Here is a 57,528-nt window from a genome sequence, read left to right on the forward strand (position 1 = left end):
CCCAAACAAACAACCCCCCCGCAAACCCCCCCCCCCCCCCCCCCCCCCCCCCCCCCCCCCCCCCCCCCCCCCCCCCCCCCCCCCCCCCCCCCCCCCCCCCCCCGACCCCGTCGCAGCAACCGGATCGGGGCAGGCGGGGTCAGGGCAGCAGGTCACGTACCACGGCGTCGGCGAGCAGCCGGCCGCGCAGGGTCAGCACCGCCCGACCGGCCGCGTACTCGGGGGCGCTCAGCAGGCCGTCGGCGAGGGCCCGATCCGCACCGAGTCGGCCGGCGTCGTCGAGCCCGGCCAACGGCAGCCCGGAGTCCAGGCGCAGCCGCAGCATCACGTCCTCCACGTGCCGATCGTCCCCGGTGAGCAGTTCCCGGGCGTGGCCCGGAGACTCACCGGCGGCCAGCCGGGACGCGTACGCGGTGGGGTGTTTGACGTTCCACCAGCGCACGCCGCCGACGTGGCTGTGCGCCCCCGGCCCGAGGCCCCACCAGTCCCCGCCGGTCCAGTAGAGCAGGTTGTGCCGGCACCGGGCGTCGGCGGTGCGGGCCCAGTTGGAAACCTCGTACCAGGAGAAACCGGCCGCGCCGAGGGCGGCCTCGGCGGCCAGGTAGCGGTCCGCCGCCACGTCGTCACTCGGGTACGGCAGCTCGCCGCGCCGCATCCGCCCGGCCAGCCGGGTGCCGTCCTCCACGATCAGGGCGTACGCGCTGACGTGGTCGACGCCGGCCTCGGTGACCGCCGCCAGCGAGGCGGCGAAGTCCTCGGCGGTCTCCCCCGGCGTGCCGTAGATCAGGTCGAGGTTCACGTGGTCGAAGCCGGCGTCACGCGCCTCCAGGGCGGCCTGGACCGCCCGGCCGGGGGTGTGCTTGCGGTCCAGCAGGGCGAGCACCCCGGCGGCGGCGGACTGCATGCCGAGCGAGATCCGGGTGTAGCCGGCGGCCCGCAGGGTCTTGAGCGACTCCGGCGTGACCGACTCCGGGTTCGCCTCGGTGGTGACCTCGGCGTCGGCGGCCAGCCCCCAGGTCCGGTCGATCCCGTCCAGGATCCGGGCCAGTTCGTCGGCCGGGAGCAGGGTCGGGGTGCCACCGCCGACGAAGACGGTGTCGACCCGGCGCGGCGGGTGCTCGCCCAGCACCCGACCGGCCAGCGCCAGCTCGGTCAGGACCGAGTCGGCGTAGCCGTCCCGGCCACCGCCGCCGCCGAGTTCGGTGGCGGTGTACGTGTTGAAGTCGCAGTATCCGCACCGGCTGGCGCAGAAGGGCACGTGCACGTAGACCCCGAACCCCCGGTCGCCGACGGCGGCCAGGGCGGTACGGGGCAGCGAACCGTCAGCGGGGACGGGTTCACCTTCGGGAAGGACGCCGGGCATGCGACTAGTGTGCCGGCATGACCGCAGCCGCTGACACGCTCGTCCGGGTGTCGACCGCCTCCGGGGTGACCACGCTCACGCTGGACAGCCCGCACAACCGCAACGCGCTCTCCACCCCGCTGATGACCCAGCTGCTCGCCGCGCTGGCCGACGCTGTGACCGACGACACCGTACGGGTGGTGGTGCTGTCGCACACCGGGCCGGTGTTCTGCTCCGGTGCCGACCTGAAGGAGACGGCGGCGGCGTTCGACAGCGGCTCGGTGCCGGCCGGGATGCTCGGCGACGTACTCGCCGCGGTCCGGGAGTGCCCGAAGCCGGTGCTGGCCCGGGTCGCCGGCCCGGCCCGAGCGGGCGGTCTGGGGCTGATCGCCGCCGCCGACATCGCGGTCTGCGTACGGGAGGCGACGTTCGCCTTCACCGAGGTACGGATCGGGGTGATCCCGGCGGTGATCTCGGCGACCGTACTGCCCCGGTTGCAGGCGCGGGCCGCCGCCGAGCTGTACCTGACCGGGGAGACCTTCGACGGCGACCGGGCCGAGCGGATCGGGCTGGTCAGTCGGGCGGTGCCGGCCGACGAACTGGACGCGGCGGTGGCCGCCTACTGCGCCGCCCTGGTACGGGGCGCGCCCGGTGCCCTGGCCGGGACGAAGCAGCTGTTGTCCCGGCCGGCGGGGACGGATCTGCGGGCCGAGCTGGCCCAGCTCAGCGCCGTGTCGACCGGCTACTTCCGCTCCGCGGAGGCACGGGAGGGAATCCTCGCGTTCCGCGAGAAACGGCCGGCTCGTTGGGTACCCGGCGCCTGAGCAGGGGCGCACGGAACCAGGTACCGGTGTGGAACCGGTGAAGATCGAATGAGCACAGGTTTACCGGGAAATCAAGGCTGGCCGAGAGTACGGCGTCGGGACGTACGCTAGGCGCGGTTCACCGATCATCGTCGGCCCGGGACGGTCCGGGGCGATCGAGACGGACAGGTCAGGCCGACCGGACGAGCAGGGGGTGCGGGTGCGGACTCGAGCGATGGTTGCCGCCGGTGTGGCACTCGCGGCGGTTGCCGCCTTCGGGGTCTACCTCGGTTCCCGCGAGATCGTGGGCAAGCTGCCGCTGCCGACGGCCGTACGGGGCTGCACCGTGGAGGCCGACGGTCGGGTCAACCTGAACCCGGAGCAGATGGCGAACGCCGCGACCATCGCCGCGATCGGCACCCAGCGCAAGATGCCCGAGCAGGCGGTGGTGGTCGCCCTCGCGACGGCGTTCCAGGAGTCCAGGTTGGAGAACCTGGCCGGCGGCGACCGCGACTCGATCGGGCTGTTCCAGCAGCGCCCGAGCCAGGGTTGGGGCACCCCGGAGCAGATCCGGAACCCGCGCTACGCCGCGGACAAGTTCTACGCCGCGCTGAAGAAGGTCAAGGGCTGGGAGAAGATGCGGGTCACCGACGCCGCGCAGAAGGTGCAGCGGTCGGCGTTCCCGGAGGCGTACGAGAAGTGGTCCGACGAGTCGGCGGTGCTGACCCGCGCACTGCTCGGCAACGCGACCGGCGCGGTCGCCTGCACCGTCGGCCCCGATCCGTTGCTGCGGGGCGCCGCCGCAGCCGCCGCCCTGACAGTCGGTCTGAACAAGGACTGGGGCGAGCTCCAGACGACCGCCCCGGCCGAACTGACCGGACTGGCGATTCCGGCCTCCACCATCCAGAACGGCTGGCGGTACGCCCACTGGCTCGTATCCCACGCCAACGACAACGGGGTGAAGCGGGTCAGCTTCGAAAATCTTCAGTGGACCGCGGACGGCGGATCCTGGACCTCGGTCAAGAAGAGCGAGGTCAACTCCACCCTGGTCGTCGCCGAGGTCTACGCCGAGGGCTAGCACCACCCGCGGGCGCTACGACGGGGTCGAGGGCCAGCACCCGCCGACCTTCGACCCCGCGACGTACGAGCTATGCGCCCCGAGCAGAAGCTTGGACGACCTACAGCAGGTTTCTCAGCAGACGTAGATGCTGTCGATCATGTCGTTCGCACCCCAGGCGACGCCAGCGTTCGCGACGTAGTCGTATGAGATGCTGTTGGCCACGAGTTGCCAACTGCCGATCCAGTTGTAGAACATGGACATTTCCCCGTCCGACTGATTGTTGACCCAGGACGAGATCCGGTCATTCCACTTCGGCGCGGAGTTGGACTTACCGACCCATACGAATTCGGGGTACTTGTACTCGCTGAGGTCGTAGCGGAGTTGGCAGTTCGTGAGCCTGAATCCGAGCCCGAAGCCGCCCGATTCGCCGTGCTCCCAGAGGCACAGGTAGTAGTAGGGGCAGGATGGTGCAGCCAGGGTGGCGTTACGCTCGGCGGCCCCGGGCAGCAGCAGGTCGACGCCGTCGGCCACCTGAATCCTGTCCGGGCTGACCTGCTTGGCCTGCGGGTTCGCCTGCAGAACGGCTGCCGCGATGCCCGTCCGGTCGACGTCGACAGCGATCCCGGCCAACCCCGAGAGGTTCGCTGGGGTCGCCGCACCGGCGGCTGGCGACGGAGATTGCGGTTCTGCCGCACCGGCGGGGGCGGCGATCAGTAGCAGTGCGGCGGCCAACAGCGCTGCCAGGCCCGTGCGTCGGACGGAACGGTCCGTGTTGCCCCCGCGAGAACACGACACCTTCGAGACGACGGTCGACTTGTTTCTGAGCATGAAATCCCCCGGTATCCATCGATGAACATCATGCCGATGCTTGCATCGCCCCGGTCCACAAGTCAAGATCTGTCGGACCCGGCTACCCCTGCCGTTGCGACGGTTCCCGGCGAGGATCGCCGGCGGTCCGCCGCTCGATCCGTTCCCGCAGGTGGGCCGGGAGTTCCGGTACGTCGAGCAGGCGCGGCAGCAGTTCCGGGGTGATGTTCAGGGCGCGGAACGTCTCACCGATGGTGACCCCGTGCGCCGGCCGGTGCACCACCGTCACCGTGTCCCCCACTGTCACCTCACCTTCGCGGATCACCCGCAGGTACGCCCCCGGCAGCGCCCGCGCGATGAACCGCTTGATCAGGTCGCGTACGTCCCAGAAGCCGGCGAACGTCCGGCACGGCGTACGCGGCTGGCTCACCTCCAGCAGCGCCGAGCCGACCTGCCAGTGTTCGCCGATGACCGCCCCGGTCAGGTCGAGACCCTCGGTGGAGAGGTTCTCACCGAAGCCGCCGGGCGGGATCTCCCGCCCCAGTTCCCGCGACCACCAGGCGGCGTCCTCGCGGGCGTACGAGTAGACCGCCTTGTCCGGTCCGCCGTGTACGGCGAGTTCGCCGACGAAGTCACCGGCCACCCCGCCGACCCGCAGCGCCACCGGTTGGGTGGTCGGCCGCTTGTCGATGCCGCTGCGTCCGCTCGGATCCCCGGCCCAGGGAGCGGTCGTCACGAGGCCCAGGTTGACCGAAACAAGTCTGCCCGTCATGGTCCACACCCTACGACGCCCCCGACACGTACGGCAGGGGCGCCGGACCGGATTCGGTCGGACGCCCCTGCCATGTCGTACGGGGGGAGGTTGTTACCGGGGGTCAGTAGCGGCTGACGCTGCGGCGTCCACCGACACCGGCCACGATGGCCACCGCGATCGCCGCGACGACAACCTGCACCAGCAGCTCGCGCCAGTCGATACCGGCGGTCTCGGTCGCGATACCCGCGGCCCGTGCGATCACCGTACCGAGCAGCGCGGCGCCGACCCCGATCAGCATGTGCAGCCACATCGGCATGTTCTGCTTGCCGGGCACGATCAGGCGGCCGAGGGCGCCGACGATCAGGCCAACAATGAGCGCGGTGATGATGCCAACAACAGTCATCGGTCGTCTCCTACTCGGATCATTCACACCGTGTCGTGTGCTGACCGACTAGTGCCCGACTCGCTGATTTCTCAAACCGCCCCGGTGTTCCAGTTGTCGGGCGGCTGCCCGAATGGCCTCGTTCATGGGCTCGAAGGCCAGCTTGGGAGGGTCGGCCAACTCGAACCACGTCATCTCGGACGACTCCGCCGGGTCGAGTCTGACCTCACCGGCGTCGATCGTGGCCAGGTAGAAGGAATCCAGTACGGGCAGCGTCTCGCCCTGGTACTCGTAGCTGCCGACGTACATGCCGACGAAGTCGCCGAGGGTGACCTCGACGCCGAGTTCCTCGCGTCCCTCCCGGACCGCGGCGGCGGCCGGGTGTTCCCACCCGTCGCAGAACCCACCCGGCGTCTCCCAGAGCCCCGCGCGGGGCTCGGCGGAGCGGCGCAGGGCCAGGAACCGGGGCGTGACCGGGTCGCCGTCGAGCACGATCAGGCTGCCGGTCGGGCGGGCGTTGACGAACATCGCGTACGCGCACGAGCCGCACACCGTGGGTGGGGCGCCGGACAGCGGCGACCCGCAGCGCGGGCAGTACGCCGCGTCCGGCCCGTACGCCCTCGGGTTCACTTCTTACCGCCGGCCTTGCCGCCCTTGCCGTCGCCGGACTCGTCGGAGGAGAGCGCGGCGATGAATGCCTCCTGCGGCACCTCGACCCGGCCCACCATCTTCATCCGCTTCTTGCCTTCCTTCTGCTTCTCCAGCAGCTTGCGCTTACGGGTGATGTCACCGCCGTAGCACTTGGCGAGCACGTCCTTGCGGATCGCCCGGATGGTCTCGCGGGCGATGACCCGGTTGCCGATCGCGGCCTGGATCGGCACCTCGAACTGCTGCCGGGGAATCAGCTTCTGGAGTTTCGCCGCGATGGTGACGCCGTAGTTGTACGCCTTGTCCTTGTGCACGATCGCGCTGAACGCGTCGACCGGCTCGCCGTGCAGCAGGATGTCCACCTTGACCAGGTCGGACTTCTGCTCGCCGGAGGGCTCGTAGTCGAGCGAGGCGTACCCCTTGGTCCGGCTCTTGAGCTGGTCGAAGAAGTCGAAGATGATCTCGGCGAGGGGCAGGGTGTAGCGCAGTTCCACCCGGTCGGCGGAGAGGTAGTCCATGCCGAGCAGGTTGCCCCGGCGCCCCTGGCATAGCTCCATCACCGCGCCGACGTAGTCGTTCGGCGTGAGTACGGTCGCCCGCACCACCGGCTCGTACACCTCGGCGACCCGGCCGGTGGGGTACTCGCTGGGGTTGGTCACGGTGATCTCGCTGCCGTCCTCCAGCAGCGCCCGGTTGACCACGTTCGGCGCGGTGGAGATCAGGTCGAGGTTGTACTCGCGCTCCAGCCGCTCCCGGATGATCTCCAGGTGCAGCAGGCCGAGGAAGCCGCAGCGGAAGCCGAAGCCGAGCGCGCCGGAGGTCTCCGGCTCGTAGTCGAGCGCGGCGTCGTTGAGCTTGAGCTTGTCCAGCGCGTCCCGGAGGTTGGGGTAGTCGGACCCGTCGATCGGGTAGAGGCCGGAGTAGACCATCGGCTTCGGGTCCTTGTAACCGCCGAGCGCCTCGGTCGCCGGCCGGGAGTTGATGGTGACGGTGTCACCGACCCGGGACTGCCGTACGTCCTTCACGCCGGTGATCAGGTAACCGACCTCGCCGACACCGAGCGCGGTGTGCTTCTCCATCTCGGGCGAGATGACCCCGATCTCCAGCAGCTCGTGCACCGCGCCGGTGGACATCATCTTGATCCGCTCGCGGGCCTCGATCCGTCCGTCGATGACCCGGACGTAGGTGACCACGCCCCGGTAGACGTCGTAGACCGAGTCGAAGATCATCGCGCGGGCCGGGGCGTCGGCGTTGCCGACCGGCGGGTTGAACTGCCGGACGATCTCGTCGAGCAGGTACGGCACCCCCTCGCCGGTCTTGCCGGAGACCCGGATGCAGTCGCTCGGCTCGCACCCGATCAGGTGGGCCAGCTCCTCGGCGTACTTCTCCGGCTGGGCGGCCGGCAGGTCGATCTTGTTCAGCACCGGGATGATGGTGAGGTTGTTCTCCATCGCCAGGTAGAGGTTCGCCAGCGTCTGCGCCTCGATCCCCTGCGCCGCGTCGACCAGCAGCACGGCACCCTCGCAGGCAGCCAGGGAACGGGACACCTCGTACGTGAAGTCCACGTGTCCCGGGGTGTCGATCATGTTCAGCACGGCGTGCTCGCCCTGCTGCTCGCCCTCCCGTACGGTCCACGGCATCCGGACCGCCTGGCTCTTGATGGTGATCCCGCGCTCACGCTCGATGTCCATCCGGTCCAGGTACTGCGCCCGCATCTGCCGTGGGTCGACCACGCCGGTGAGCTGCAACATCCGGTCGGCCAGGGTCGACTTCCCGTGGTCGATGTGGGCGATGATGCCGAAGTTCCTGATCCGACCGGGATCGGTGGCACCAGGGGTGTTCGCGCCTGCGTCGGGCGTCGGTGGCACGGCGGTCCGTTCTAATCGGGCTGGCAAGCGGGTCGGGCCGGCAAGCTGGCATGGTCGGGCTGGTCAGCGGTACGCGACGGCCCGGTGGGCGGTACGCGTCGGTCGGCGCGGCGCCGACCACTCTCTATGATCCCATGCCCGCCGGGAACCCCGGCGCAGCCCGTCCGTTCACCCCGAGCCCGTGCACGCCGGCCCGGTTCCCCGCCGAGCCCGCGCACGCCGGCCGGTCGTCATTCGGCGGGCGGCTCCACGAAGAGCGCCGCGAGCCGGGGCAACTGCTGCCGGGCGCTCGCCTCGTCGTCGAAGTCCCAGAACTCGTCCAGCTCCGGGTAGGTGGCGTGCGGCTGGGCCGGCAACTCGGACGCGGTGGCCTTCCGGTACGCGTCGTGGGCGATCTGGAGTACGTCCTCGGCCTCGAACTCCTCGCCGGTGACCGCCGCCTGCCGGACCGCCGGCAGCCCGGCCAGCGAGTCGGGGTCCTTGACCGCCTGGGCGAAGGTCGCCCGCCCCTGAAGGATCAGCCAACCACGGAAGTACTCGAAGCCGTCGTCGGAGCAGCCACCGTTGATCAGGTAGGCCGCGCCCCAGAGATCCGCCCGGTAGGAGGCGGCCAGGACCCGCCACAGGTGCTGGTCGAAGCCGGCGATCTCGGTCACGTCCCGGGCCGCCAGCAGGGCGACCGCCCGCGCCGTGATCGCCTCGGTGGCGCCGTCGGCGCCGGTGCGGGCGTCCTCGATCAGGCCCCAGAAGTCGTCGGTCCTCATGTCCCGGCAGTCTGGCAGACCGCTGTGACATCTCCCGCCCCCCGCCGCTGCTCGCGGGCCGGTCCCGGCACGGGTGGGGTCGACTGAGGCAGGATGGGGGGCATGTCCGCGAGTTCGTTGCCGCTGGTGCCCTATGGCGCGACCGCCGTCCGGCCGGACTGGGCCGATCTGCCGGCGGAGCTGCGCGCCGCGATCAGCGCCCGGCTCGGGGCCCGGGTCAGCTGGGCGAGCACCGCCGGTGGCGGCTTCACCAACGGCTACGCCGGGGTGCTCGACACCACCGCCGGGGACCGGGTCTTCGTCAAGGCCGCCTCACTGGCCGACCAGCGCCACCTGAGCGACTGGTACGCCCGGGAGACCGCGATCATCGCCGCACTTCCGCCCGACCTGCCGGTCGCCCGCCCCCGCTGGACCCTCACCACCGCCGGTCACTTCGTCATCTGCCTGGACGCCATCGACGGCCGCACCCCCGCCCTGCCGTGGCATCCGGCGGACCTGTCGGCCACCCTCCAGGCGTACGCGCGGGTGGCGCAGGCGCTGCGCGAACCCCCGGCCGAACTGGTCGCACTGGGCCTGCCCCAGCTCGCCGACCTGCTCCGCGCCGACCTGTCCTGGTGGCGGGAGATCGTCGGGGGGCGGGAGCCGGTGCCGGCCGGGGTGCCGGCGAGCCTGCGCGAGCGGCTGCCGGAGCTTGCCGCCCTGGAGGGCCGGCTGCCCGGCTACGCGTACGGCACCGGAGTGATCCACTGCGATCTGCGGCTGGACAACGTCCTCATCGACCGGGCCGGCGCCGCCTGGATCTGCGACTGGAACTGGCTCTGCTTCGGGCCCGCCTGGTTCGACCTGGCCGGGCTGCTGGTCACCGTGCACGCCAGCGGACTCGACGCCGACCGGGCGTTCGCGACCCACCCGGCCGCCCGGGAGGCACCGGTCGACGGGCTGGACGCCGCACTCGCCGCACTCGCCGGATACTGGTTGGTCCGGGCGACGGCGGAACCCTCCGGCGACTCCCCCCACCTGCGGGCGCACCAGCGGTGGAGCGGGGAGACGGCGCTGGGCTGGCTGGCCGCGCGGCGCGGCTGGCGCCCGTGACGGCCCACCGGCCACTGCCCGTGGCGGTGACCGGTTTTGGCCCCACCGGGGCGACCTGGTAACCTGACTTTTCGCGTGTGGCGATGTAACTGTGCGTTGGTGCCCCGGAGGGTCTACGCCGATCGTCGCCCGTGCATCAAGCTGACCAACCCGAGCTATCAAGACGAGGCTGTCGCGTGGCGAACATTAAGTCCCAGATCAAGCGCAACCGGCAGAACGAGAAGCGCCGGCTGCGTAACAAGTCGGTCAAGTCGTCGCTGAAGACCGCCATCCGCAAGTTCAACGAGGCGACCGTCGCCGGTGACGCCGAGCAGGCCACCGCGCTGATGCGCGACGCCTCGCGCAAGCTTGACAAGGCTGTCAGCAAGGGCGTCATCCACCAGAACCAGGCGGCGAACCGCAAGTCGGCCATTGCCAAGCGCCTGGAGTCGCTCTCCGTCGCTGCCTGACGGACTCGGCACAGACTTCACCGCTACGCCCCGAGCCGAGAGGTTCGGGGCGTAGCTCTGTCATCTCCGGCCGATTGTCCACACACCGGCAGCCGGTTACTCGTAGTGATGAATGCCTGACTGACGGGCGTGTTCTTGGGGCGGGTCGGCCGATTCGGGCCATCGACCGCTCTGCTGGCCGGGCCACTGCTCGGTCCGCTCTCCCGCCGCCGGGTGCTCGTTGGTCGGGCGTCCGATCGGCGTACGGCGGGAACCGGCATGGCCGGAGTTGGCGCGGATCCGGCTCGCGGCGACCCGCCCCAGCACCAGCCGTGCCGCTGCCGGCAGCGCCTCTCCCGAGCCCGGCTCGGCGGCCTCGGTCGCACCGGGTGCGCCCGGCGCTGGCCATTCCCGATCCGCCGGCGCGGCACCGGAGTGTGGTGCACCTGCGACCGGTCCGGCGAAACCGTCTCCGGCCGCGTCGACCAGGTCCGTTCGGGCCGGACCGATGCCGTCACCGGCCGGGTTACCGGCGCCGAACGCGGCCGGGTGGACGGTGCCGTACGCGTCCGACGCACCGGTCGGGCCGTACGGGCTGATCTTCCAGGCGGCGGGCACCCGGGCCCGGCCGACCGCCGGCAGCATCTCGCGCCGGAACCGCTCCTGCTCCAGGTCTGGTACGCGGGCCGCCGAACGGACCACCGCGGCGGCGACCAGGTCGTTGAGTTTGACCATGATGGCGACCGTCACCGGCAGGACCAGTACGCCCCACCAGCTGACCAGTTCGGCGAGCGCGAGCAGCAGGCCCAGGGCCACCGTGCCCTCGAAGAAGAGGAAGCAGAGCAGGCCACCGGGGTCGACGTGGCGCAGCCGCAGGACGCGGGAGTACAGCGGCCGGATCCGCTCGTCGTCGACGGCCGGGGGCTGGTGGACCGGTTCGAGCAACCGGGGGTAGACCCGCACGGTGGGCTGATCGGCGCGCGACGCCCCGTCGAGGTCGGCGCAGACCTCGGCGACCAGGCCGGGGTAGCTGACGAGAACACCCCCGACCCCCACCGGGCCGGCGTCCTCCAGCGCTTCCGACAGGTCCGGGTAGCTCGTCTCGTCGAGCGGGCGGCGACGCCAGGCGCTGCGTAACTGACCGGGCAGCCGCAGATGGGGTGGCCCGCTCATCGCGTACCACCTCCGGTCCGGGCGGCGGCGACCGCGAAGACCGCCCGTTCCAGGGCGTACCCCCGGTCGTCGGCACCGCCCTTGACCGCCGCGTTGCAGTCGGCGGCGGCCTGCATCGCGTCGACCAGCCCTTCCGGGGTCCAGCCGCGCCCCTGCCGCTGGGCCCGCTCGATCTTCCAGGCGGGCATGCCGAGGGTGCTGGCCAACTGGTACGCGCTGCCACGCCCGGCGGAACTGACCCGGGCGATCGTCCGTACGCCGTCGGCGAGGGCGTCGGCGATCGGCACCGGGTCGACGCCGACGTGCAACGCCCAGCGCAGTGCCTCCAGCGCGCCCGGCAGGTCGCCGACCATGGCCGCGTCGGCGACGGTGAAGCCGCTCACCTCGGCCCGGCCCTTGTAGTAGCGGGCAACGGTGTCGGCACCGATCCGCCCGTCGGTGTCGGCGATCAGCTGCGCGCAGGCGGAGGCGAGTTCACGCAGGTCGTTGCCGACCGCGGCGACCAGGGCGGCGGCCGCGTCGTCGCTGGCCTTGCCGCCGCCGCGGCGCAGTTCGTCGCGGACGAAGGCGATCCGCTCCCGTTCACCCTTGAGCTTGGCCGCCGGGATCACGGTCGCGCCGGCGGTCCGCAGCCCGTCGGCGAAGGCCTTGCCCTTGGCGCCACCGGCGTGGGCCACCACCAGGTGGACGTCGGGGTCGGGGTTCTTCGCGTACGCCAGCAGCACGGTCACCAGGTCCTTGCGGGCGTCCTGGCCGTTGCGCAGCAGCAGCACCCGGCGACCGCCGAACAGGGAGGGGCTGAGCATCTCGGCGACCTCGCCAGGGTTGACCGATCCGGCCTCGTAGTCACGAACATCGGCGCCGGCGTCGATCTCCTTCGCCGATTCGGCGGCCCCGGCGAGCGCCCTGGTGACGAGCAGCTCCTCGTCTCCGAGGACGAGCAGGACCGGGGCGAGGCTAACAGGGGTCACCCGTGCATCGTCGCACGCCAGGTGCGCGCGTCGGGCCTGGTCACCCCAGTACCCGTAGCCGAGCCCGCACTTAGCGCAAATCCAGACATTTATCTTAATCCTGACGTACTGCTCTTGACACTTCTTGGTTCCGGGGTGCATCTCACTCCGGCCGTTCCTCGCCCGGTCCGAGGCCCCGCACGACCACCGCGAGCCGGCCGTCGCGCCGGATCGCGGCCACGTCACCGTCGGTGTCCGTACGCAACACCCGCGCGCCGTTGCGGGCCAACCTCGCCAGCACGGCCGGGTTCGGGTGGCCGTAGTCGTTGCCCACCCCGACCGGGACCAGTGCCACCGCCGGGTCGACCGCGTCGAGGAAGCCGACCTCCTGATAGGCCGATCCGTGGTGGGCCACCTTCAACAGCTCCGAGCGCAGGTCGGCGGCGGGCAGGTGGTCGAGCAGGGCCCGCTGTTCCTCCTCTTCGGCGTCCCCGGCGAGCAGCACCCGGACCCCGCCGACCGTGGCGCGGAGCACCAGGGAGTTGTTGTTCGGGTCGGATCTGGTGCCGCGCATCGGGTACGGCGGGCCGAGCAGGGTCAGGTCGACCTGGCCGGCGACGTACCGCCAGCCGGGGCCGATTCCGCTGACCGGAACGCCGGCCGCGGTCGCGGCCCGCTCGACCGAGGAACGGCCGGCTGCCGGCTCCGGCCACTGCGGAGTCACCACCGCCCCGACCCGCCTGCCCCGCAGCACCCCGGCCAGCCCGCCGATGTGGTCGGCGTGGAAGTGGCTGACCACGAGCAGCGGCACCGCCTGTACGCCGAGCCGGCGCAGGCACCGGTCGGCTGCCGCCGGATCGGGTCCGGCGTCGACCACGACGGCCCGCCCGGCCCCGACCGGCAGCACAGCCATGTCGCCCTGCCCGACCGCGCAGAGCGCGAAGACCCAGCCGTCCGGTGGCCAGCCGGCGGCGACCAGGCGTACCGGTAGCGCGCCGATCACCGCCGCGACCGCGACCACCGCGACCAGCCGGCGGACCAGCGGATGCCGGGCGGCGACCAGCGGCGCCACGGTGAGCGCACCGAGCAGCAGCCCACCGGCGACACCGTCCAACCAGGGCAGTGTGCCGGCCGGCACCCGCGCGCCGTACCGTGCCACCAGCACCAGCCACCACGCCGGCCAACTGCCGAGCCAGGCCGCGAACTCGGCCCCCGCCGGCCAGACCGGCGACACCGTGGCGGCGGCCACCCCGAGCACGGTGGCCGGCGCGATCGCCGGCACGGCCAGCAGGTTCGCCGGTACGGCCACCAGGCTGATCGTCCCGGACAGCCCCGCCACCACCGGGGCGCAGGTCAGTTGCGCCGCCGCCGGAATCGCCAACGCCTCGGCCAGCCCCGCCGGCACTCCCCGACGCCGCAACCGGTCCCGCCATCTCGGCGCCACCAGCAGCAACCCACCGGTCGCCAGGACGGACAGCGCGAACCCGGCGTCGCCGGCCAGCTCCGGATCGACCACCACCAGAACCGTGATCGCGGCCCCGAGCGCCGGCAGCGCCGCCCGAGGTCGGCCGAGAGCCAGGGCCAGCAGCCCGATCGCTCCCATCGTGCCGGCCCGCACCACACTCGGCGACGGCCGGGCCAGGATCACGAAGCCGACCAGGGCGATCCCGCAGATCACGGCGGTGAGCCACGGCCCGGCGCGGGCCCAGCGGGCGCAGAGCAGCACCAGCCCGACGACAATCGCGACGTTGGCTCCGGAGACTGCGTTGAGGTGGGTCATGCCGGTGGTCAGGAAGTCGTCCTCGACCGCCGGCAACAGTCGGCTGGTGTCGCCGACGACCAGCCCCGGCAGCAGCCCACCGGGTTCGTCGGCCAGCGGCAGGCAGGCGCGCTGCAACCCGGCCCGCAGCGTCCCGGCCGTCCGCTGCGCCCACGAGGGCGCCCCGACCGGCACCGGCGCACTGTTGACCGACAGTACGGCCGCCGTCAGGTCACCGCCGCGCGCCCGCGCCAACCGGCCTTCGGCGGTCAGCCGCTGCCCCGGCAGCAGGTCCCGCCACCGATGATCGGTGGCCAGCACCAGGATCCGGGCCGGAATCTCGATCCGCCGCTGGTCCGGCCCACGCAGCCAGGACAGCTCGGCCGAGAGCAGCAACATCGAGGGTCGTCCCGCCGCCCCGGCCACCGCGCGCGGATCGTCGCGTACGACCAGTTCGACGGTGACCGGTGCTCGCGTACGCGCCAACTCGGCCAACGGTGCCGCGTCCCGTACGCCCAGCCGGGCGGCGGTCGCCGCGCTCCCGCACACCACCCCGAGCAGTAGGGCGACGGCAATCCAGCCGTACCGATCGCCGAGCGGGCCGCGTCGACGGGTCAGCCAGGCAGAGAGAATCAGCGCACCGACACCGGCCAGTACGGCGATCAGCACCCCGGACCGCACCGACAGATAGAGCACGGCGAGGGCGGAGAGCCACGTCGCCATCGCCACGGCGGCGAGCCGCAGATCCGGTGGCTCGGGCTCGTCCGCTTCAGTCCGAACCGCCACCGTGGTCATACGGTGACCAGTTCCTTGAGCTGCTCGTACCGGGCGTCGCCGATCCCGCTGACCTGCCGCAGGTCGCCCACGGCACGGAAGCCGCCGCGCTGGTCACGATGGTCGAGGATGCGCTGGGCGAGCACCGGCCCGACACCGGGCAGCGTGTCGAGCTGCGCCAGGGTGGCCGTGTTCAGATTGACCTTGCCGCCACCGGCCGCCGGGTCGCCGAGCTGCCCCGGACCGGCGGGCGCTCCGGGTGGGGCGGTCACCCCGACCAGGATCAGTTCGCCGTCGGTGACCTTGCGGGCGAGGTTGAGCAGGGCCATGTCCACGCCGGGCAGAGCCTCTCCGGCGGCGGTCAGCGCGTCGGCGACGCGGGCGCCGGTGGGGAGCCGGACGAGACCGGGTCGGCGTACCTTGCCCGCGACCGCGACGACCACCTCGGAGCCCGCGCTGGTGCTCGGCCCCGGACCGGGCGCGGCGCTGGCCGACATCGACTCGTCGGCGCCCGCCGTGGCGGCGACGTCGACCGGCTCGGCCTGCGGGCGGGCACGCCAGGCCCAGCCGGCGGCGCCGAGCACCACCAGCGCGGCCACCACCGCAAGCGCCTTGACTCCACGGCGACCGGGGTCGAAGGCACCCGGCCCGCCCAGCCTGCTCGGTGGCGAATCCGGCGCCGGGTTCTCCTCCGGCGCGGCAACACCAACCTCCACCGGTACGGCGGGACGAGCCCCCGCACCACGGAGCAACCGGGCCAGCCGCTCTCGGACTCTCGTCTCGTCGTCGTCATCGGACACCAGCGGAACGGTAGGAGGAATCGACGATTCGCCCTGCCGATCGGGGCTCTCCTGTGGACAACTCGTCCACCTGTGGAAAAGCCCCTGATCATCGCCCCAATCTGCTAAGCCCCTCTTTCAACCGCTCAGGGCAGGTCGCCGTTGCCGCCGAGGTTGGCGACCATGCGACGGAGTACGTTGAGCGTGGCGACGTACTCGGCTGTTGTTATGCCCTCGTGCGTCTGCTCGTGAACGCCGAGGTTACGGGCCCGTGCCCGAAGCCGGCCCGCCTCCCCCGACTCGGTCAGCGTCAGGGTCCCGGCGTCTTCGGTCATCCAGCCTCGGGCGATCAGGTCGTCGAAGACACCACCGAAATCGATCCCGAGGTCGTCGAACGGGATCAGGCGTTCGGCGAGCTTCGCGCGGCTCCACGTGCCGGGGGCGCCGGCAACGTGGTTCAGGGTCCACCAGTGCGGCTGGGTGAGGTCCTCCACGGCCAACTCCGCCCGGATCCGGCCGACCACCCTGCGATACGCCTCGCCACTCCAGTAACCGATGGGCTGGGCGGCAAGCTCCTCCTGGGAATACTCCTTGACGACCACCGCTGGTGCTCCTTCCGGACGGCCAAACAAAGCGGACACCGGCCAAACTGGACGGACCCCGGTACGGTAAAACCTCAATAAGACTTGAGGTCAAGCCGTGCGGCTGCGGCGCCCGGGGGAGGGACCTGCGGGCGGGCGGACCGCACCGTCGCTTCTGCGATCATGTTGACCATGCGGGACGAGAACCTGGTGGGGCTGACCCCACGGGTTCCGGCCACGACTGAGCCCTGTTGCCGTCGTCCGCTCAGGCGGCGCGCAGGGCGCGTTGAACGAGGGTCGCGACGAGGGCCACCAGCGCGGCGGCGAGAACGTCGACGGCGATCTTGACAAGGATTGCACTCATGTTGTTCGGCTTTCGATTCGCATTGATCGGTCCAGCGAAAGCTAGCCGGGGTCGACTAACGACAGGTGTACGGGCGACCATTGTTCCCCGCCACCCAGGCACCCATTCGGTTCGGACAACGAGTACGGATTCCGGCAATCAATCCGTTGGGTACCATGATCGACATGACGCGGAATCCGGTGTTGGACGCCTTCCGGGGCGAGGCCGGGCAGCTCAGCCGAGCACTGACCGGGCTGCCCGAGCCGGCCTGGGACCGCCCCACCGCCTGCACCCCGTGGTCCGTACGCGACCTGCTCGCCCACGTCCGGGTGGTGATCGCCTGGCTGCCGGAGATGCTGGCGGCCGAGCCACCGGCTCGTGCGGAGGTGGACGCGGCGGCGTACTACCGGCCGGATGAACGGTTCAGTCCGGACACCAACGCGACCCGGATCCGGCTGGCCCAGGAGCACGCGGGGGCCCAACCGGACGGAAAGGCACTGGTCGAGGACTTCACCGCGACCTGGCAACGGGTCGACCGCCGTTGCCGGGCCGAGCCGCCGGACCGGGTCGTACGCACCCGGCACGGCGATCCGATGCTGTTGACGGAGTTCCTGCGTACCCGGGTGGTGGAGGTCGCGGTGCACGGCCTGGACCTGGCCGAGGCGCTGGACCGCCCACCGTGGCTGACCGCACCCGCCGCCGAACTGGTCGCGGAGCTGCTCGGCGGTGCCTCGGCGGCACGGGACCTCGACTGGGACCGGCTGACCTTCCTGCGCAAGGCCACCGGACGCGAGCCGATCACTCCCACCGAGACCGAACGGATCAACCGCACCGGCGTCGGATGGCTGACGCTCGGCTGAGGACGGGCATCACGCCCGGCGGTGTACGACCACGCAGGCCAGCCCCGGTCCGGCGTGTGCCCCGACGACCGCCCCCGCCTCGGTGACGTGCCGGTCGTGCAGCCGGTCGCCGAGGCGAAGGGCCAGCGCCTCAGCCAGGGCTTCCGCGCGCTGCGGCGCGGCCAGGTGGTGTACGGCGACGTCGACCGCGCAGTCACCGGCGGCGGCGACCGCCAGGTCGACCAGTCGGGCCAGTCCCCGGCTCGCGGTGCGCACCTTGTCCCGTACGGCGATTCGACCGTCGCGGACGTGCAGGATCGGCTTGACCGACAGGGCGGTGCCGAGCAGTGCCTCGGCGGCGTTGATCCGGCCGCCCCGGCGGAGGAATTCGAGGGTGTCGACGTAGAAGAAGGTGAACGTACGCCCGATCGCGTCACGGGTGGCCCGCGCGACCTCGGTCAGGTCGGCACCGGCTGCGGCGGTGCTCAGAGCGGCCAGGGCGGGAAAGCCGAGGCCCATCCCGGTGGAGCGGGAGTCGATCACGATGACCCGGTCGCCGAACTCGGCGGCGGCCAGCGTGGCGGCCTCGACCGTGCCGGAGAGTTCGGCGGACAGGTGCACCGACACGATGCCGGTGCACCCCTGGTCGAACAGCCGGCGGTAGGCCGCCGCGAACTGCTCGGGCGCCGGTCGGGAGGTGCCGACCGCCACCCGGCGCCCGGTCATCGCCCGGGACACGTCGGCCGGTGACACCTCGATGCCCTCCAGCCCCTGCACCCCGCCCAGGACCACGGTCAGCGGGACGACGGTGAGCCGCCGGCCGGCGGCGGCCTCGGCCGTGGTCGGGTCGGTGGGCGGATCCGGCAGGTAGGCGGTGGAATCGGTGGCGACCGCGACGGGCATCCCGGCACGGTAGCCGATCCACCTGATGACCGCCGTCGTCGATACCCGGCCTTACCAGGGCGAATACCAGCAAATACCCGGGGTACGGCGTGGAAATGACCACCCAAACGGGCCGGTCGGCCGGCGCAGCCGCTCAGATGGCGGCGGGTACGGGCTCTCGGGCTGCCGGGCCGACGTTGTGCGCGCGCAGTTGCCAGCCGCGGACCTCGTCGAGGCGCAGCTCGGTCCAGTGGCAGTTCTGCAACGAGCCGAGCGCACGCAGGATCGGCGGTCCCCAGCCGAGCAGGTGCCCGCATCCCTGCTTGGCGCCGCCGCCGTGGGTGGCGACCACGGTGGTGCCGCCGGGGTTGGCGTCGGCCACCGCCTGGAACGCGGTGCCGATCCGCTTGGCCAGGTCGTCCAGGGCTTCGACCTGGCAGCCGGGATCGGGGTCACCGTTGCGCCAGCGGGCGTGCTCGGTCGGGAACCGGGCGGCCACCTCGGCGATGGTGAGCCCCTGCCACTGCCCGTAGTAACGCTCGCGCAGCCGGGCGTCGGTGCGTACCGGCAACCCGGTCAGCGTGGCGAGGGCTTCCGCCGTACGGCTGGCCCGTTGCAGGTCGCTCGCGACGATGGCGGTCGGCTTCAGCTCGGCCAGCAGGGCCGCCGCGCGGGCGGCCTGTTCGACACCCAGCTCGTTGAGCGGGGTGTCGGTCTGCCCCTGCACGCGGTTGCCCGCGTTCCAGTCCGTGTTGCCGTGCCGCCAGATGATCAGTCGGGTCATTCGCCGTGGCCGGCGCCGGCTTCGGCGTCGACGAGGTCACGGTCCACGAACGGGATGATCGGGCAGTCCTTCCACAGCCGGTCGAGTGCGTAGAACTCGCGCTCCTCGGTGTGCTGGACATGCACCACGATGTCGACGTAGTCGAGCAGCACCCAGCGTCCGGCCCGCTCGCCCTCGCGCCGGACCGGCTTCGCCTTGTCCGAGAGGGTGAGCAGTTGCTCCTCGATCGCGTCGACGATCGCCTGCACCTGGCGCTCGCTGGGAGCGGAGGCGATCAGGAACACGTCGGTGATGGCCAGCTGGTCGCCTACGTCGATCAGGACGATGTCCTGCGCCTTCTTGTCAGCGGCAGCCTGGGCGGCGGCCAATGCCAGCTCGAGGGCGCGATCGGAAGCTGTCACCGTACTCCTTTGGGTCGACCATGAGACCTATCTAGCCTCTCACACGTGGCCGAGTTACAGCTTGGCAGTTAGCGAACAACGGGTCGCAAACCATCCCAAACCGTTACTGATAGAGCCGGCGTTTGGCAATGTACTGGACCACACCGTCGGGGACGAGGTACCAGACCGGCTCCCCGGCAGCCACCCGCGCCCGGCAGTCGGTGGACGAGATCGCCATCGCCGGCACCTGCACCAGGCTCACCGAGTCGGCCGGCAGGTGCCCGGCGGAGAGTTCGAAACCGGGCCGGGTCACCCCGATGAAATGGGCCAGCTCGAACATCCGGTCGGCGTCTTTCCAGGACAGGATCTTCTCCAGCGCGTCCGCGCCGGTGATGAAGAAGAGCTGCGCCTTCGGGCCGTACTCCTCGTGCAGGTCGCGCAGGGTGTCGACGGTGTAGGTCGGGCCGTCCCGGTCGATGTCGGCCCGACTGACCTGGAAACGTGGGTTCGAGGCGGTGGCGATCACCGTCATCAGGTAGCGGTCCTCGGGCGAGGAGACCGGCTCGTCGGCCTTCTGCCACGGCTGCCCGGTGGGCACGAAGACGACCTCGTCCAGCCCGAACCGGTCGGCGACCTCACTGGCCGCGACCAGGTGCCCGTGATGGATCGGATCAAAAGTTCCGCCCATGATCCCGATTCGCCGGGTATCTTCCTCCACCGCTTGATCGTAGGCCGGGGCGGTGGTCGAACCGCCCCGGCATGACGCAGATCGCACCCGGTCGATCCCGCAGGGGCGGGCCGGGCGAAACCTCAGACCAGCACGGCGGTCCGGGCCACCAGTGCCCGGCGCAGGTCGTCCGCGGCGTCGGTCACCGCGCGGCGCAATCCCGGCGTCAGGTCGTCGCGCTCCAGCAGCGCCGAGGTCAGCTCCCGGGTCCGCGGTTGCACCGCGTAGTGGGGGAAGGCCAGCTTCGCCACCTGGTCGGCGGTCCACGCCGTACGCAGTCGCGCCGCCGCCGGCATCTCGGTGAAGTACCGCTCCACGTAGGACTCGGTCAGCTCCTCCTGCTCCGGCTGCCAGAACCCGCCCGCGTTCGCCTCGACCAGCCGGTTGGACAGCGTCGTGTCGCTGACGATGATCTGCCAGGCGCGTTCCTTCGCCGCCGGGTCCGGCAGCGCGGCCCGGCACCGGGCGGCCCGCTCCTCGCCGGCGGCAGTGCGGTCGGCGGCCAACTCGGCGGCGATCTCCGTCTCGCCCGCCGCACCGAGCACCACCAGCCGGCCGACCAGCGCCCAGCGCAGGTCGGTGTCGATCGCCAGCCCGTCCGGCACCTCCTCACCGGCCAACCAGCCGGCCAGCCGGTCGACATCGGCACTCGCCCCGATCAGCCCACGGGCGGCGGCGAGCTGCACCGAACCACCCGCCGGGGCGGTGCCGAGCAGCCGGTCGCAGGCCTGGCCGACGTACCCGAGGGCGGCCAGCCGGCGCTCCGGGTCGAGGTAGCGGTCGATCAGCGCGCGGGCGAGTTTCAGCACGTCCTCGACCACGATCACCTCGGTCTCGCCGGGCAGCGCGGCGAGGATCAACGCCACCAGGTCGGACACCGGGCGTTCCCCGTCGGTGACCGCGTCGATGGTCGCGGTCCAGAGCACCGCGCGGGCCAGCGAGTCGGTCAGGCCGGGCAGAATCGACGGTACGGCCGCAGCCGACGCGTCGTCCAGGCGCACCTTGGCGAAGGTCAGGTCACCGTCGTTGAGCAGCAGCACGGCGGCGGCCGGTTGACCGGCCAGCCCGGTCAGCACGGTCCGTCCCTTGTCGACCGCCGGATCGAGATCGACCTCGACCCGCTCCCGCAGTACCGCCACCGGACGGTCGGCGGCACCCGAGTCGTCCATGTCGTACCGGCCCACCCCGATCCGGTGCGGGCGCAGCACCGGATGCTCCGGCACGGCCGTCTGCACCACCGCCACCTCGGCGTACGTGCCGTCGGCGGCGACGCTCACCTCGGCCCGCAGGGTGTTCACCTGCGGGCGGCGCAACCAGAGTTCGGCCCACTCGGAGAGGTCCCGCCCGCTGGCCGTACTCATCGCGTCGAGCAGGTCGGCCAGGGTGGCGTTGCCGTACGCGTGGGCGGCGAAGTGCGCGTTCAGACCGGCGAGGAACGCGTCGTCACCGAGCCAGGCGACGAGCTGACGCAGCACCGAGGCGCCCTTGGCGTAGGAGATGCCGTCGAAGTTGAGCAGCCCGGCGGCGGCGTCGGGGACGTCGGACGGGGCGACCGGGTGGGTGGACGGGCGCTGGTCGGCCGCGTACCCCCAGCCCTTACGGCGCAGGCCGAAGGTGGTCCAGGCGCCGGTGAACCGGGTCGCCTCGGCGGTCACCCGGGCGCCCAGGTACTCGGCGAACGACTCGTTCAGCCACAGGTCGTCCCACCAGCGCATGGTGACCAGGTCACCGAACCACATGTGCGCCATCTCGTGGGCGATGGTGGTGGCCCGCAGTTCGCGCTCGCTGTCGGTGACCGCCGACCGGAAGACGTAGTCGTCCCGGATCGTCACCAGGCCGGGGTTCTCCATCGCGCCGGCGTTGAACTCCGGCACGAACGCCTGGTCGTACTTGCCGAACGGGTAGCGGACGTCGAACAGCTCGTGGAACCGGTCCAGGCACTGCTTGGTCACGGTGAAGATCTCGTCGGCGTCCCGGTCCAGGTGCTCGGCCATCGACCGGCGGCAGTAGATGCCGAGCGGGATGCCGTCGTGCTCGTCGTACCGGGCGTGGTACGGCCCGGCGATCAGCGAGGTGAAGTACGTGGCCAGCGGGACCGTCGGGGCGAACTCCCACCGGCCGCCGGTCGGCGGGTGCAGCGCCGCCCCGTTCGCCACGACCAGCCAGTTCTCCGGCGCGGTCACGCTCAGCGTCACCGGCGCCTTCAGGTCGGGCTGGTCGAAGGCGGCGAAGATCCGGGGGCCCTCGTCGAGGAAGGACATGGCGTAGAGGTACGCCTCACCGTCGGCCGGGTCGACGAACCGGTGCAGCCCCTCCCCCGTGTTCGAGTACGCCATCTGCGCCTCGACCGTCAACGTGTTCTCGGTCAGCAGGCCGGTCAGCACAAGACGGTCGTCGGCGAGCGTCGCCGGATCGATCGTCGTGTCGTTGAGCCGTACGCTGGTCAGTTGGGCCGGCTTGATATCGACGAAGGTGGTGGTGTCGGCGGTGGCCCGGAAGCGGATCGTGGTGACGGACCGGAAACCGGTGTCACCGGCGGTCAGGTCAAGATCAATATGGTACGACTCGACGGTCAGCAGCGCGGCGCGCTCGGCCGCCTCGACCCGGGTAAGGCTCGGCATCCGCATATCCTGCAACATGAAGAGTGGAAAGGCTTTCCCATGACGGATCGCGCAGTGGAGGAACCGACGATGGCGCAGCACCCGAAGGGCGACTTCGACCTGTCCCGCGCGGTGTGGCAGCGAGCCGAGGGCGACACGTCCGAAGCGGCGGTGGAGGTCGCGTTCGTGGACGACCTGATCGGCATGCGCAGCTCCGCCGAGCCCGACGGTCCGGTGCTCGTGTTCACCCAGGCCGAATGGGACGCGTTCGTGGCCGGCGCCCAGGACGGCGAGTTCGACCTGGAGTAGGACGACGACCGAGCCGGGTCATCCGGGCAGCCGCGCCGTCGGACGCCCGGATGACCAGGACGGGCGGACGTCGCGTCGATCCTCGGGCGGTCATCCGGGGCCGGGCGTCATGGCCCGTGCTATCACCGTCACGTCGTCGCCGCCGAAGCCCCGGTCCACCGCCCGCTGCCACTGCGCGGCGAGGCAACCCGCGACGGTGAACTCGGCCGGGTCGACCGCGTCGAGCGTGAGGTGGAGATCCTTGAGCGCCAGCGACAGCGGAAACTCCGGCGAGTAGTCGCCCCTGGCCATCCGGGGCAGCTTCGCCTCACCCCAGGGCGGCAGGATCGGATTGCCGACCAGCGCGGTCAGCACGGTCTCCGTACCGATCCCGATCGCGTGCGCCAGCGCCACCGACTCGGCGACCCCCTCGGCGAGGAACGCCAGCAGGACGTTGTTGACCAGCTTGAGCCGGGAACCCTGCCCCGCCGGACCGACCCAGACCGTCCGCTGACCCAGTGCGTCGAACAGCGGCGCGACCCGGTCCCGGGCCTCGGTCGGCCCGGACGCGTAGATGGTCAACCGGCCGGCCTCCGCCGGTCCCCGACTCCCCGCCACCGGCGCGTCGAGGAACACCACGTCCGGCCGCTCCCGCTCGACCAGCGCCGCGAGCCGCTCGGTGCCGGCCACCCCGATCGTGCTCATCTGCGCCCAGACCGCGCCGGACGGCAACGCGGCGAGCATGCCCTGGTCGACCGCGATCGCGCTGACCGCGTCGACGTCCGTCACCATGGTCACCGCGATCGCCGCCTGCCCGGCCGCCTCGGCCGCACTCCCGGCCACCCGTGCCCCGAGATCGGCCAGCGCCTCCGTCGCCCGGGGCGTCCGGTTCCACACCACCGTCGGCAGACCGGCCCGCAACGCGCTGGCGGCCATCGGCTGCCCCATGCCACCGAGGCCCAGGAACGCGACCGTCTGCTGCTGCACCATGGCACCCCTTCCGCTACCCGTCCGGGCCCCGCCCCTCCAGGCTGCGGCGTGCCCCGGACGCGCGGGCGACCGTACGCCGGATCTGGGCGATCATCGGCCGGTCCCACCCGGACGGCCGACCCCGGCGGTGGCGGCAGCGGTGGCCAGTGCGGTCACCTCGGCCCGCGCGGCGGCCAGTGACTCCTCCGCCATCGGGGCGAACCCGGCAAGGTGCGGGACGAGACCGGCCATGGTCATCTCGGCGTTGACGAAGTGCAGGTTCTCCTCGGCCACGCCCTGCCGGCCGAAGTAGGCCCGCAGATAGGTGGTCTGGAAGTCCCACGCCTGCAACGGCGTGCCCGGCCCGTACGCGCCGCCGCGCGCGGTGACCACCACGACTCTCGTACGACGCAGAAGGCTGTCCCCGGTGTCCGGGTCGACGAACCCGCCGGGGAAACTCACCCGGTCGATCCACGCCTTCAGCGAGGCGGGCACCCCGTAGTTATACATGGCCGCGCCGATCAGCACGGTGTCGGCCGCCAACACCTCGGCGACCAGTGGCCGGGTCAGCGCCCACTGCGACTCCTCGGCCGGGCTTTCGACCAGCCCGGACACCCTGGCGGGCGGCACCGGCCCGGTTCGTTCGATCCGGCGACCGAGCGCGCAGTACGCGCTGTCCAGCGGCGCGACCGGGTCGGCGGCCAGGTCCCGGTACCGGTATCCGACCGAACCGGGTAGTGCCCGCCACGTCTGCGCGAACAGTGCGGTCAGTTGCCGACTGACCGACTCGCCGGAACGGTTGGCGCTGGAATCCAGGTGCAGTAATGCTGTCATGGGTCCCTCTCCTGTCACCTCGCGGTTGCCGCGTACGTCATGACAGTTGACGGAGCGCAACGAGCAGAGGTGACCGGTGGACGAGCGTGACAAGCTGGCCGAACGCTTCGAGGTGGAACGTGGTCGGCTCCGCGCGATCGCCTACCGGATGCTCGGCTCGGCGAGCGAGGCCGATGACGCCGTCCAGGAAGCCTGGCTGCGCCTGGACGGGACCGACGTCGGCGACGTGACCAACCTGACCGCCTGGCTGCGAACCGTGGTCACCCGCATCTGCCTCGACATGCTGCGCTCCCGCACGTCACGTCGGGAGGATCTGGCGGGGCAACTGCCCGAGCCGGTTTCCGAACCCGACCGTGGCGGCCAGCCGGAGGACGAGGCACTACTCGCCGACGCGGTCAGCCGCGCGCTACTCGTCGTACTGGACACGCTGGCGCCCAGCGAACGAATCGCGTTCGTGCTGCACGACATGTTCGCCGTGCCGTTCGAGCAGATCGCGCCCATCGTGGAACGCACCCCGGTCGCCACGAAGAAACTCGCCAGCCGCGCTCGCCGAAAGGTACAGGGCACCCCGACGATTCCGGCGGCCGAACTCGCCCGGCACCGGCAGGTGGTCTCGGCGTTCCTGACCGCCGCACGATCCGGCGACCTCGCCGCGATCCTGGCCGTACTGGCTCCGGACGTGGTCCGCCGCGCCGACACCGCCGCCCTGCCGCCGGGTGCACCGACCGAGGTACGCGGAGCGCGTCCCGTGGCGCAGGGCGTCGTCACGTTCGGTGCCCGCTCGCAGTTCGCCGAACTGGCCCTGGTCGACGGAGCGGTGGGAGTCGTCGTGGCCCCGTACGGCCGGCTCAGGTTCGTGCTCACGTTCGCCGTCGACGGTGACCGGATCGCCCGGTACGACGTGATCGCCGATCCCGAACGCCTCCGGCGACTCGACCTCTCCGTCCTCGACTGATCGGCCCCTACCGGCCCTAGCGCAGCGGTACCTCCCTCGATCCACCGTCGACCTGGGTCTGGATCCGGTTCAGGTGCGCGGTCAGGCAGATCAGCCACACCTCCAGGTCGACCAGGTCCAGCGCCTCCTGCCTGGTGCCGCCGGCCCCGAGCAGGGTCCGCAGCCGGACGGGCAGGTCGTCGGGCGCCAGCGGCGTCGCCACCTCGTCCGCCCGGCCACCCCGACTCAACTGGTCCGCGACGTCCCCGTACGCACACCGCACCCGGTGGGCGAAGTCGTCCAGCGGGCCCACCACCTCGTCGGTCAGCTCCGGATACGGCGGCGGCCGGAAATCCCGCCGGGCCTGGCCGCCCCGCACCATCTCGTGGCCGGCGATCAGCACCGCGCTCCAGTCCACCCCCTCGTTGCGGCGGGCCGGCCGTTCCGCCTGGTACTGGATCATCGACGCCTCGGCGAGCACCATCGCCCGGTGCGCCCGCCCCAACTCACCCCGGTCCGGCCGGCGACCGGTCAGCACCTCGACCGTCTCCTCGCTCGACGCCGCCGCCGAGTCGAGATAGTGCGCCAGCGACCGGCGCAGCTCACCGCCCCCACCGTGGGGCCAGAGCAGCAGACCGGCCACCACCCCGACCACCGCGCCGACCAGCACGTCCAGGAACCGGGCCTGCACGATCTGGAGACTCGCCGGTCCGATCTGGGCGAACAGGGTGGTGAGCAGCAGGGTCACGAAGCCCTGCCCCCAGCCCAGCCCGAGCAGCGGGCCGACCGCGAAGGCCAGCACCATGGCCAGTGGCAGGACCGCCCGGTACACCTCCGGCCGGTCGGCGACCAACAGCAGCGCCGCCCCGGCGCCGGCACCGCACACCGTGCCGATCACCGCCGGGCGCAGCGTGGTCCGGGTGTCGGCGGCGGACGTACGCAACAGGGTGAGCGTGGCCAGCAGCACCCAGAAACCGTGCTGGAGGTTCAGGTAACCGGCCACCACCCGAGCCGCCGCCAACGCCAGGGCGATCCGCGCCGCCCCCTGGAAGTGCACCGACCTCGGGGTCAGGTGCACCCGCAGCCGCTCCCAGTAGAGCGCGATCACCGGGCGGTGTGCGTACTCGAACGGGTGGTGCGATCGGCCGGCGGTCCGGGTCAGGGCCCCGACCGGCAACCGGGCGGTGATCCGGGCCGCGGTGGCCAGGATCGGTGCCTGCTCGACCACCCGTATGACTATCGCGTCCAGCCACAGCCGGCTCAGACCCGGCTCCTGGGCCGACTCACCGCGCGGCCGGGCCCGAATCTCCTCGATCGCCCGGTGCAGCCGCAGCGGCTCCCCCTCGTCGATCGGCTCCCCCTCGCGCACGAAGGTACGGCCGGACGCCCGGATCTGGTCCGCCCCCCGCCGCAGCAACCGGTCCAGGTCACTGTCCGGCGTCACCGGCGCCCCCGGCGGCGGCGGTGAACCGGTCGCGGCGAACGCCCCCGGCACCGCCGTGTCGACGGCCAGCCGTTCGGCGAAGTCCAGCGCCTCGCGCAGGGCGACGGCGGCGTCGCGCATCGCCCGGTCCCGGCGGCTGGCACTCGTCGGCCGCTCGGTCGCCGGCAACTCCTCGAACGTCAGCCGGTCGACCGCCTGCCCGGCGAGTGCCTGCCGCCGGGCCGTCTCCGGCCCCGGGTCGATCCGGCCGGACAGCACGTCGGCGAGCACGTCGAGGAAGGAGGCGACCGCGTGGGCCGCGCCCGCGAGCCGCTGCGGGTAACGGACCAGGTCCACCGTGTCCGGCCAGAGCAGCAACTCGGCCAGGATCAGCAGGATCGTGCTCGCGGTCACCCCGCCGAGCCGCTCGCCCAGCGTGTCCGGTGCGTACGGGCCGAAGGAGGCGAGGATGTAGAACAGCTGGAGCGAGGCCGCCACCCCGGCCAGCCGGGGCCCACCGACCCCGAGGAAGGCCACCCCGAACCCGACCACCAGCATGCCGACCGCCGCCGCCCAGATGTGCGCGCCCAGCACGGTGCCGAGCACCACCAGCGCCCAGGCCACCGGGAGCGCGGCGAGCAGGACCCGGCCACGTTCCCGTGGGGTGACCGGCAGGTGGGCCAGCACCCCGACGGCGAAGACGGTGAAGACCGAGTACAGCGCCAACGTGATGCTGTCGACCAGGTAGATGCCGCTGTAGAAGACGAAGAGACCGATCAGCGTCAGCCGTACGGCACGGCGGACGATCCGGTAGCCCGGGTCCCGCCGGCCCAACCAGGCAACGGCGCGGCTGCTCACGCATCCCTCCGATGCTCACCGACCCGATCAGCTCCGCACGCCCCCGATCAGCGCCGCATGCCCCGATCAGCTCCTCACGATCGGGCAAACGATCACCGGGGCGACGGCGTTACGGCACACCCCGCCCAGCCACCCGGACGGGTCATCCGGCCCGGTGGGTTAAGCTGGTCGGGTGCGGATGACGACAGACGGTTGGCGGGCCCCCTGACGGGCGGCCACGCATCCGCGCACCCCGAGACCCACCACGGCCGCCCCACCCGGGCGGCCGTTGACGTGTGCGCACCCGGGACGGGCGGTCGACGTACTCCAAGGAGCCCCCGATGACCGCGACCCCGACGATCACCCGGACCCTGCCGAAGCGCCGGCTGACCGGCCTCAAACCCACCGGTTCGCTGCACCTGGGCAACCTGCTCGGCGCGATCCGCCCGGTGGTCGACGCCCAGTACCGGGCCGAGACCATCGTCTTCCTCGCCGACCTGCACGCGCTCACCGTCGCCCACGAGCCGGCGAGGGTTCGCGAACGGACCCTGGAGCAGGCGACCATGCTGCTCGCCGCCGGCCTCGACCCGGACCGGGCCATCCTGTACGTCCAGTCGCAGTTGCCGGAGCACACCGAACTGCACTTCCTGCTCGAATGCGCCACCGGTGTCGGCGAGGCCCAGCGGATGATCCAGTTCAGGGAGCAGTCCGCCGCCCAGCAGCAGGTACGGCTGAGCCTGTTGACGTACCCGGTGCTGATGACGGCCGACATCCTGCTGCACGACGCCGAGGAGGTGCCGGTCGGCGAGGACCAGAGCCAGCACCTGGAACTCGCCCGGGACGTCGCGACCCGGTTCAACGCCCGGTACGGCGAGACGTTCACCGTGCCGCGCGCCGTCCATCCGCAGGTGGCCACCAGGGTGATGGAGCTGAGCGACCCGACCTCGAAGATGGGCAAGACCACCAGCGCGGACGCCGGCACGATCTTCCTGCTCGACCCGCCGGAGGTGATCCGGCGCAAGGTGACCCGCGCGGTCACCGACTCCGGGCGACGGGTCGAGTACGACCCGGACACCCGCCCCGGCCCGGCGAACCTGCTGGAGATCCTGGCCGCCTGCGTGGACGCCGCGCCGGCCACCCTCGCCGAGGAGTTCACCTCCTACAGCAAGCTGAAGCGGGCGGTCGCGGAGGCGGTCGAGGCGCTGCTGCGCCCGATCCAACTCCGCCACGCGGAGCTGGCCCGCGACCCCGGTTACGTCCGGCGGGTGCTGGCCGAGGGGGCCGAACGGGCCCGTGACGGTGCCACCGACACGGTGCACCGGGCCAAGCGCGCCATCGGCCTGCTCACCTGAAGAGCGGTGACCCCGGTGTACGGGGACAGACCCGTCCCCGTACACCGCTCACGCCGAAACCAGGATCCGTTTCTCGAAGCACGCGCTGTACGGGTTGCCGACGTGCCGGCCGTAGACCGGGATCTCGGTGTAGCCGGCCGAACGGTAGAGGGCCAACGCCGAGGGCAGGTAGGTCCCGGTCTCCAGGCGCAACACGGAGTGACCGGCCCAGAAGGCCAGTTCCTCCAGCGCACCGAGCAGTTGCCGCCCGATGCCCCGCCTGCGGTGGGCCGGGCGGACGTACATCCGCCTGATCTCGGCGGTGGTCGCATCGATCGACTGGATCGCGCCGCAGGCCACCGCACGGCCGCTGAGCACGCCGACCAGGTGCCGTACGTCGTCGCGGGTGGGAAAGGAGTCGTCCACCCCGCCGGCCGGTCGGTTCGCCTCCCGTAGCTCCCGCTGCTGTGCGGTCACCAGGGCGGCGAGCTCCGGATCGGAGCATGGACGAGACTCGATCAGCATCCACTCAGGGTAATCAGACGCCATTTCGCCCAGGTTTCTCGAAAGTGGCGCCAATAGAGCGCGTACCCGTCTAGTCGACGGCGCTGTCCCCGCCACCGACGGTCACCGGCGCGTCGTCGGCGTCGGCGTCGGCCGCTGCCGCGAGCGCCGCCTGCAACTCGTCCTCCGGGCGTACCCGCCGGGCCTTACGAGCGGCCAGCCGCTGCGATGCCGACGGACGCGACGACTGGGTCTCCAGCCGGATGTCGGTGCCCCGGTTACCGGGCGTGAAGTCCACCCCGGCGTAGAGGGTCGGCTGCCAGTCGAACTCGCGTACGCCGATCCGGACCAGGCTGCCCGGCTGGGCTCCGGCCTTGGCGAGCTTCTCCTCGACGCCCAACCGGGCCAGCCGGTCGGCGAGGAAGCCTACGGCCTCGTCGTTGTCGAAGTTCGTCTGCCGTACCCAGCGCTCCGGGCGCGGGCCGTGCACCACGAACGCGCCGTCGTCGGTGGTCTCGATGGTGAAACCGGCGTCGTCCACCGCGACCGGGCGGAGCACGATCCGGGTCGGTTCGAGCACCGGCGTCGCCGCCCGGTGCTGCTCGACCAGCTCCGCCATGGCGAAGGTCAGTTCCCGCAGCCCGACCCGGGTCGCCGCCGACACCTCGAAGACCCGCAGGCCCCGCGCCTCGATGTCGGCGCGGGTGATGTCGGCGAGGTCCTTCCCGTCCGGCACGTCCACCTTGTTGAGTACGACGATCCGTGGCTTGTCCGCCAGCCCGCCGTACTCGGCCAGCTCGGCCTCGATGGCGTCGATGTCGGCGAGCGGGTCCCGGCCCGGCTCCAGGGTCGCGGTGTCCACCACGTGGGCCAGCACCGAGCAGCGCTCGATGTGCCGCAGGAACTCCAGCCCGAGGCCCTTGCCGCTGGCGGCGCCCGGGATCAGCCCCGGTACGTCGGCGACGGTGAAGGTGTGGTTCTCCACCCGGACCACGCCGAGGTTCGGCACCAGGGTGGTGAACGGGTAGTCGGCGATCTTCGGCTTGGCGGCCGAGATCACCGAGATCAGCGAGGACTTGCCGGCCGAGGGGAAGCCCACCAGGCCGACGTCGGCGACGCTCTTGAGTTCGAGTACGACGTCCATCTCGTCGCCGGGCTCGCCCAGTTCGGCGAAGCCGGGGGCCTTGCGCCGGGCGTTGGCCAGCGAGGCGTTGCCGCGCCCGCCGCGCCCGCCGCGGGCGACCTCGAAGATGGTGCCGGCGCCGGTCATGTCGGCCAGTACCTCGCCGGTGGTGCTCAGCACCACCGTGCCGGCGGGCACCTTGAGGACCAGGTCGCCGCCGTTGGCGCCGTCCCGGTTGGAACCGGCGCCGCCCTTGCCGTTGTCGGCCTTGATGTGCGGCCGGAAGTGGAAGTCGAGCAGGGTGTGCACCTGCGGGTCGACGATCAGCGAGACGCTGCCGCCGTGACCGCCGTTGCCGCCGTCGGGGCCACCGAACGGCTTGAACTTCTCCCGGTGGATGGAGACGCAGCCGTGCCCGCCGTCGCCGGCCCGCAGATGCAGGACGACCCGGTCAACGAAGGTAATCACGACGCCAATCCTCTCCGCGGGGCCCATCCCCGCGACAACAAGCCTGCCACGCAAACGGCGAAGCGGGCCGGGACACTCAGGTCCGCGGCCCGCTTCGCCGAATGGAGAAGCTAACTACTGTGCCGCCGGCACGATGCTGATGACCTTGCGGCCACGCTTGGTGCCGAACTGGACCGCACCCGGGGCCAGCGCGAAGAGCGTGTCGTCGCCGCCGCGCCCGACCAGGTCGCCGGGGTGGAACTTGGTGCCGCGCTGCCGGATCAGGATCGTGCCGGCGCTGACCACCTGGCCACCGAACCGCTTGACACCGAGCCGCTGCGCCTGGGAGTCGCGACCATTGCGCGAGCTGGACGCACCCTTTTTGTGAGCCATCTGAGGACGACCTAACTTTCCGCTGGACTCTTACCCTGCCGCCGACTACTTACCGTTGGAGATGCCGGTCACCTTGACCTGGGTCAGCGGCTGACGGTGCCCCTGACGCTTGTGGTAACCGGTCTTGTTCTTGAACTTGTGGATCCGGATCTTCGGGCCCTTGGTGTGGGCGGCGATCTCGCCGGAAACCGCGACCTTGGCGAGCTTGGCCGCGTCGGTCACCAGGTCGGTGCCGTCGACGAGGAGCACCGCGGAGAGCGTCACCGCGTCGCCAGGCTCACCGACGAGCTTCTCGACCTCGATCACGTCGCCCTCGGCGACCTTGTACTGCTTGCCGCCGGTCTTGACGATCGCGTACATCGGAGGCGGACTCCCTGTCGTTGAGGCTGTTGGGATGCTGTTCGCGGCTGCTCACCTCGGCCGCACGAATGCGGGGGCGGGCACGCGAGAGCTTGGCGCCAAAGGTGCGCCGCAGGCTAGCGTACGCCATGGCCGGTCCGGTGCTCAAACCGGGCCCCGTGGCTCAGCTCCCGCAGAGCTGCCCGACCCGCTCGTTCAGCGACTCCAGCTTGATCTCGTCGATCGAGTTCGCGTCGGGCTTCATGCTACCGACCTGCGCCGCCAACTCGCCGAGGGTGGTCTTCAGGGTGGCGTCGGTGGCCCTGGCGGCGTGCCCGCGCAGCGCACCGGTCCAGTCGGCCAGACTCTTCTCCGCCCGGCCCCGGGCGGCCGTCGCGGCAGCGGTGTCGCCGTCACTGGTCGCCTGCATCATCGCCACCATCTCGGTGATGAAGGCCGTACCCATGTCGGTGTTGGTCTTCAGCGCCGCCGCGCAGACCTCCTTGGCGTTACCGCCGGCCGGGGCGACCACCGGCGGCGGGTTCGCCGGGGCACCGGGACCGGCCGTGGCACCGCCCGGCACGTCGTTCGAACCGGCCGGTGGCATGCCGCTGGCGCCGGGAGCACCGGAGGCGCCCGGTACGGCCGAAGCGGGAGCGGAACCCGACGCGGACGGGGCGGCCGTACCCGAGGGGGCCTGCCCCTCCTGGCGGGCACGTTCGGCAGCACAGCCGGAGCCGACCAGCAGGACGGCGGTGAACACGGCGGCGGTGATGACGGCGGCCGGCAGCGGGCGTCGCATCTGTTCTCCTCGCGAGGGGGTGCGGATGGTAAAAGGCCCCTTCCAGTCGCATTTTGGCCTGGAAGGGGCCTTCTCAGCGCTCGGCCCCTAGTGCACCGCACCGGCGCGTCGGGCGCAACCGGTGCGGGGCACATGATCGTTGCGATCGGCTCCCGGAGAGCGATCGGAAAAACAGGTCAGGGACGGGTACGCCGACGCGTGCCACCGCGCCGCGACCGCCGCCGGCCACCGACACCGCCCTCGGTCGGCTCACCGTCCTCGTCGAGCTCACCGCCCTCGCCCAGCGCGTCCGGATCGTCGGCCCCGGCCAGCCGGGCGGACCCGATCGGCGTGGTGTCGGCCTCGTCCGGCGTCTCGGGCGTGTCTACCTCGTACCGCGACAGGTCGTACCCCATGGTGTCGACCTCGTCGGAGTCGGCGATCTCGACCGCGACCCGTTCCGGTGCCGCGCTCTTGCGGGCCCGGGTACGCCGGCTGACCACCGGGGTCTCGGCCGGCGTGGTCGGCGCGGCGGTGCTGCTCGGCACGCTGGCCGAGGCGACCGCCTTCACCCGGTCACCGGCGCCGTTGCTCGGGCCGGTGGTGGCGCCGACGCGCTTCTCCGGCACCGGCTCGGTGTGGATGATCACCCCGCGCCCCTTGCAGCAGTCACAGGTCTCGCTGAACGCCTCCAGCAGCCCGGCGCCGATCCGCTTGCGGGTCATCTGCACCAGACCCAGCGAGGTGATCTCGGTGACCTGGTGCTTGGTCCGGTCCCGGCCGAGGCACTCGGTGAGCCGGCGCAGCACCAGCTCACGGTTGGACTCCAGCACCATGTCGATGAAGTCGATCACGACGATGCCACCGAGGTCCCGCAACCGGAGCTGGCGGACGATCTCCTCGGCCGCCTCCAGGTTGTTCCGGGTGACGGTCTCCTCCAGGTTGCCGCCGGCACCGGTGTACTTGCCGGTGTTCACGTCGACGACGGTCATCGCCTCGGTCCGGTCGATCACCAGGTGACCGCCGGAGGGCAGGTAGACCTTGCGGTCCAGGCCCTTGAGGATCTGCTCGTCGATCCGCCGCTCGACGAAGACGTCACCCGTGCCGGTGTGCCGGTGCAACCGGGCCACCAGGTCCGGCGAGACGCCCGCCAGGTACGACTCGACCATCGCGTACGACTCGTCGCCCTGCACGACCAGCTCGCGGAAGTCCTCGTTGAACAGGTCCCGGACCACCCGGATGACCAGGTCGGGCTCCTCGTAGAGCAGCGCCGGGGCGCCTCCCTCGGCCGCGCGGGCCTGGATGTCCTCCCACTGCGCCTGCAACCGCTTGACGTCGCGGGCGAGCTCGTCCTCGCTGGCGCCCTCGGCGGCGGTCCGGACGATCACGCCCGCACCGTCCGGGACCAGCTTCTTCAGCACGTCGCGCAACCGCTTGCGCTCGTTGTCCGGCAGCTTGCGGCTGATCCCGGAGGCGTTGCCGTTGGGCACGTAGACCAGATGCCGGCCGGAGAGGGCGATGTGGCTGGTCAGCCGCGCGCCCTTGTGCCCGATCGGGTCCTTGGTCACCTGGACCAGCACCGCGTCGCCGGAGCGCAGCGCGTGCTCGATCGAGCGGGCCCGTCCCTCCAGGCCGCTCATGTCCCAGTTGACCTCACCGGCGTAGAGCACCGCGTTGCGGCCCCGGCCGACGTCGACGAACGCCGCCTCCATGCTGGGCAGGACGTTCTGCACCTTGCCCAGGTAGACGTTGCCGGCCATGGTGCCGGAGGTGGCCCGGGTGACGTAGTGCTCGACCAGCACCCCGTCCTCGAGCACGGCGATCTGCGTACGGTCGCCGCGCTGGCGGACCACCATCACCCGGTCGACCGCCTCGCGGCGGGCCAGGAACTCCGACTCGCTCAGGATCGGCGGCCGGGTACGGCGCTGCTCGCGCCCGTCACGCCGACGCTGCCGCTTCGCCTCCAGCCGGGTCGACCCGGAGACGCCCTGCACCTCGTCGGTGGTCCGACGCGGCTCACGGATCTTGACGACGGTGTGTACGCCGTCCTCGGCGCCGGCCCCCTCGGTGCCGTCCCCGGTGCCCTTGCGGCGGCGGCGACGGCGGCGCCGGGTCAGCCCGTCGCCTCCCTCGGTGTCGTCTTCCTCGTCCTCTTCGGCTTCGGCCTCGGCCTCGGCCTGCGCCGGTTCCTCGGCTTCCTCGTCCTCGAGCTCGTCGGTCGGGCCCTTGCCCCGGCCCCGGCCCCGGCGTCCGCGACGACGACGACGGCGGCCACCGGCCTCGTCCTCCTCGTCGTCGTCTTCCTCGTCCAGGTCGACCTGGTCCGGCTCACCGTCGGTGGCGGCGTCGGTGACCGGCTCGACCGTGTCGTTGGGCAGCTCGACCGGCTCACCGGTACGGCGACCGCGACGGCGGCGACGGGCCGGCTCGACCGGCTCGGCGTCGGCCTCCTCGGCCGCTTCGTCGTCGAGTGCCACGGGAACCGGCTCGATCAGCGCGGCCGGCGGCGGGGCGGTGGTCGGCCGGGCCGCCGGCCGCTCCGGTTCGGGGGCCATGAACAGCACGGTCGGGGCGGAGAGCGCGGCCCGACGGCGTCGGGTGCGCGGCACCTCCTCCTCGGCCGGCTCGGCGAGATCGGGTCCGCTCGGGGCGGTCGCGACGGTCGGCGGCACGGCGACACCCGGCGGCACCTGCTCGGCGCCCGCGGGTGGGGTCGGCTCCTCCTCGACCGGGGTCGGCGCGGCCGGCGGGGTGACCGCGACGGCCTCGGGCTCGGTGGGAGGGGTCTCCGGCTCGGCCTCGGCCGCCGCCGGTACGGCCTTGCGCCGCCGGGTACGGGTGACCTTGACCGGCGGGGCGGCCTCGGCCTGCTCCGGCTCGGCGACCGGCGCGACGCCGGTGAGCTGGGTGGAGTCCCCGCCGGAGGCGGTCAGCTCGGGGTCGGCCGTGCCACCGGTGCCGAGTTCGCCGACGACCGCGGGCGGTTCGTCCTGCTTGTCGGCGGTGGTGGCCTTTCGCCGTCGCCGGGTGACTTTCGGTGCCGGCTCGGTGTCGCCCGCGACCGGGGCGAAAACCTCGGCCTGCGGCGCCTCGTCGGAGCCGGTCCGGGCCTCGCCCGGTGCCTCCACCGGAGCCCCGCCCTCGGTCGACTCGGCGGTGGCCGACGGCGTACGCCGCCGGGTCGTACGGGTACGCCGAACGGGCGTGCTGTCAGTGGTCTCGGCGGGGTCCCCGGCCGGCTGGGAGCCGGTCCGTTCGCCGCCCTCGGGCTCGTTGTCGAGCATTGGACGTTCTCCAGTTCTGGCTGCCCCGGGCGCGGGTGAGCGCTGCCACGCAGGGTTGCCGCAAAGGTGTTTCCGGTAGCGCGTCCAGGTGCACGTCTACCGAAGTCTGGCTAACACTGAGCGCTGGCCGAATTCGACTAGCGTTCACCGATGGATGCCCAGTCGCGGTCCGCCTCCAACGGATCCGCGATCGCCCCGTGCGCGGTCAAACTGCCCTGCGCCAGCCGGGTAGCCCTTGGCGGCACCGGCGGCTCCAGGTCGGCCACCACGCGGAGGCCGGAAAGGACGTCATCGGGTCGTACGGACGGAGTGACCTGCCGTATGACTAGGTCGAGTATCGCACACGGTACGCCCGCGACCTCGGAAGGTGCCCCAGTCTGGTCGATCACATCGACCCTGTTGACTGCCTCTCGCGCGTCGAACGTACGCCGCCCCTGCTTGGTCAACCGTTCGACCAGCACCTCGGACGAGGACCGGAATTTCTCCACCGCCTGCCGCGCGAGGTCGGGCTCGACACCGGGCAACTCGATCCGCCAGTGCGAGGCGTCGATCCGCTCGGCCAGGCTGCCGCCCCGGGCGACCACCACCTCCAACACGTCGAGTCCGGGCGACAGGGCCGCGTCGAGGGCCTCCCGCAGCGCCGCCGGGTCGACCTCGGCCTGCAACCCGACCTCCAGGTACTCGGCCTCGCTCGCGGTGCCGGTGGGCGCCGCGCTGGCGTACGAGATCTTGGGGTGCGGGGTGAAGCCCTGGGAGAAGGCCACCGGCACGCCGGAGCGGCGCAGTGCCCGCTCGAACGCGCGCGCGAAGTCGCGGTGCGAGGTGAACCGCAGCGGCCCACGCTTGGCGTACCTGATCCGGATCCGCTGTACGACCGGCGCCTGACCACCCTCTGGCTGGTTTTTCTTGCTGATCGTGGTGCTCCTCGGTGTGGCGGCCGGGCGGGTATGGCCCGTCCGGCTCGGATGGGTACGGCCTGCGGCGGCCGACGGCGGCCTGGTCAGGCGCCGGTCGGCACCCGCAGTCCGGGGTTGACCGGGGTGAGCGGCAGCAACTTCTTGCCGGTCGGCCCGATCTGGATCTCGGTGTCCATCGAGGGACAGACACCGCAGTCGAAACACGGGGTCCACCGGCAGTCATCCTGCTCGAACTCGGACATCGAGTCCTGCCAGTCCTGCCAGAGCCAGTCCTTGTCCAGGCCGGAGTCGAGGTGGTCCCAGGGCAGGACCTCCTGCTCCTCGCGCTGCCGGGTGGTGTACCAGTCGAGGTCGACACCGAAGGTCGGCAGCACCTCGGCGGCGGCGCCCACCCAGCGCTGGTAGGAGAAGTGCTCGCTCCAGCCGTCGAACCGCCCGCCGTTCTCCCAGACCTTGCGGATCACCGCGCCGACCCGGCGGTCGCCCCGGGAGAGCAGCCCCTCGATCAGCGACGGCTCGCCGTCGTGGTAGCGGTAGCCGATCGCCCGGCCGAGTGACCGGTCCGAGTTGATCGCCTGCTTGAGCAGCCGGAGCCGGTTGTCGATCACCTCCGGGGTCTCCATCTTCGCCCACTGGAACGGGGTGTGCGGCTTGGGTACGAAGCCGCCGATGGAGACGGTGCAGCGGATGTCCTTCGACCCCGTCGCCGCCCGCCCGGCCTTGATCACCTCGTGCGCGAGCCGGGCGATCTGGAGTACGTCCTCGTCGGTCTCGGTGGGCAGCCCGCACATGAAGTAGAGCTTCACCTGCCGCCACCCGTTGGTGTAGGCGGTGACCACGGTGCGGATGAGATCCTCCTCCGACACCATCTTGTTGATCACCTTGCGGATCCGCTCGGAACCGCCCTCCGGGGCGAAGGTCAACCCGGTACGCCGGCCGTTGCGGGACAGTTCCTGAGCCAGGTCGATGTTGAACGCGTCGACCCGGGTGGAGGGCAGCGAGAGCGAGACGTTGGTGCCGGCGTACTGCTCGGCCAGGCCGGAGCACATGTCGCCGATCTCGGAGTGGTCGGCCGAGGAGAGGGAGAGCAGACCCACCTCGGAGAAGCCGGAGAACTCCAGCCCGTCGCGGACCATCTGCCCGACGGTGGTGATCGAACGTTCCCGTACCGGACGGGTGATCATGCCGGCCTGGCAGAACCGGCAACCCCGGGTGCACCCCCGGAAGATCTCCACCGCGTACCGCTCGTGCACCGTTTCGGCGAGCGGGACCAGGGGCTTCTTCGGGTACGGCCAGGCGTCGAGGTCCATCGTCGTGCGCTTGTGCACCCGGAACGGTACGTCCGCCCGGTTCGGCACCACCCGCTGGATCCGACCGTCGGGCAGGTAGTCGACGTCGTAGAACTTCGGAACGTAGACGCTCTCGGTCCGGGCCAGCCGCAGCAGCAGCTCGTCCCGGCCGCCCGGCGACCCCTCGTTCTTCCACTGCCGCACGATCGCGGTGATCTCCAGTACGGCTTCCTCGCCGTCACCGAGCACCGCCGCGTCGATGAAGTCGGCGATCGGCTCCGGGTTGAACGCCGCGTGCCCACCGGCCACGATGATCGGGTCGGCGTCGGTCCGGTCGGCGGCGAGCATCGGCATGCCGGCCAGGTCGATCGCGGTGAGCAGGTTGGTGTAGCCCAGCTCGGTGCTGAACGAGATGCCGAACAGGTCGAAGCTGCCGACCGGCCGGTGCGCCTCGACGGTGAACTGCGGCACCCGGTGCTCGCGCATCAGCGCCTCAAGGTCCGGCCAGACCGCGTACGTCCGCTCGGCCAGCACGTCCGGCTGCTCGTTGAGCACCTCGTAGAGGATCTGCACGCCCTGGTTGGGCAGCCCCACCTCGTACGCGTCCGGATACATCAGCGCCCAGCGGACGGTCGCCGACTCCCACTCCTTGATTACCGCGCCCAGCTCGCCGCCCACGTACTGGATAGGCTTGCTGACCTGGGGCAACAGTGGCTCCAGCTGCGGCCAGATGCTGTTGCTGTGGCTCGTGGTGGTCGTCGGGACGCTCATGACCGCCAAGGGTACGCGGCACGCCCGGCCGACCGGCCGGCATATGCCCGACCCGTCGCGTACGCCCCGGCGCGGGAGGGTGGTGCCCTTGTGGCCCTCGATGCCGATGTGGCCCGCCGCTACTACCCTCGTACCGGCGCGCGAGAGGAGCACAACCCGATGCCGGAGCCACAGCCGGAAGCCACCCCACCGGCCGGCCGGTCCCAACCGTCCGAGCCGTCGGCCGACGCTCCGGCCCCGGAGCGGCGGCCCGCCGAGCCGACCCCCGTCCCGGAGCCGGAGTCACCGACCTCCCCCGCCGCGAACCCGGAGCGGACGGAGAAGCCCTCGGCCGACCCACCCCCGACCAGGGTGGAGACGCCGCAGCTGGACGACCCGCCGACGACCGGGTCGGACGAGCCGGCGACCGAGCCGGCGCCACCACGCTGGTCCGGGTCGGCGGCGGTGCCCCCGCCGACGCCGAAAAAGAAGCGTCGCCCGTTCGGCGGCGGCGACGGCGGTGGCGGGGAGCAGGACCAGGCGGTGCCGCCCCCACGCAACCCGACCCTGCGGCTACCGGCCGGCGACCCGGACCACCCGGACCGGAGCCATCCGGACCAGAGCCACCCGGACCGGAGCCACCCGGACCGGAGCCACCCGGACCGGGACACCCCGGTCGACCCGTGGGCCGCGGCGGATCCGGAACCGTGGGCCGCGCACGTGGCCTCGATCTCGCCGGCCGAGCCGTACCGCCCCGTCTCGCCCGCGCAGCCGTACCACCCCGTCTCACCCGCGCAGGCGTACCAGCCGGGCGCTCCGGGTGAGCCGTACCGGCCGGGGGCGCCCGCGCCGGCGTACCAGCCGCCGCATCCGCCGGTGCGGCCGTACCCGGCGACGCGGCCGTTCTCGGCGGACCTGGCGCCGGCCCCGCCGGCTGCCGTCCCTTCCCCTCCCCCGCCACCGCCGCCTCCTCCGGCACCACCGGCCCGGTCGGCGGCGCCGACGCCGGTGGTCAAGGTGCCGGCGCAGTCCCGGCGCGGTCGCCGGGACCGGGACAGTCCGCCGCCCGGCCCCGGCCCGACGACCGCGCCGCCGCCCGGCTGGCGCGCACCGCCCGGCTACGTCGCGGTCACCGGCCGGCGACGGCGGCGGTGGCCGAGGGTGATGCTGGTGCTGTCGCTGCTCGGCATCGCCTGCTGCTGCGGCGGACCGGCCTGGTACGCCAAGCCGATGTGGGAGCAGTACCCGGTCAGCGCCACCCTCCCGGCCGAGCTGGTCGACCTGCACAAACGCGAGGACCGGGCGAGCGAGCAGGTCACGACGCAGCTCAAGGAGCAGATGGCCACCAGTGACCTGTTCGGCGACACCTTCGCCGGGGTCTACACCGACCCGTCGAACAAGGTGGTCACCATTTTCGGCAGCACCGGATTCCGGTGGAATCCCGAACAGGACCTCGACACCACGATGGCGCAGCTGAGCAGCGACTACGCGCTCAGCGACGTGACCGCGATCGACACCGGCGTACGGGGCGAGTTCCAGCGGTGCGGCATCGGTCAGGCCGGGAAGACCGACGTGGTGGTCTGCTCCTGGGCCGACCACGGCAGTCTCGGCACGGTGCTGTTCACGCGACTGTCGATGGAGGACAGCGCGAGCCTGCTGACCCGGCTCCGGGCCGAGATCATCCGACACGAGTGACCATATTTCATGTGACCGGATACACAGCCGATCCACGGTCATGCCCCGGTAGGAACCAGCCAGGCGGTGCACAATCGGGCTATGTCGCGGCGCTGGATCTTCGCTGACCAACTCGGGCCGCACTTCCTCGACGACCGCGACCAGCAACTACTCCTGATCGAGTCGAAGGCGGTCTTCCGCCGCCGGGCGTTCCACCGGCAGAAGGCCCACCTGATCCTGTCCGCGCTCCGTCACCGGGCCGCCGAACTCGGTGACCAGGCAACGTACGTACGCACGGAGACCTATCGGGAGGGTCTTCGGCAGGTCCGTGGACCGATCGAGGTCTGCCACCCGACCTCGCGTCGGGCCCGGGACCTGGTGCGCTCACTGGACGACCGGGTGGCCGTGCTGCCGGCGCGCGGTTTCGTCACCAGCCAGGCCGACTTCACCACCTGGGCCGACGACCGGCGCGGTGCGATGCGGCTGGACGACTTCTACCGCTACGCGCGCCGCCACCACCGGGTGCTGCTCGACGACAACGAGCCGGCCGGCGGCCGCTGGAGTCTCGACGCCGACAACCGGCAGCCGCCGCCGAAGGAGTCCGACCGGCTCGACGTCCCCGCTCCGCCGCTGCCGGAGGAGGACGACATCGACGCCGAGGTCCGGCACGACCTCGACCGGTGGGCGGCGGAGGGGATCCGGTTCGTCGGCCGGGACGGGCCCCGGCTCTTCCCCGTCAGCCGGGCCGAGGCGACCGTCCGGCTGCGGCACTTCCTCCGGCACCGGCTGCCGAGCTACGGGCCGTACGAGAACGCGATGCTCGCCGCCGACCCGTTCATGGCGCACAGCCTGCTCTCGTCGTCGTTCAACCTCGGACTGCTCGACCCGGTGGAGGCGATCCGGGGCGCCGAGCAGGCCTACCGGGAGCAGCAAGCCCCATTATCCAGTGTGGAGGGTTTCGTCCGGCAGCTACTCGGCTGGCGGGACTTCGTCTGGCACCTCTACTGGTACTTCGACGCCGGCCACCGGGGGCCCGACCGGCTCAGCGCCCGCAAATCGGTGCCGGCCTGGTTCGCCGACCTCGACGCCGACGCGGTGCAGGCGCGCTGCCTCGCCGACGTACTGGCCGGGGTCCGGGACCGGGGGTGGGTGCACCACGCCTCCCGGCTCATGGTGCTCGGCAACTACGCGGTGCAGCGCGGCTGGCGCCCGTCGGAGCTGGTCGACTGGTTCCACCGGTCGTTCGTCGACGGCCACGAGTGGGTACTGACGGCCAACGTCCCCGGCATGAACCCGTACGCCGATCCGGGCCAGCTGACCACCAAGCCGTACGCGGCCGGCGGATCGTACCTCAACCGGATGAGCGACTACTGCGGCGGCTGCCGGTACGACCCGAAGCAGCGGCTGGGCGAGGACGCGTGCCCGTACACCGCCGGGCACTGGGTCTGGCTCGACCGCACCCGCGAGCGTCTGCCCGGCAACGCGCGGATGGCGCGCAGCCTGCGCCAACTCGACCAGCTCGACGACGTACCGGCGATCCGGGAACAGGAACGCCGACGCGGCTCCACCGCCCCGTGACGACGCGGCTCCACGACGCGGCTCCACGACGCGGCTCCACGACGCGGCTCCACGACGCGGCTCCACGGCCGGTGAGGCGAAGCCGGAGAGCCGCAGGGCCGGGGCGTCGGGGAGCCGCCCGGCGCGCGCTGCTACTCGGTCGGGTCGGCGGTGGGGCTCTGCCGGGCCGGCGCGTACCGCGGCACGTACTCCTGGCCGGTGAGCCGTTGGATCTCCGTCATCAGCTCGTCGGTGACCTCGCGCAGCGACGTGCGGTCGTCGCCCCGTCCGCTGACGTCGATCGGCTTGCCGAAGCGGATCACCACGCCGCGCACGTTCGGCCTCGGCACCCGGACCCCGATCGGCTGGACCTTGTCGGTGCCGACCATGCCGACCGGGATGATCGGTACGCCGGCAGCCATCGCCAACCGCGCCGTGCCGGTACGCCCCCGGTAGAGCCGCCCGTCGGGTGACCGGGTGCCCTCGGGGTAGATCGCGACCAGCTCACCGGCACGCAGCACCGGGATCGCCCCGTCGAACGCCGACAGGGCGGCCCGCCCGCCACCGCGTTCGACCCGGATCGCGCCCAGCCCACCGATCACCGACCGGCTCAGCCAGCCCCGGAACCCGGTCCCGGTGAAGTACTCCGCCTTGGCCCAGAAGGAGATGTGCCGGGCCACCACGGCGCCGAGGAAGAGTTCGTCGGCGACCGAGAGGTGGTTGCCCGCGATGATGGCACCGCCGGTCGTGGGTACGTTCTCCAGCCCCTCGACGGTGGGGCGCCAGACCACGTTCATCGCCGTTCCGACGGTGATTTTGCCGACGGTGTAGAGCAGCGGCACGCGGCCTCCCCTGGTCAGCGCCGGGCCCACCGGTCGCGGCGGCCCTCGCCGCCGCACCGATGGTAGGCCAGAGGCGCTCCGACTTCAGCATCGCCGGCTCTCCATCTCACCCGGCGCTGGCCAGGGCCCGATCGGCCGGGCCGGGGAGGGGCCTCTTCGATGAACGAAGCGGCCCCTCCCGATCGCCGCGGACTCAGACCCGCCGGACGGTCACCGCCACCGGCTCGCCCTCGCCGACCTCGCCGGTGAAGGCGTCGGCCGGCAGTTCGCCGTCGGCGGTGGCGAGCACGATCGAGTCGGCGAGCACCTCCGCCGCCACGAAGTCGCGGTACGCCTCGGCCGCCGCCACCACCTCCGGCGACCCGGTCAGCGCCACCTCGATCCGGTCCGACACGTCCAGGTCGGCGGCGCGGCGGGCCTGCTGCACCACCCGTACGACGTCCCGGGCCAGCCCCTCGGCGGCGAGTTCGGCGGTGACGGTGGTGTCCAGCACGACCACTCCCTCGCCGCCCGGCAGCGGAGCCGAGTGCTCCACGTCGGCGGCGACCAGGCGCAGCTCGTACTCGCCCTCGGCGAGGGTGACCCCGGCGGCCACCGGCGCCCCGTCGACCAGCGACCAGTCGCCCGCCTTGACCGCCTTGATCACCGTCTGCACCTGGCCGCCGACGCGCGGGCCGAGCACCCTCGGCACCACCGTGAGAACCTGCTCGCAGTAGCCGGCCAGCTCGGTGGTGAACAGCACCGTCTTGACGTTGACCTCGTCGGCGATCAGGTCGGCGAACGGTTCCAGGGCGGTCGCGTTCGAGCTGGCCACGGTGAGCGACGACAGCGGCAGCCGAACCCGCAGTCCCTTCGCCTTGCGCAGCGACAACGCCACCGAGCAGACCGTACGGGCGTTGTCCATCGCCGCCACCAGCTCGTGGTCGGCGGGGAACTCGGCCGCGTCCGGCCAGTCGGTCAGGTGCACCGACCGCTCACCGGTCAGGCCGCGCCAGATCTCCTCGGCGGTCAGCGGCGCCAGTGGCGCGACCACCCGGCAGAGGGTCTCCAGCACGGTGTAGAGGGTGTCGAACGCCTGCCGGTCGCCGGACCAGAACCGGTCCCGGGAACGGCGGACGTACCAGTTGGTGAGCGCGTCGAGGAACGACCGCACGGTGGCGCAGGCGCCCGAGATGTCGTACTCGTCGAGCTGGGTCTGCACGGTGCTGACCAGCTCACCGGTCTTGGCCAGCACGTACCGGTCCAGCAGAGTGCCCGGTACTCCCGGTTCGACCCTCCTCGCCTCGTAACCGTCGGCGTTGGCGTAGAGGGAGAAGAAGTACCAGACGTTCCAGAGCGGCAGCAGCACCTGACGTACGGCGTCACGGATGCCGACCTCGGTCACCGGCATGTCACCGCCGCGCAGCACCGGCGAGGACATCAGCATCCAGCGCATCGCGTCCGACCCGTAGGAGTCGAAGACGCCGTACACGTCGGGGTAGTTGTTCAGGCTCTTGGACATCTTGCGCCCGTCGGCACCCTGGAGGATGCCGTGCGCCAGGCAGTTGCGGAACGCGGGCCGGTCGAACAACGCCGTCGCCAGTACGTGCATGGTGTAGAACCAGCCGCGGGTCTGGCCGATGTACTCGACGATGAAGTCGCCCGGGTAGTGGTCCTCGAACCAGTCCCGGTTCTCGAACGGGTAGTGCACCTGGGCGAACGGCATCGAACCGGACTCGAACCAGCAGTCCAGCACCTCCGGCACCCGGCGCATCATCGAGCGCCCGGTCGGGTCGTCCGGGTTCGGCCGGACGAGGTCGTCGACCACCGGCCGGTGCAGGTCGGTGACGCGTACGCCGAAGTCACGCTCCAGTTCGTCCAGCGAGCCGTAGACGTCGACCCGGGGGTAGTTCGGGTCGTCGGACTTCCAGACCGGGATCGGCGAACCCCAGAACCGGTTGCGGCTGATCGACCAGTCGCGGGCGTTCGCCAGCCACTTGCCGAACGAGCCGTCCTTGACGTGCCCCGGCGTCCAGTTGATCTCCTGGTTCAGCTCGACCATCCGGTCCCGGAACCGGGTCACCTCGACGAACCAGGACGAGACCGCCTTGTAGATCAGCGGGGTGTCGCAGCGCCAGCAGTGCGGGTACGAGTGGGTGTACGTGTCCTGCCGCAGCACCACCCCCCGCTCCTTGAGCTGCCGGATCACCGGCTTGTTGACGTCGAAGACCTGCTCGCCCTGGTACGTCGGCACCAGCGCGGTGAACCGGGCGTGGTCGTCCACCGTGACGATGGTCGGGATGCCGGCGGCGTTGCAGGCGTTCTGGTCGTCCTCGCCGAACGCCGGGGCGAGGTGCACCACGCCGGTGCCGTCCTCGGTGGTGACGAACTCCGCCCCGAGCACCTGGTAGGCGTTCGGTCCGGCGTGTTCGACGAGGAAGTCGTACAGCGGGGTGTAGCGGCGTCCGACCAGGTCACGGCCGTACACCGTGCCGACCTGGGTGAACCCCTCCAACTCCTTGGCGTACGCGCCGACGCGCGCGGCGCCGACGATGTACCGCTGGCCGTCGCGTTCGAGTACGGCGTACTCGATGTCCGGGCCGACGGCGAGCGCCAGGTTGGACGGCAGCGTCCACGGCGTGGTGGTCCACACGCCGATCTTCTCGCCGGGTTGGCCGTCGGCGGCCGGGTCGAGCTGGAACCAGACGGTCAGCGTCGGGTCGTGCCGCTCCCGGTAGACGTCGTCCATCCGGGTCTCGGTGTTCGACAGCGGCGTCTCACAGCGCATGCAGTACGCCAGCACCCGGAAACCCTCGTAGATCAGGCCCTTCTTGTGCAGGGTCTGGAAGGCCCACATGACGCTTTCCATGTAGTCCAGGTCGAGGGTCTTGTAGTCGTTGCCAAAGTCGACCCAGCGTGCCTGTCGGTTGACGTACCGTTCCCAGTCGTGGGTGTACTGGAGCACCGACGTACGGCAGGCGTCGTTGAACTTCGCCACCCCGAGGTCGAGGATCTCGGCCTTGCTGGTGATGCCGAGCTGTCGTTCGGCGACCACCTCGGCGGGCAGGCCGTGGGTGTCCCAGCCGAACCGCCGCTCGACCCGCCGGCCGCGCATGGTCTGGTAGCGCGGCACCAGGTCCTTGACGTAGCCGGTGAACAGGTGGCCGTAGTGCGGCAGGCCGTTGGCGAACGGGGGTCCGTCGTAGAAGACGTACTCGTTGGCGCCGTTGTCGCCGGCCGGCCGCTGCTCGATGCTCGCCTCGAATGTCTTGTCGGCGGTCCAGTGTTCCAGCACGCGGCGCTCGACCGCGGGCAGGTCGGGGCTCGCCGGTACGCCCGTGCCGTCGGACGCGTGCTTGGGATACGCCATCGGGGGTCGCTCTCCTCGGTGCAGCTCACTGTCAGTGGACTGCGAGGACGAGCCGACACGGTACGCCGGACAGCCGACGCGCCGCGGGACCCGCGGTACCACCCCGCTTGACGGTCAGGATCGACCGCCCGCTCGTTCGTCGGCTGTGACGGGCCGGACCCGTCCGGTTCTACTCCGCCGGCACCCCCTCGTGGAGGCCCCGCCGTTTCTTCCGGAGGCTCCCCGGTGATAGCCGGTTCATCGCCTGTACCCCCCACCTTACCCGCCCCACCCCCCTCCCCACCTCCGACTAACCCCGCCGCACCCCTCGGGCGGTTGATCATGAAGTTAGCGCCTCAGAACCTTGATCGAACCGGCGCCAACTTCATGATCAACGCCCTCGGCCGGAGGCGGGGGGTCAGTGGGGGGCGGGGAGGGTGGTGGACCAGAGGGGGGTGCCGGTGCGGTCGCGGAGGTGGACGGTGAGGTCGGCCGAGTGGGCGTCGATGGTGACCTCGCCGAAGTGTTGGAAGCCGTCGGCGGGCGAGGTGTTCGCCACGGGCGGGGCGTTGACGAAGACCGCACGGGGGCCGAAGGTCCCGTCGAGGGCGTTCGGGCCGAACGCGCCGGCGTGCGCCGGACCGGAGACGAACTCCCAGAACGGGGTGAAGTCGCGTACCGCCGCACGGGCCGGGTCGTAGTGGTGGGCCGCCGTGTAGTGCACGTCGGCGGTGACGAAGACGATCCCGCGTACGCCACCGCGGTGCGCCGCCCGGAGCACCTCGGCGAACTCCAGCTCACGCCCGGCGGGCAGCCCGTTGTCGCCCTGCGCCACCCCTTCCTGCGCGGCCGAGCCGTCCGGTACGACCAGCCCGATCGGCAGGTCGTTCGCGATCACCTTCCAGGTGGCCCGGGACTGCCTCAGCTCCCGGATCAGCCATTCCCGCTGCGCCCGGCCGAGCAGCCCCCGGTTCGGGTCGGCGTACGTGTTGCCGTCGTTGGCGTCCTTGTACGTACGCATGTCGAGCACGAAAACGTCGAGCAGCGGCCCGTACGACAGCTTCCGGTAGAGCCGCCCGTCGCCCGGCGTCGGCAGCCACTCGTGGAACGCCTGCCGAGCCCGACCGGCGAGTACGTCGACCCGCTTCTCGGTGTACCGGTCGTCGGTGAGGATCTCGCCCGGATACCAGTTGTTGGTCACCTCGTGGTCGTCCCACTGGTTGATCTGCGGCACCTCGGCCGCGAACGCCCGCAGGTGCTCGTCGAGCAGGTTGTACGCGAACTGCCCCCGGTACTCGGCGAGCGTCTCGGCCACCTTGCTCTTCTCCGGGGTGACCAGGTTGCGCCAGATCCGCCCGTCGGGCAGCGTCACCGTCTCGGCCAGCGGCCCGTCGGCGTAGACGGTGTCGCCGCTGCACAGGAAGAAGTCGGGCCGGACCGCCCGCATCGACTCGAAGATCTTCATCCCGTCGAAGTCGGACGAGAGGCCCCAGCCCTGGCCGACGATGTCACCGGTCCAGACGAACCGCAGGTCGCGGCGGCGTCCCGCACCGGGGGCGGTGCGCAGCGACCCGACCAGGGGTTCGCTGAGCAGGCCGGGCCGGTCGAGGCTCTCCACCCGTACCCGGTAGTGCAGGCGCTCGCCGCTGGGCAGGTCGCGCAGGCGTACCTTGCCGGTGAAATCGCCCGACGGTGCCAGCAGCGGCCCACGGATCCGGCGGGCGCCACGGAAGTCGGGCCGACGGCTGACCTCGACGTGCAGCCGCCCGGCGCGATCCGCCCGGGTCCAGACCACGGCCGAGTCGGCGGTCGCGTCGCCGCTCTGCACACCGTGGGTGAGCACCGGCCGTCCGCTGGGCCGCCAGGCCGGGGCGGCGGCTCCGCCGGCGGACGCGCCGAGCAACGCTCCGCCGGCGAGTCCGGCGCCGCTGACCAGTCCGGCGCGCAACAGGGTACGTCGGTCGAGCGAGGTCATTCGATTCCTCCACGGTCGGGTGGGGCGGTGACCACGGTTGTCTATCGACCGCAGATGGCTCGCCCACCCGACCGAGGTGACCGGTGTCCGAACTGGATGCGAACGACCGGATGCCCGGTTGCCCCTCCGGTGCCGTCATCCCCCGCACCCGACCGTCCGGGGCGGCGGAAACCGGAGCCACGGTTACCCGCTCAGCACCCGGCCGAGCCGGCGGGCCTCGGTCACCAGCCGACCGCTGCCACCGCGCCCGGCAACCTCGGCCAGCAACGCCGCAGTCCCGCCGGACGCGTCGACGACGGAGGCGGTGGTGGTGGTGGCAGTGGCAGTCACGGTCGCGTCCGTCGGCTGGGCGGTCGCGGTCTGGGCGCCGAGCGCGAGCAGGTCCGGGCCGCCGCGCGGGGTGGCGGCCAGCACCGCCGGCAGCGCCGCCTCGATCGCCGCCCAGACCTCCGCCCGCGCACCGGCCCGAGCCGCCTCGGACAGACCAGCCACCACCCGGGTCAGCTTGATCGTGCCGTCGGCGGCGAGCGCACCCAGCTCCCGGCCGAGGGCCGCCCCGTCGAGGTCCCCGGCGCCGGCCAGGGCGAGGAACGCGTCCACCGCAGCGACCCGGTCCGCCTCGTGCCGGGCCGCCAGGGTGTAGGCCAGCGCCAGCGTCATCGCCGGCCCGACCGGGCCGGCGGCCTCGGCGAGCAGTGGCAGCAGTTCGGCCCCGCGCTGGTCGGAGTCGGCCAGCCCGGCGAACGCGGGCAGCGCCCACGCCGCGACCACCTCCCGATGGTTCGGCAGCACCCCCGCCCAGAGCTGGTACTCCGGGTCGCTCAACCGGAACTCCGGCCGCTCCGGCGGGTCGATCTCGAACAACTCCCGACCGAGCGGCCCGTGGTCGGCCGCACCCGGCCGGAGCGCGACCACCACCCGACGCTCGGGCAGTTGAGCCAGCTCCCACTGGGCGAACCGCCGGGTGGCCGGCCGCCGCTGTCGCACCCGGACCGAGACCGGAGCCGGTGCACCGCCGTCGGTGAGCCAGCGGGCCAGCCGTACGCCGGCCGGCGACCGCAGCACGGCGGCCCGGCTCAGCGCGTCACCGTCGATCTCGCTCGGCAGCCGCAGCAACGCCTGTTCGAGGTCGAACCGCCACGGCTGCCAGCCCGCCCGTTCGGCCTCCGCGAGCCGGTCGACCAGCACCGTCGCGTCGAGCTGACCGTTGGCCCGGGTCGGTGTCGCCACCAGCGTCGGCACCGGCTGGTGCCGGGTGTAGACGGCCATCTCGGCGACCCGCAGGGCCATCACCTGCTGCGGCCCCGGCCCGTATCCGGTGGTCAGCAGTCCGGCCGGTGCGCCGCCGAGCGCCGCCCGGACCATCCCCACCCCGCGCTGCCAGCCGGAGAGCCGGGCGTCGACGCGTACGGCGGCCCGGATCGCCTCACCGAGCAGCTGCCGGAGTCGGGGGCCACCTCCCCACACGTGCCCGGACATGAACTGTGTCTCGTATCGCTCCAGCACCGGCAGGAGCGCGTCCCGCAGGTGTGCCGGGTCGCTCGCACGACAGGTGACCAGCCCGGCGAGCACCCGTTCCCAGCCGACCAACGAACTCTGGTCGTGCACCAGCGCGCCGATCTCCTCGGCGAGTTCGGCGGCGCCTGTCACCGGTGGCGGCATCGGCGCCGACACCGGCGGCAGCGCGACCAACGGCAACCCGGCCGGTACGTCCACCGCCACCGACGCCGACGACTCACCGAGTACGGCGGCGGCCCGCCCCGGCAGGTCACCGACGAGTACGGTGGCCAGTTCGGCGAGCCGGTCGCGGACCGGTGCCTCGATCCGGGCGGCGTGCCGCAGCACGATGGTCAACGCCCGCTCCTGCACGTCGAGGGCCTCGTGTCCGAACGCGACCGCGACCGTCTCCAGCACCTCACCGACCCGGTCCCGCTCCCGTTTCGCCACCCGGTCGAGCCAGCTCAGTTGCGTCTTGACCAGCATCTTCTCCGGCCGGGCCAGCACCTGGCCGCTGCCGTGCAGCAGCGTGTCCAGTTCCAGCCGGCCGCTGTCGTCCAACCCGCGCAGGGCCCGCTGGGCGAGCACGGCGACGGTGGAGTGGGCGTCGGGCAGCAGTCGGACGTACCGGTTGACGCGCTCGGTCAGCTCGGCGTCGGTCGGGGCCAGTTCGTCGTGCAGCACCACGAACGCGCGCAGCGCCCCCACCCGGTCCCCGCGCAGGAACCGGCCGAGTACGCCGTCGAGCAGCATCGCCCGGTCGACGCGTCCCTCGGCGGCGAGCGCCGCCAGCGCGTACGGCATCGCCGGACGCTGTTCCCAGCGCCGCTGATCCTGGTCCCAGACGCGGCGGGCCAGTTCGGTGCCGAGCCCGTCCACCTCGAACAGCCGGGGCAGCAGGGCGTCGAGGTGCGGGTCGGACCGGAGTCGGTCGAGCAGCGGCACCCGCGCGTCGCCGAGGTGCCACGCCTGGACGTGCCCGAGCCAGCCCCGGACGAACATGTCGTCGGTGGGTGCGGCGACCCCGGCCTCGGCGAGCAGCCCGGCGACCAGTTCCCACTGTCCCGGGCTCGGGTCCCGGTCGAGTTTGGCGGCGAGCCGCCGGGCCAGGTCCCCGAGCCACGGCAGGTCCCGCACCCGGGCCATCTCGACCATCTCGCCGAGCGGGATGTCGCCCCACCCGTCGCGGACGTCGCGCCGGGTGAGCAGGGCCGAGGTCCGGGCGGCCGACGGCAGGCAACCGAGTGCGGCGACCGCCACCGCCGCCGCCGGCCGGCGGGTGCCCCACCAGCGTTCGGCGGGCAGTCCCTTGACGTACGCCTCCAGTTCCGGGCCGAGGGCTCGGCGCTGCTCCTCGGTGCCGCCCCGGAGCAGCTTGCCGACCACCTCGACCTGGGCCAGCCCGATCGCGTGCTGCAGGTCCGGCCAGTTCAGCTCGGGTTCCCGGTGGATGACGCTCACACCGGCACCTCGGACGGTTCGGTGGCGGCGGTGACCAGCCGGACCGCGAGGGCGTGTTTGCACGGCCCGCGCCCGCCCCGGTACTTGGCCCACCAGGGGCAGGTGCACGAGGAGACACCGTCGGTCCACCGGACCCGGTACGTCTCCTCCCCGCTGCGTACGGTCGCCAGCTCGCCGTCGACGCGCACGTTGCCCGCGTCGACGAGTGCCCGCGCGCCCACCAGCCGGGGGTTCATCCGCTCGGCGGCCGCCCCGTCGTACGGCAGCACCCGGTGGAAGTAGCCCGCCTCGGCCACGTCGTAGCCGACCCGTCCGGCGGTGCCGAGCTGGGTCAGCGCGGCGCGTACCCGGTCGACGGGGAGCCCGGCGGCGGTGGCGAGCGCGCCGATGTCGATCGTCGGGTCCCAGGAGAGCAGCGCGCTGACCAGGTCGGCGTCGTCGCAGACCTCGTCTGCGGCGAGCGCGGCGAGCACCGCTCCCTCGCCGGAGAAGCCCCGGTGCGGTTCGGGTGACAGGGTCAGCGACAGCCGCAGTGCCGGCGTGCTCAGCTCCCAGGTGCTGGCGACCGGACCACTGCCCGTGCGCACCGCCGGCCCGTACGCCCGCAGCGTGGTGGCGAACCGCAGGAACGGCCGCAGCGCCGCCAGCCGGCCGGCACCGGGCAGGCAGACCGCGCCCGGCACCGCGCGTGAGGTGAGCCGCAGGGACCGCCCGGCCGGCACCACCCAGAGCACCGAGCGGTCCGATCCGCTGGGCAGCCGGCGCAGGAACGCGGTCGCCTCGGCGCCGCCGACCTCGACCCGGGGCTCGAACGGGGCGGTGATGACCTGTGCCTCGGCGAAGCCGCGCAGCCAGCGCGTGGGCAGCGGCACCTTCCGTTCGACCAGCGGCCCGTCGTCGATGGTGGTGACGGTGAGGTCGTCCGGACCGACGGCGACGTGCATCGGGTCGTTGCCGCCGATGCCCGCCAGCGACTGCCGCAGCGGCGGGTTGACGTCGACGTTGGTGGTGCCGTGGCTGGTGATCGCACCGTCGAGCCCGGCCGGGAGCACGTCGAGCCGGGCGTAGACGCCGCAGCAGCCGGAGAACGACTCGAACCGCAGCCGGTCCAGTCCACCGGTGACGACCGGGTCGAGACTGGCCGGGCTGACCGGCTGGTAGTAGCGGGTCCTGGCCACCTCGGCGACCGCGAGCAGACCTACGGCGGCCGGCTCGGGGGTGGTCAGGAAGCCGTCGAAGAACCTCGGGTGGGCCGTCGGCCCACCCGAGGTCTGCAGGGTCAGTTGCCGGTCGTCGGGGGTGAGCCCGGACGGGCGCAGATATGAGTACGTCGCCAGCGTGGCCATGCCGCAGAAACTAGTCGTCCGGTACGACAACCGGACACAGCCGTCACGGCACCCGACCGGCCGGTCGGCGACGGCGCGGAGGTCAGCCCAGTTCGGGGAACCAGAGCCCGATTTCGCGCTTGGCGCTGTCGACCGAGTCCGACGCGTGCGCCAGGTTCTCCCGGTTCGACAGGGAGAAGTCGCCGCGGATCGTGCCGGCCACCGCCCTGCGCCCGTCGGTGGCGCCGACGAGGCCGCGCACCACCTCGATCACCTGGTCGCCGGAGAGCACCACCGCGACCAGCGGGCCGCCGGTCATGAATTCCTTCAGCGGCGGGTAGAAAGGCTTCTCGACATGCTCGGCGTAGTGCTGGTCGGCGAAATCGCCGTCGATGGTGCGCAGGTCCAACGCGTCGATAGCGAGGCCCTTGCGCTCGAACCGCGAGAGGATCTCGCCGACCAGGCCGCGGCGAACCGCGTCGGGCTTGATCAGAACGAGGGTGCGCTCGTCCTGGCTGCTGGTGGACACGCTGTTTTCCTCCTGAGCGGGACCGGGTACGGCTGGACCAGGGTGAGCCTAGCGAGCCGGGCGGTGGCGTCCGACGCCGGCCACGTCTCACGGCTGTGCTCTTTCCAATCCTGGCGGATCGGGCCTAGCCTGGCCTTAACCAGGGAGGTCCACTGTGGCAGACGGTGTTCGTCGATCGGTCGCACCCGTACGCAGGCTCGTCGCCGGGGTGTTGGGCACGTTCGCCACTTTTGTCATCCTGTTCGGCTGCGGCATGCCCAGTTGGGCGATCGTCGCCCTCGGGGTGGCGCTGCTGGTGCTGGCCGTCGCGCTCGGACTGGTGACCACCGTACGCAGCGGCGCCCGCGCCTGGGTTTCCGGGATCGCGCACGTGCACAGCGTCTCGGAGCCGCCCGCGTCGTCGGTCTTCGGCCGGTGCGAGCTCCAGATCGTGCTGGACGCGCCGGGCCTGCCGCCCCGGTCGATCCGGGTCCGGGACCCACGGGTGCCGGTGACCAAGTGGCCGGCGCCGGGGACCGCACTACCGATCATGGTCGCCATCGACGACCCCCGGCACGTACGCATCCTCTGGGACGAGGTGCCCACCCATGCCGAGGCTGCCGACCAGGGGGACCTGCCGCCGGAGTTCGACGAGGATCTCGACCGGCTCGGCGACGACGGGCTGATCGAGGAGGACGTACCGCCGTGGGTGCGCCGGGGTTCCGACGACGGCTACCGGACGCCCCCGCCGGGTGACCCGGTCACCGCGGACCTCAGCGACGATCTGCGGGGGCTGCGCGAGGAACCGGTGGTGGTGCGCCAGACGCCGGGCGGGACCATCGTGCTGGAGGGGACCCTGGTCGAACCGCCGGCCGCGGTGCCGCTGCCGCGCCGGGCGAAGCCGACCCCGGGCCCGGCCCGGACCGTGCGCGCCGACGACCCGTACCCGGACGCGCCTCCGTACCGGGGCGGCGACGACCGGTTGGACACCGACCTGCCGGACCGCGACCGCCACGACGCCGACGACCGGCTCGACAGCCCCGTGGTGGACCGGATCGAGGACCGGGTCGAGGAACGGCACGACGAGGACCACGGCGGCGGGCGCTTCGACGACGACCGCTACGACGAGGACGACAACCGCGCCGACGACCGGCCCGAGGTCTACCGGGCCCGATCCGGGCCGGGGGTGGCCGGCTCCGGACCGGTACGCCCGATCGACGACCTTGACCTCGACCTGGACCTCGACCTCGGCGACCGGTCGCCGCAACGCGACCGCTCCCCCTACCCCGAGGCGACGGAGGACCGGCCGGCCGTGTCCGACGACGGCCGGGCCCCCGAGGACGACGCCGACCTGCTCGCCGGTCTGGTCGCCGACCCGCCGAGCGCCGAGGTGGGCGGGTCGGGCCCGATCCACGGCGTCGGCATCACCCTGCTCGTCACGAACCTCGACCGTTCGGTGACGTTCTACCGGGACATGCTGGGCTTCTTCGAGATCGACGGTGGCGACGGCAACGCCGTACTGGCGTCCGGCGCCACCCGGATCGTGTTGCGGGCCATTCCGGACGTCGCGCCGATCAACCGCCGCCTGGTGCACCTGAACCTGGAGGTCGGTGACGTCGAGGCGGTCTACGAGGATCTTCGGGCCAAGGGGGTGCGGTTCACCTACGCACCGAGGGCGGTCAACCGGGGCGCGAAGCTGGAGCTGTGGGCGGCGGCGTTCCGTGACCCGGACGGGCACGGCATCGCCCTGACCCAGTGGCGCGGTCGCCAGGCCGGCTGACCGGTCCGGCGCCGGGCCCGGTCAACCCAGAATCGTCCGGCGTACGTGCAGCACGTACACCCAGACCAGCGCGAAGATGACCCCGAGCACGCCCAGCGACCAGTGCAGGAAGCTGGACAGCAGCAGCAGTCCCTGCAGCACCGTTGCCGCGCGCCAGGCCCACGACCGGGCCAGCAGCCCACTGAGCAGGACCGCGAACACCGCCAGCGCGACGATGACCCCGATCGCGGTGCCGCTCAGGTCGCCGCCGACGAGTCGGATCGGCTGGATCGCCAGCAGCAGCACCAGCATCTCGATGACCAGGGTGCCGGCGCCCAGGCCGCGTACCGCCCGGACCGGGTTGCGCAGCCCCGACGGCCGCCCGCTCCCCTGCACCGTCACCGCATCCGGTGTGCCGGCGTCGGAGACCGGCGTGGCCGCGTCCGTTTCGGGCTGCGTTGCTTCCCGCTCGGGTGTCATCGTCGCTCCGGTCTCATCGCTTCAGCAGCCGCCGCGCGTCGGCCACGGTGACCACGGACCCGGTGACCAGTACGCCGACCCCGCTCAGCTCGGCCTCGGGGTTCGACTCGGCGAGTTCCACGGCCAGCTCGATCGCGTCGGGCATGTCCGACGCGGTCGCGACCCGCTCCGGGCCGAAGATCTCCTCGGCCAGGTCGGCCAGTTGTTCCACCGGCATCGCCCGGGGCGACGTGTTCCGGGTGACCACCACCGTGTCGACCACCGGTTCGAGGAGTTCCAGCAGCCCGGACGCGTCCTTGTCGGCGAGTACGCCGACCACCGCGACCAGCCGGCTGAACGCGAACTCCTCCTGGAGGGTGTTGACCGTCGCGGCCATCCCGTGCGGGTTGTGCGCGCCGTCGAGCAGGATCGTCGGGGCGGACCGGACCCGCTCCAGCCGGCCGGGTGAGCTGGCCTCGGCGAAGCCCTCGCGGACCGCGTCGATGTCGAGCTGCCGGTCGGCACCGGCGCCGAGGAACGCCTCCACGGCGGCGAGCGCCACGGCGGCGTTCTGCGCCTGGTGCGCGCCGTGCAGCGGGATGAAGATCTCGTCGTAGACGCCGCCGAGTCCCTGGATGGTCAGCACCTGGCCGCCGACCGCCACGGCCCGCCGCAGCACACCGAACTCGCTGCCCTCGCGGGCGACGGTGGCGCCGACCTCGGCGACCCGCTCCAGCAGGGGCCGGGCGGCCTCCTCCGTCTGGGTCGCCGAGATCACCGTGGCGCCCTTGTGGATGATGCCGGACTTGGCCAGCGCGATGTCCTCGATCGTGTCGCCGAGCCACTCGGTGTGGTCGAGCCCGATCGGGGTGATCACGGCGACGCCGGCACCGAGCACGTTGGTCGAGTCGTCCGCCCCGCCGAGGCCGACCTCGACGACGGCCACGTCGACCGGCGCGTCGGCGAAGATGGCGAACGCCAGCGCGGTGGTCATGTCGAAGTACGTCAACGGCTCACTGGCCCGTACGTCGACCAGCCGCGCCAGCGGCAGCACCTCCCGGTACGCGTCGACGAACCGCGACTCGCTCACCGGTTCCCCGTCCAGGCTGATCCGCTCCCGCACGGTCTCCAGGTGCGGGCTGGTGTAACGGCCGGTGTGCAGGCCGAACGCCCGCAACAGCCCGTCGATCATGCGCGCGGTGGAGGTCTTGCCGTTGGTGCCGGTCAGGTGGATCGACGGGTACGCCCGCTGCGGACTGCCGAGCAGGTCGAGCAGTTGCTCGATCCGACCCAGGTCAAAGACCATCCGGGTGAAGCCGCGTGCCTCCAGTTCGGCGTCGACCTGGTTGAACTCGTTACGGTCGCTCACGCGAGTGCCTCCAGCGCGGCGGCGATCCGGGCCAGGTCGGCCTCGGCGACGGCCAGCCGATCCTTGATCTTGTTGACGACCGGCTCCGGCGCCTTGTCCACGAACGCGGGGTTGCCGAGCTTCGCCCGCGCCTGCGCCGCTTCCTTCTCCGCCGCCGCCCGGTCCTTCTCCAACCGGGCCCGTTCGGCCGCCAGGTCGATCGAGCCACGGGTGTCCAGGGCGACGTTCACCCCACCGGCCACCGCCAGTGTCGCGCTGGCGGTGAAGTCCGGACCACCGTCGGACAACCGGACCAGCGAACGGATCAGCGGCTCGTGCCCGGCGATCCCGGCACCGGCCAGCCCGTCGAGCCTCGCCGCGACCCGCTGCGCCGGCCGCAGCCCCTGGTCGGAGCGGAACCTGCGGATCTCGGTCACCACCCGTTGCAGCATCACCAGCTCGGCCTCGGCGCCGTCGTCGACCAGGGCCGGCTCGGTCACCGGCCAGTCGGCGGTCTGGATGGTGTCCCGACCGGTCAGCGCGATCCACAGCTCGTCGGTCACGAACGGCGCGATCGGGTGCAACAGCCGCAACACCTGGTCGAGTACGTGCCCGAGCACCCGGCGGGTGACCGCGGCCGGCTCACCACCGGCGGCCAGCACCGGCTTCGCCAGCTCGACGTACCAGTCGCAGACGTCGTCCCAGGCGAAGTGGTAGAGGGTGTCGCAGACCTTGGCGAACTCGTACGCCTCGAACTGCTCGTCGACCTCGGCGACCACGTGCTGCAACCGGGACAGGATCCACCGGTCGACCGGGGAGAGGCTGCTCGGGTC

The 57,528-nt window shown here is 72.0% G+C and carries 47 protein-coding genes and 2 pseudogenes (1 of these 49 running past the window's edge); 11 read left to right on the forward strand and 38 right to left on the reverse strand.

Annotation, left to right across the window (positions count from 1 at the left end):
* Nucleotides 1–139: 139 nt before the first annotated feature.
* Entirely contained in the window at nt 140–1,363 is a 1,224-nt protein-coding gene (gene hemW / locus ACZ6QQ_RS34585; protein ID WP_465882083.1) for a radical SAM family heme chaperone HemW, read from the reverse strand.
* Between the two features lie 17 nt (nt 1,364–1,380).
* Here hemW and ACZ6QQ_RS34590 point away from each other — a divergent pair, with 17 nt between their 5' ends.
* A complete protein-coding gene (locus ACZ6QQ_RS34590; RefSeq protein ID WP_465882085.1) occupies nt 1,381–2,166 on the forward strand; it encodes an enoyl-CoA hydratase-related protein in 786 nt (261 codons plus the stop codon).
* A gap of 193 nt (nt 2,167–2,359) precedes the next feature.
* A complete protein-coding gene (locus tag ACZ6QQ_RS34595; RefSeq protein ID WP_465882086.1) occupies nt 2,360–3,223 on the forward strand; it encodes a hypothetical protein in 864 nt (287 codons plus the stop codon).
* Between the two features lie 114 nt (nt 3,224–3,337).
* On the opposite strand, the gene ACZ6QQ_RS34600 is transcribed toward ACZ6QQ_RS34595, so the two are convergent.
* The 6 genes from ACZ6QQ_RS34600 to ACZ6QQ_RS34625 all read right to left on the reverse strand — a co-directional run bounded on the left by ACZ6QQ_RS34600 (nt 3,338) and on the right by ACZ6QQ_RS34625 (nt 8,428).
* Nucleotides 3,338–4,033 (reverse strand): hypothetical protein, encoded by a 696-nt coding sequence (locus tag ACZ6QQ_RS34600; protein WP_465882088.1) that lies wholly within the window; start codon nt 4,031–4,033, stop codon nt 3,338–3,340.
* Between the two features lie 82 nt (nt 4,034–4,115).
* Nucleotides 4,116–4,784 (reverse strand): MOSC domain-containing protein, encoded by a 669-nt coding sequence (locus ACZ6QQ_RS34605; RefSeq protein WP_465882089.1) that lies wholly within the window; start codon nt 4,782–4,784, stop codon nt 4,116–4,118.
* A 103-nt stretch (nt 4,785–4,887) separates the two neighbouring features.
* Complete coding sequence (locus ACZ6QQ_RS34610; RefSeq protein ID WP_465882090.1) at nt 4,888–5,169, reverse strand: GlsB/YeaQ/YmgE family stress response membrane protein; 282 nt, start codon at nt 5,167–5,169, stop codon at nt 4,888–4,890.
* Between the two features lie 48 nt (nt 5,170–5,217).
* Nucleotides 5,218–5,778 (reverse strand): NUDIX domain-containing protein, encoded by a 561-nt coding sequence (locus tag ACZ6QQ_RS34615; protein ID WP_465882091.1) that lies wholly within the window; start codon nt 5,776–5,778, stop codon nt 5,218–5,220.
* A complete protein-coding gene (gene lepA / locus ACZ6QQ_RS34620; protein ID WP_465882092.1) occupies nt 5,775–7,664 on the reverse strand; it encodes a translation elongation factor 4 in 1,890 nt (629 codons plus the stop codon). The genes ACZ6QQ_RS34615 and lepA overlap by 4 nt, the downstream gene beginning before the upstream one ends.
* 230 nt (nt 7,665–7,894) lie before the next feature.
* Nucleotides 7,895–8,428 (reverse strand): DUF4240 domain-containing protein, encoded by a 534-nt coding sequence (locus ACZ6QQ_RS34625; RefSeq protein WP_465882093.1) that lies wholly within the window; start codon nt 8,426–8,428, stop codon nt 7,895–7,897.
* A 102-nt stretch (nt 8,429–8,530) separates the two neighbouring features.
* On the opposite strand from ACZ6QQ_RS34625, the gene ACZ6QQ_RS34630 reads away from it, so the two are divergent.
* Complete coding sequence (locus ACZ6QQ_RS34630; protein WP_465882095.1) at nt 8,531–9,520, forward strand: phosphotransferase family protein; 990 nt, start codon at nt 8,531–8,533, stop codon at nt 9,518–9,520.
* 176 nt (nt 9,521–9,696) lie between these two features.
* The gene (gene rpsT, locus ACZ6QQ_RS34635) at nt 9,697–9,969 is read left to right on the forward strand and encodes a 30S ribosomal protein S20 (protein ID WP_363591469.1); all 273 of its coding nucleotides are present in this window, start codon (nt 9,697–9,699) and stop codon (nt 9,967–9,969) included.
* Between the two features lie 570 nt (nt 9,970–10,539).
* On the opposite strand, the pseudogene ACZ6QQ_RS34640 reads toward rpsT, so the two are convergent.
* The 5 genes and pseudogenes from ACZ6QQ_RS34640 to ACZ6QQ_RS34660 form a co-directional block, all read right to left on the reverse strand.
* A pseudogene (locus ACZ6QQ_RS34640) lies at nt 10,540–10,893 on the reverse strand (hypothetical protein); the annotation flags it as partial.
* A gap of 224 nt (nt 10,894–11,117) precedes the next feature.
* The gene (holA, locus tag ACZ6QQ_RS34645) at nt 11,118–12,092 is read right to left on the reverse strand and encodes a DNA polymerase III subunit delta (protein WP_465882096.1); all 975 of its coding nucleotides are present in this window, start codon (nt 12,090–12,092) and stop codon (nt 11,118–11,120) included.
* 142 nt (nt 12,093–12,234) lie between these two features.
* The gene (locus tag ACZ6QQ_RS34650; protein WP_465882098.1) at nt 12,235–14,625 is read right to left on the reverse strand and encodes a ComEC/Rec2 family competence protein; all 2,391 of its coding nucleotides are present in this window, start codon (nt 14,623–14,625) and stop codon (nt 12,235–12,237) included.
* Entirely contained in the window at nt 14,622–15,404 is a 783-nt protein-coding gene (locus ACZ6QQ_RS34655) for a ComEA family DNA-binding protein (protein ID WP_465882100.1), read from the reverse strand. The genes ACZ6QQ_RS34650 and ACZ6QQ_RS34655 overlap by 4 nt, the downstream gene beginning before the upstream one ends.
* A gap of 125 nt (nt 15,405–15,529) precedes the next feature.
* Complete coding sequence (locus ACZ6QQ_RS34660; RefSeq protein ID WP_465882102.1) at nt 15,530–15,985, reverse strand: MarR family winged helix-turn-helix transcriptional regulator; 456 nt, start codon at nt 15,983–15,985, stop codon at nt 15,530–15,532.
* Between the two features lie 507 nt (nt 15,986–16,492).
* Between ACZ6QQ_RS34660 and ACZ6QQ_RS34665 the strand changes: the two genes are divergently transcribed.
* The gene (locus ACZ6QQ_RS34665) at nt 16,493–17,167 is read left to right on the forward strand and encodes a maleylpyruvate isomerase N-terminal domain-containing protein (RefSeq protein ID WP_465882103.1); all 675 of its coding nucleotides are present in this window, start codon (nt 16,493–16,495) and stop codon (nt 17,165–17,167) included.
* 9 nt (nt 17,168–17,176) lie between these two features.
* On the opposite strand, the gene ACZ6QQ_RS34670 is transcribed toward ACZ6QQ_RS34665, so the two are convergent.
* The 5 genes from ACZ6QQ_RS34670 to pepN all read right to left on the reverse strand — a co-directional run bounded on the left by ACZ6QQ_RS34670 (nt 17,177) and on the right by pepN (nt 22,540).
* Nucleotides 17,177–18,049, reverse strand: coding sequence for a DegV family protein (locus tag ACZ6QQ_RS34670; RefSeq protein WP_465882105.1), 873 nt, complete (start codon nt 18,047–18,049; stop codon nt 17,177–17,179).
* Between the two features lie 133 nt (nt 18,050–18,182).
* Nucleotides 18,183–18,812: a histidine phosphatase family protein gene (locus tag ACZ6QQ_RS34675; protein WP_465882106.1), complete on the reverse strand. Its 630-nt coding sequence runs from the start codon at nt 18,810–18,812 to the stop codon at nt 18,183–18,185.
* A complete protein-coding gene (rsfS, locus tag ACZ6QQ_RS34680) occupies nt 18,809–19,213 on the reverse strand; it encodes a ribosome silencing factor (protein ID WP_465882108.1) in 405 nt (134 codons plus the stop codon). The genes ACZ6QQ_RS34675 and rsfS overlap by 4 nt, the downstream gene beginning before the upstream one ends.
* A 103-nt stretch (nt 19,214–19,316) precedes the next feature.
* Complete coding sequence (nadD, locus tag ACZ6QQ_RS34685; protein WP_465882110.1) at nt 19,317–19,910, reverse strand: nicotinate-nucleotide adenylyltransferase; 594 nt, start codon at nt 19,908–19,910, stop codon at nt 19,317–19,319.
* A gap of 92 nt (nt 19,911–20,002) precedes the next feature.
* A complete protein-coding gene (gene pepN / locus ACZ6QQ_RS34690; RefSeq protein ID WP_465882111.1) occupies nt 20,003–22,540 on the reverse strand; it encodes an aminopeptidase N in 2,538 nt (845 codons plus the stop codon).
* 69 nt (nt 22,541–22,609) lie between these two features.
* Here pepN and ACZ6QQ_RS34695 point away from each other — a divergent pair, with 69 nt between their 5' ends.
* Entirely contained in the window at nt 22,610–22,828 is a 219-nt protein-coding gene (locus ACZ6QQ_RS34695; protein ID WP_326556242.1) for a DUF397 domain-containing protein, read from the forward strand.
* A 90-nt stretch (nt 22,829–22,918) separates the two neighbouring features.
* On the opposite strand, the gene ACZ6QQ_RS34700 is transcribed toward ACZ6QQ_RS34695, so the two are convergent.
* The 3 genes and pseudogenes from ACZ6QQ_RS34700 to ACZ6QQ_RS34710 form a co-directional block, all read right to left on the reverse strand.
* Nucleotides 22,919–23,338 (reverse strand): NAD-binding protein, encoded by a 420-nt coding sequence (locus ACZ6QQ_RS34700; RefSeq protein ID WP_465882153.1) that lies wholly within the window; start codon nt 23,336–23,338, stop codon nt 22,919–22,921.
* A pseudogene (locus ACZ6QQ_RS34705) lies at nt 23,312–23,806 on the reverse strand (NAD(P)-dependent oxidoreductase); the annotation flags it as partial. The gene ACZ6QQ_RS34700 and the pseudogene ACZ6QQ_RS34705, both read right to left, overlap by 27 nt.
* A gap of 81 nt (nt 23,807–23,887) precedes the next feature.
* Complete coding sequence (locus tag ACZ6QQ_RS34710) at nt 23,888–24,610, reverse strand: FMN-dependent NADH-azoreductase (protein WP_465882113.1); 723 nt, start codon at nt 24,608–24,610, stop codon at nt 23,888–23,890.
* 76 nt (nt 24,611–24,686) lie between these two features.
* Here ACZ6QQ_RS34710 and ACZ6QQ_RS34715 point away from each other — a divergent pair, with 76 nt between their 5' ends.
* Nucleotides 24,687–25,565 (forward strand): sigma-70 family RNA polymerase sigma factor, encoded by an 879-nt coding sequence (locus tag ACZ6QQ_RS34715; protein WP_465882115.1) that lies wholly within the window; start codon nt 24,687–24,689, stop codon nt 25,563–25,565.
* 16 nt (nt 25,566–25,581) lie between these two features.
* Here ACZ6QQ_RS34715 and ACZ6QQ_RS34720 read toward each other — a convergent pair whose 3' ends face one another.
* Nucleotides 25,582–27,825, reverse strand: coding sequence for an FUSC family protein (locus ACZ6QQ_RS34720; RefSeq protein ID WP_465882117.1), 2,244 nt, complete (start codon nt 27,823–27,825; stop codon nt 25,582–25,584).
* A 320-nt stretch (nt 27,826–28,145) separates the two neighbouring features.
* Between ACZ6QQ_RS34720 and trpS the strand changes: the two genes are divergently transcribed.
* Entirely contained in the window at nt 28,146–29,156 is a 1,011-nt protein-coding gene (trpS, locus tag ACZ6QQ_RS34725) for a tryptophan--tRNA ligase (protein WP_465882118.1), read from the forward strand.
* Nucleotides 29,157–29,204: 48 nt separating this feature from the next.
* Here the strand turns inward: trpS and ACZ6QQ_RS34730 are convergent, their stop codons facing one another.
* The 8 genes from ACZ6QQ_RS34730 to ACZ6QQ_RS34765 form a co-directional block, all read right to left on the reverse strand.
* Nucleotides 29,205–29,660 (reverse strand): GNAT family N-acetyltransferase, encoded by a 456-nt coding sequence (locus tag ACZ6QQ_RS34730; RefSeq protein WP_465882119.1) that lies wholly within the window; start codon nt 29,658–29,660, stop codon nt 29,205–29,207.
* 70 nt (nt 29,661–29,730) lie between these two features.
* Entirely contained in the window at nt 29,731–31,230 is a 1,500-nt protein-coding gene (gene obgE / locus ACZ6QQ_RS34735) for a GTPase ObgE (protein WP_465882121.1), read from the reverse strand.
* A 114-nt stretch (nt 31,231–31,344) separates the two neighbouring features.
* Complete coding sequence (gene rpmA / locus ACZ6QQ_RS34740; protein WP_326556236.1) at nt 31,345–31,602, reverse strand: 50S ribosomal protein L27; 258 nt, start codon at nt 31,600–31,602, stop codon at nt 31,345–31,347.
* A gap of 45 nt (nt 31,603–31,647) precedes the next feature.
* Complete coding sequence (gene rplU / locus ACZ6QQ_RS34745; RefSeq protein WP_326556235.1) at nt 31,648–31,962, reverse strand: 50S ribosomal protein L21; 315 nt, start codon at nt 31,960–31,962, stop codon at nt 31,648–31,650.
* 163 nt (nt 31,963–32,125) lie between these two features.
* Complete coding sequence (locus tag ACZ6QQ_RS34750) at nt 32,126–32,743, reverse strand: hypothetical protein (protein ID WP_465882123.1); 618 nt, start codon at nt 32,741–32,743, stop codon at nt 32,126–32,128.
* A gap of 176 nt (nt 32,744–32,919) precedes the next feature.
* Nucleotides 32,920–36,006 (reverse strand): Rne/Rng family ribonuclease, encoded by a 3,087-nt coding sequence (locus ACZ6QQ_RS34755; protein ID WP_465882124.1) that lies wholly within the window; start codon nt 36,004–36,006, stop codon nt 32,920–32,922.
* A gap of 137 nt (nt 36,007–36,143) precedes the next feature.
* Entirely contained in the window at nt 36,144–36,863 is a 720-nt protein-coding gene (locus ACZ6QQ_RS34760; protein WP_465882155.1) for a TIGR03936 family radical SAM-associated protein, read from the reverse strand.
* Between the two features lie 143 nt (nt 36,864–37,006).
* Nucleotides 37,007–38,983, reverse strand: a complete 1,977-nt coding sequence (locus tag ACZ6QQ_RS34765) for a TIGR03960 family B12-binding radical SAM protein (protein WP_465882125.1) — start codon at nt 38,981–38,983, stop codon at nt 37,007–37,009.
* 159 nt (nt 38,984–39,142) lie between these two features.
* On the opposite strand from ACZ6QQ_RS34765, the gene ACZ6QQ_RS34770 reads away from it, so the two are divergent.
* Nucleotides 39,143–40,657, forward strand: coding sequence for a hypothetical protein (locus tag ACZ6QQ_RS34770; RefSeq protein WP_465882127.1), 1,515 nt, complete (start codon nt 39,143–39,145; stop codon nt 40,655–40,657).
* A gap of 81 nt (nt 40,658–40,738) precedes the next feature.
* On the forward strand, nt 40,739–42,214 hold the full coding sequence (locus tag ACZ6QQ_RS34775; protein ID WP_465882129.1) for a cryptochrome/photolyase family protein: 1,476 nt from the start codon (nt 40,739–40,741) through the stop codon (nt 42,212–42,214).
* 131 nt (nt 42,215–42,345) lie between these two features.
* On the opposite strand, the gene ACZ6QQ_RS34780 is transcribed toward ACZ6QQ_RS34775, so the two are convergent.
* The 6 genes from ACZ6QQ_RS34780 to ndk form a co-directional block, all read right to left on the reverse strand.
* A complete protein-coding gene (locus ACZ6QQ_RS34780; RefSeq protein WP_465882130.1) occupies nt 42,346–43,035 on the reverse strand; it encodes a lysophospholipid acyltransferase family protein in 690 nt (229 codons plus the stop codon).
* A 193-nt stretch (nt 43,036–43,228) separates the two neighbouring features.
* Nucleotides 43,229–46,384 carry an isoleucine--tRNA ligase gene (ileS, locus tag ACZ6QQ_RS34785; RefSeq protein ID WP_465882131.1) on the reverse strand — a complete coding sequence of 1,052 codons (3,156 nt, stop codon included), beginning with the start codon at nt 46,382–46,384 and terminating at the stop codon, nt 43,229–43,231.
* A 397-nt stretch (nt 46,385–46,781) separates the two neighbouring features.
* A complete protein-coding gene (locus ACZ6QQ_RS34790) occupies nt 46,782–48,338 on the reverse strand; it encodes an alkaline phosphatase D family protein (protein WP_465882133.1) in 1,557 nt (518 codons plus the stop codon).
* Nucleotides 48,339–48,521: 183 nt separating this feature from the next.
* Entirely contained in the window at nt 48,522–51,296 is a 2,775-nt protein-coding gene (locus tag ACZ6QQ_RS34795; RefSeq protein ID WP_465882135.1) for a hypothetical protein, read from the reverse strand.
* Nucleotides 51,293–52,642 (reverse strand): SWIM zinc finger family protein, encoded by a 1,350-nt coding sequence (locus ACZ6QQ_RS34800; protein ID WP_465882137.1) that lies wholly within the window; start codon nt 52,640–52,642, stop codon nt 51,293–51,295. Before ACZ6QQ_RS34800 ends, ACZ6QQ_RS34795 begins: the two co-directional genes overlap by 4 nt.
* Nucleotides 52,643–52,724: 82 nt before the next feature.
* Entirely contained in the window at nt 52,725–53,150 is a 426-nt protein-coding gene (gene ndk, locus ACZ6QQ_RS34805; protein WP_465882138.1) for a nucleoside-diphosphate kinase, read from the reverse strand.
* Between the two features lie 154 nt (nt 53,151–53,304).
* Between ndk and ACZ6QQ_RS34810 the strand changes: the two genes are divergently transcribed.
* Complete coding sequence (locus ACZ6QQ_RS34810) at nt 53,305–54,909, forward strand: VOC family protein (protein ID WP_465882140.1); 1,605 nt, start codon at nt 53,305–53,307, stop codon at nt 54,907–54,909.
* A 21-nt stretch (nt 54,910–54,930) separates the two neighbouring features.
* On the opposite strand, the gene ACZ6QQ_RS34815 is transcribed toward ACZ6QQ_RS34810, so the two are convergent.
* The 3 genes in view from ACZ6QQ_RS34815 to ACZ6QQ_RS34825 are tightly spaced (at most 59 nt apart) and all read right to left on the reverse strand, a layout consistent with a single transcriptional unit that may run on beyond the window.
* Entirely contained in the window at nt 54,931–55,368 is a 438-nt protein-coding gene (locus ACZ6QQ_RS34815) for a DUF4233 domain-containing protein (RefSeq protein WP_465882141.1), read from the reverse strand.
* Between the two features lie 13 nt (nt 55,369–55,381).
* Nucleotides 55,382–56,653 carry a bifunctional folylpolyglutamate synthase/dihydrofolate synthase gene (locus ACZ6QQ_RS34820; protein WP_465882156.1) on the reverse strand — a complete coding sequence of 424 codons (1,272 nt, stop codon included), beginning with the start codon at nt 56,651–56,653 and terminating at the stop codon, nt 55,382–55,384.
* Nucleotides 56,654–56,712: 59 nt separating this feature from the next.
* Nucleotides 56,713–57,528, reverse strand: the end of a protein-coding gene (locus tag ACZ6QQ_RS34825) for a valine--tRNA ligase (RefSeq protein ID WP_465882143.1). Its footprint extends 1,800 nt past the window's final position; 816 of the gene's 2,616 nt are visible here — the last part of the coding sequence; the start codon falls outside the window, past its right edge; the stop codon is at nt 56,713–56,715.

It is taken from the genome of Micromonospora sp. NPDC049529 (genome assembly GCF_055586685.1).

Bases quoted from the DNA above. Each gene is read 5' to 3' on its own strand.
- hemW (WP_465882083.1), bottom strand. From the start codon at position 1,363: ATGCCCGGCGTCCTTCCCGAAGGTGAACCCGTCCCCGCTGACGGTTCG.
- ACZ6QQ_RS34590 (WP_465882085.1), top strand. From the start codon at position 1,381: ATGACCGCAGCCGCTGACACGCTCGTCCGGGTGTCGACCGCCTCCGGG.
- ACZ6QQ_RS34600 (WP_465882088.1), bottom strand. From the start codon at position 4,033: ATGCTCAGAAACAAGTCGACCGTCGTCTCGAAGGTGTCGTGTTCTCGC.
- ACZ6QQ_RS34605 (WP_465882089.1), bottom strand. From the start codon at position 4,784: ATGACGGGCAGACTTGTTTCGGTCAACCTGGGCCTCGTGACGACCGCT.
- ACZ6QQ_RS34610 (WP_465882090.1), bottom strand. From the start codon at position 5,169: ATGACTGTTGTTGGCATCATCACCGCGCTCATTGTTGGCCTGATCGTC.
- ACZ6QQ_RS34625 (WP_465882093.1), bottom strand. From the start codon at position 8,428: ATGAGGACCGACGACTTCTGGGGCCTGATCGAGGACGCCCGCACCGGC.
- ACZ6QQ_RS34630 (WP_465882095.1), top strand. From the start codon at position 8,531: ATGTCCGCGAGTTCGTTGCCGCTGGTGCCCTATGGCGCGACCGCCGTC.
- ACZ6QQ_RS34650 (WP_465882098.1), bottom strand. From the start codon at position 14,625: ATGACCACGGTGGCGGTTCGGACTGAAGCGGACGAGCCCGAGCCACCG.
- ACZ6QQ_RS34665 (WP_465882103.1), top strand. From the start codon at position 16,493: ATGACGCGGAATCCGGTGTTGGACGCCTTCCGGGGCGAGGCCGGGCAG.
- ACZ6QQ_RS34670 (WP_465882105.1), bottom strand. From the start codon at position 18,049: ATGCCCGTCGCGGTCGCCACCGATTCCACCGCCTACCTGCCGGATCCG.
- ACZ6QQ_RS34675 (WP_465882106.1), bottom strand. From the start codon at position 18,812: ATGACCCGACTGATCATCTGGCGGCACGGCAACACGGACTGGAACGCG.
- pepN (WP_465882111.1), bottom strand. From the start codon at position 22,540: ATGCCGAGCCTTACCCGGGTCGAGGCGGCCGAGCGCGCCGCGCTGCTG.
- ACZ6QQ_RS34695 (WP_326556242.1), top strand. From the start codon at position 22,610: ATGGCGCAGCACCCGAAGGGCGACTTCGACCTGTCCCGCGCGGTGTGG.
- ACZ6QQ_RS34710 (WP_465882113.1), bottom strand. From the start codon at position 24,610: ATGACAGCATTACTGCACCTGGATTCCAGCGCCAACCGTTCCGGCGAG.
- trpS (WP_465882118.1), top strand. From the start codon at position 28,146: ATGACCGCGACCCCGACGATCACCCGGACCCTGCCGAAGCGCCGGCTG.
- ACZ6QQ_RS34730 (WP_465882119.1), bottom strand. From the start codon at position 29,660: ATGCTGATCGAGTCTCGTCCATGCTCCGATCCGGAGCTCGCCGCCCTG.
- rpmA (WP_326556236.1), bottom strand. From the start codon at position 31,602: ATGGCTCACAAAAAGGGTGCGTCCAGCTCGCGCAATGGTCGCGACTCC.
- rplU (WP_326556235.1), bottom strand. From the start codon at position 31,962: ATGTACGCGATCGTCAAGACCGGCGGCAAGCAGTACAAGGTCGCCGAG.
- ACZ6QQ_RS34750 (WP_465882123.1), bottom strand. From the start codon at position 32,743: ATGCGACGCCCGCTGCCGGCCGCCGTCATCACCGCCGCCGTGTTCACC.
- ACZ6QQ_RS34755 (WP_465882124.1), bottom strand. From the start codon at position 36,006: ATGCTCGACAACGAGCCCGAGGGCGGCGAACGGACCGGCTCCCAGCCG.
- ACZ6QQ_RS34765 (WP_465882125.1), bottom strand. From the start codon at position 38,983: ATGAGCGTCCCGACGACCACCACGAGCCACAGCAACAGCATCTGGCCG.
- ACZ6QQ_RS34770 (WP_465882127.1), top strand. From the start codon at position 39,143: ATGCCGGAGCCACAGCCGGAAGCCACCCCACCGGCCGGCCGGTCCCAA.
- ACZ6QQ_RS34775 (WP_465882129.1), top strand. From the start codon at position 40,739: ATGTCGCGGCGCTGGATCTTCGCTGACCAACTCGGGCCGCACTTCCTC.
- ileS (WP_465882131.1), bottom strand. From the start codon at position 46,384: ATGGCGTATCCCAAGCACGCGTCCGACGGCACGGGCGTACCGGCGAGC.
- ACZ6QQ_RS34790 (WP_465882133.1), bottom strand. From the start codon at position 48,338: ATGACCTCGCTCGACCGACGTACCCTGTTGCGCGCCGGACTGGTCAGC.
- ACZ6QQ_RS34800 (WP_465882137.1), bottom strand. From the start codon at position 52,642: ATGGCCACGCTGGCGACGTACTCATATCTGCGCCCGTCCGGGCTCACC.
- ACZ6QQ_RS34815 (WP_465882141.1), bottom strand. From the start codon at position 55,368: ATGACACCCGAGCGGGAAGCAACGCAGCCCGAAACGGACGCGGCCACG.
- ACZ6QQ_RS34820 (WP_465882156.1), bottom strand. From the start codon at position 56,653: ATGGTCTTTGACCTGGGTCGGATCGAGCAACTGCTCGACCTGCTCGGC.